Here is a 57,671-nt window from a genome sequence, read left to right on the forward strand (position 1 = left end):
TTGGCTAAAGCCATGGCAGGAGATTCTCCTACTACTTTCACGTTCGATTGCGTTACTGCGTCTGTGATTTGTTCATTAACTGGCATAATTGTTTTTGTTTTTTGTTGAGATCTGATCTCGGTTAATAATTATTGAGGTAAACTAGTTTTCTATTTTATTTTTAAACTCACTACAGATCCTGCAGATGATACATTTCAAAGGCATTGGTATTGACAGGTTATGAATAAATTAGACTTGAAGGGTGGCTCTGAATACAATGGTTGAAACCCTTATCTGTAAAATCTGTGTGAGTTTAAAGCATATTTCCTGATAAAAGGATGTGGCTTTTATTTTTAATATCTGTCTTAAAAATAAATTTCTACTGCAGGTATGCTGGCAATGCTGGATTCCTTTGGGCTAAAGATGGATTCTGAATGATTGCTTCTGTACATAGACAGCATCTGAAAGACGGTGCAAATAAATGTTGACCTGATTGTATATATGTTGAGGGCACCGGATTTCATCTCTGCAGGGAAATAAACCACATCCGTAGTTTGGGTTGAACTGAAATTAGAAACGTCCTTTCCTAATGGTCTCCAGTTCTTTTATTTTCATATTCTTTGGACTCATTTTTTTTAGACCCATGACATAGCTGCCGATTGCCGTCATGTTATTTCGTTGCTGGTTCAGGGCAGAATTGATCTGCATTGCACCTGTAGAATGCGCACTTACCTGTGTTGAAATAGCATTAGGTACAGCGGTAGACATTCCCATAATTATAGTATCGATTTCGTTCATAATATCTGTTGGTTTTGATGTTTTTAAGGGCGGATATTACCAAATCTGGCACTCAGCTTATTCATTCGGTCCATTATTTTGAGCTCTTTCTCCTTTACCTTTGCTGTTGAGGCCTCCTGAAGTCTTTTCAACTGTTCTTCATAGTTCATCATAGGAGGATCAGCCTGAGGTGGTGGTATAGTCTCCTGTACCTGAGGTGATTCTTGTTGTTTCACAGCTTCTTCCAGCTTTTCCAGCAAAGGGCCAAGTGATTTCATGGTCTCTTTGACGGCTTTATCTCTGATGTAATTAATGATTTCCTCTTCATGTCTTAAAACAAAAGGCATGATTTCTTTTTCGACGATTTCAGGTTCCGTTACAGGTACCGGAGGTTTGTGAGCGGGTGCCTTCTTGCGGGTTCTTCTGCGCATAAGTACTGTTTTTATAATGTTGGAAAAAGTAAACGCTTACTTTACAGCAGATAATTAATAAATGCAGCTGCAGCCTTCCAGTCGTGGTTGATATCTTTTACTACATTATAACCCGTTATCTCCAACGCAATACACGCTGAAATAGCAGTGGCTGACAACATTTCTTTTAACTGGTTGGGAGGAAGGGTAAGGATATAATCATCCGGAATTACAGGAAGCCTGCCGTTGTTTGGAGGGTTTTCATTCACTACAATACTCAGGATTTCCTGGAAATAATGGGCAATCAGCTTAGAAGCCTGGAATTCCAGCTCTCTTTTTAATTCAATTATTTCTTCCTGGCTTACCAGTTCGGAAATAGCAGCTACATCCACATCATGTACAGAATACTGAGCTTCTCCCGTATCAGATGGGGTGATCGTGATATCTGTTTTGAGAATCCATTTTGCCTTTTCAAGATTAATGGTAAGAAGTTTTGAATCAAGATCTGAAACTGCAATTTCATTTAAGGTGGTAAAAGGTAAAATTCTCACATTACAATAAAAAGCTTTCGGATCATCCAGCTTGACCATGATGACGGCAATTCCCGTTGATCTGTCTATAGGTTCCACTACAAAAGACTGGAAATGATTGTATCTTTTATTTCCTCTGTTGATGCAGTTCACCAGTCTTATGGCAGGCTGAATATTAATGTTTGAGGTCTGAAGATTAAATACAACTCGCTCTGCATTATGTTCCGTCTTTTTAACATCAGTACTTCTCGTGTCAAAATAAGAAATATCACTGCTTCGGGTCAGGTAAAGTCGTTCATTTAAATCATTTAAATTTTCTAGATTTAAAATTTTGGCGGGTTTGGTTGTTGAAGAATAATTCATCTTTTATTTATTTTAATTTTTTCAAGGAGTTGATTTATTATTGTTTTTTTCTTGCGGTTAACTTCAGGTTCTACTGAAGGAATTACTGCTTCCTTAATCTCTGGTTTTACGAGTGGCTGTGTCAGTTTTACTGACTTTAATACTAATTTTCCCCCATGATCAGCCGTGATAAAGCTTTTTCTCATACCTTCCTTTTCTGATGAGACTTCTTCCGGAACCGGATCTACTCGTTTTTTTTTTCAGGATCTTCAGTCTCAGGAGAAACTTCCGTAAACGAGGGAGGAGAAGGAAGAGCCACTGGAACCGGAGGCGTGTTGACATTATAAATAGTATTGGAAATTTTAGCCTTCACCTCAGCATATTCACTTACCATTTTGAACAGATCTTTCATCATTTCATTTCCCTTTCCTGCATCCTGGCCTTGCAGGTGCTCTGCCATCTGAGTGGAAGTTTCTTTACTGCCAGGAGCCGGACCGAAAGTAGTTCCATACGTCAGTAGATTATTGGCCAGCCTGCTTAATGCAATCAAACCTACCTGCTCAAATCCTTTCAAAAAAGACTGTAAATCCTGAACCATCATTCCTGTAGACTGTTCTATCATTACTTTTGTTACTCCGGTCATTGGGGAAGCCTTAGGAGGGGCCAGTACCTCACTGTTCACAAATACTACAGCTTTCTCCGCCGGAGTGGTAGCATTTGCTGCTTGGGATTGTTGGGTTTCACTGTTGTGTTCACTCATGATTGTAAGGTTTTATATTATCCTTTTAAAATTTTAATGGCATCTGCAACAATCGCAGGGTTGAGCTGGTTCAAGTTCTGCTGGTTTGTTACAGAATTCTGAATGGAAATTCCACTGGCATGTGTGGCCATCTGGTAAAGCATACTCATAGCCTGTGCGGGAGACTCACCAAGTACGGTAACATTGGTCTGCGTTACTGCATCTGTAGTCTGGGTGTTTACTGTTTCTGCCATATTCTGGTTTTAATGGGTTACTATTATTTTTATTTTCAAACATCTTTTTTCAAAGTCTCAACTCAACCTTATTATTTCCTGGGTAAGTCTTCACTGTGAGACTGTTGATCTCTTTTGTCTGATACAAATTTCATCAAACGGAATAAATCTTCATTAAGGGAAAAAACTGAATTTTAAAAAATAAGGGAATTCTCCTACGAGTGAATTTTTTAGATAACCATCGTGTCAGTAAATAACAGAATCGGAAAATAGAGCAGCCCATATAACTGTATTTCTATCATCATTACTACATAATACACAAATACCCTGTCTGCCCATAAGGGGAAACCCTGAATTTCTAAAAATGGGTAGATCCCCTCTATTTTGTCGGGAGCTTTACCTTGAAATTTGTTCCCTAACGTATTATACTAAACGATATGATAAGAAATAGAAAAAAAAACAAAGCACCTGTTTCCAATACAGATGCTGCTGCTCGCAGACCAGCACCAAGACCTGAACGTCAACGTGGCCCCAAACCTGAATTTAAACCTAAGGTGCTTATCCAGCCCGGATATGCCACCGGTGATATGTTTGGAATTGCCGCGACTTTAATTGATGATGAGGAGCTTCATGTTGTCATTTCAAAAGGCGACGGCACGGTCAAAGACCATACCGATAAAGCAGATTCTATAAAAAAATTCTATAGAGATTCCGGGATAGGTGGGGACAGAATACATGTTGTAGAAGTAAAACAGTTAAGGGGAGATAAAGCCGGTAAGAAAAAATTAGAAGATGAAGCACGTAAGTATCAGCGAAAGGGATATATTAAAGGGGTGAATTATGGAACAGACTATATTGCCAGAAAATACTCGCCGGCCTTACGGGCTAAGCTAAAAGAAAGATGGGAGGTCAATATCAACACCTATGAAGATGACGCTATAAAAAAATGGCTGGAACAACAAGGAATACCCACCAGTGGAAACAACTTACTTATTTTATGGTCCCGTTTCAGTGGAAAAGGAGGAGATATCCATATAGAACACGATACCAGCTATACAGGGATCAGGCAGATTATTTATAGAGTAGCAGAGATGTATGATGCAATTATTATTACCGGAGATAAAGGCTATGTGAAAGAGAGAGGATCTAAGTTTGATGATATTGTCAGTGATGTCAAAAGGTATATTCATCCTTCCAAAGTATTCAACATCACCGAATTTTGGGATGATAAAACACCATCTTTATTAGCATGGGGAGGTAATACCCGTTTTGGGCAGTTTAAGCTGTATGAGTATTTTGAGAAAAATTTCACCCATGTAAAGCATCTGGGCTTCAGAAGCGGTAACCTTGAAGTGATGGCGATGTTAGGATACACGGTAAGGTACATGGAAGAAGAAGGCAGTGAGAGCGGAGGCAGAATGCTTGCTTGGAAGAAGGAGAATGAAGGTAAGACTAAAAAAGGAGGTGATGCCACCGGATATGAACGTTTGTTGCTGAGTGAACCACCAACACGATCAGGTAAATTTCTTCAGGAAAAAATAAAAGACATCAATCAAAGAATTGAGTACGAATTAGGTGAAGAGATCAACAAAATAATAATGACCACACCTAAAACAGAAAATGAGATAAAAGAACTGAAGCAGCAGCTTAAACCTACTATAGAAGCAAAATTCAGAGACGAAAAAAGAGATTATACAGGGGCGCATTTCGCTCCGCGTAGAAAAGATGAAAAAGCCTTAACTCCCATACCAAAAGAAGAAAAAAGCAGATTTTATGAAGGGTTTAATAACAAAGATATGGAGCTTATTCTCTCATTTTTAAAGCCTGAACGCTGGATTGACAAAGAAATTATGTACAACCCAATCATCCCACAGAAAAGAAAAGATTACAAAAAACTGTTGGAAATTGCCAATTAAACAGTAAGCCCGGACTCTGCTGATTAATTAAAATACTGACTTCACTGATATTTCAAAAAACAGCCTTCTACACAGAAGGCTGTTTTTTGATGAATAATGCTATGCGGAAAGAAGGGAATCTTCAGTATCCTTTTCAGGTAATTCTTTTCTCTTTCTCCAGAAAAAGTAGGCAACGATAGCGGTTGCAATAGGCAGGGCAACCCCAAACTCATCAATATAATAATTGGTATTTCCCGTATCCACAGTAAGCGGTGTGAAAATAGACTGTATAAAAAGGTTGTGGCTGGCATGTAAAATAGCTCCGGTCCATAAACTTCCGGATTTTAACCGTAACCAGGTGAAAATGAAGCAAGATGCAAATATCATGACCGTAAAACATAGAAGAGCCAGCCATTTGGGACCACCCGTATTATAATTGGAAAAAAGCAGAAGAGGATAATGATAGATAGCCCATATGAGACCCATCCAAAGAGAGGTGGCAGTATAAGAATTGATCTTTGCTAACTGCGGAGTAAGAAGACCCCGCCAGCCTATTTCTTCACCCAATGCCGAGCCTACAGAACGCACCATACCAAAGCTGCTCATCAGAATGACATACAGGATGATGGTCTGGCCGTCAGAAAGATTCCAGCCCATCCCTTTGCCGGCATCTGCTATAAATTCATGATTATAAAAGCCGCCAGCACCACTGATCCAGATGATAAGATAAGGAACAAAAGCATAAAGAATAGGAATACAGTAAGCCATGATCTGGTATTTCGTAAGGCCCCATTTCCAGCCCAGGGAAGAAACAGGAATTTTCCGGATACGGCAGGTAAGAAGTGCTGCAATGGCCGGGCACCACATCACAATGGTAGCATAGGATATAATTCCGCCACCGAGTTTTCCGGTACGAATGCACATATAATAGACCGGAAGACAAAAAAGCAGGGTAAGACACAGGTAAGTCGCAATATTCTTCCTGATTTCGGATTTGGATATTGTGTTTTCCATAGACTGATCTGGTGTTGAAGTTTATAAATAGTTGAAAAATAGAAGGTTATTTTTTAATAAAAGTACACTTATTTCTTATATGAATATTAATTTTAGTACTGTTCACTTTAAAAAAGACGGCTTATTTTTTTTAATAATGGAAAACTGTAAATTAGCCAAAACAATTTTTTTCCGAATTACCCCAGAACATGTCCAGACTAAAAGCGATAAGAGAACAAAAAAATCTGACTCAGGAGGAACTGTCAGAAAAATCAAAAATTTCTGTAAGAACCATTCAGCGGATAGAATCCGGAACAGAACCTAAGGGACATACTTTAAGAACGCTGGCGCAGACTTTGGAAATAGAGGAATCTTTATTATTGCAGGAAGAAATCATCATTTCCCAGGAAAATAATGAGGTAACAACAGAAACCGCAGAAGAACCTGAAACGATCAATTATTCTTTGGTTAAAATGATTAATCTCTCTTCCTTATTATTTGTGGTCGTACCGCCATTAAATATTCTGGCTCCCTTTCTATTAATGTTTATTATGAAGCAGAGAAACAGTCTCACCAAACAGATTATTTCACTGCAGATGTTTTGGACAGCTATGGCACACATTGTATTTATGCTCGGTATCTTTTTAAAGCTCGGAAAAGAGTTTACGCTTATTCTGATGATCCTTATTGTACTGTCCAACGTATTTATGATCCTCCGGAATGCTGCAGAGATTGACCGTAAAAAGAAACTGTATTTCAAATTGAGATTCAGTATGTTATAATTTCTGTCGTGGCTTTGTCGGGTTTTTGTCGGGTTCATTTTTATTAAAAAAACAAAATGAAATTGAACCTTTGTCAAAAAAATAACAATGACAAAATCTGCACAGCTTATCCTTCCTTTTTTTATTCTGTTGATGAGTATCGTTCATGCACAGACAGAAAAAACAGATCCTCTTTATAAAACAATTATATTGAAAGACAGCTTGTTTTTTTCAGCAGGCTACAATACCTGTAACATCGGGAAGATGGAAAGCATGTTAAGCGACGGATTTGAATTTTATCACGATAAAGGCGGCTTTGAGGATAAAAAGAAATTTATTATTGATTTTAAAAACGGATTGTGCAAGTCTCCGGAAACCTACCAATTAAAACGAGTATTAGTTGATAAAAGTACTGAGATTTATCCCATGTATAAAGATGGAAAAATATATGCTGCCATTCAGAACGGAGATCATCTGTTTTATGAGAAGGTAGGAGATCAAGCTGAAAAATTGGTTGGGGAAGCAAAGTTTACTCATCTGTGGATTTTGGAAAATGCTGAGTGGAAACTTAAGAATTCATTGAGTTTTGATCACCATCCGAAGCAGACTACTGATAATGAAACAATGTTTGATAACGATCAGTCGATGCAAAGCTGGCTGAAAGAAAATAATATTCCAACGATGGGATTAGGAATTATCGAAGGAGGAAAACTACAGAAGGTAAAAGTTTTTGGAAATACTAAAACAGGAATTTCAGCTCCTCTTAATGCCTGTTTTAATGTAGCCTCTCTTACCAAACCTGTCACGGCAATGGTCGCATTAAGGCTTATAAGCTTAGGGAAATGGAAGTTGGATGAACCTTTAGATATATACTGGACTGATCCGGATATCATCAACGATCCGAGACATCAGAAACTGACCACCAGAATGATCCTGAGCCACCAGACCGGCTTTCCCAACTGGAGATGGATGAACGCCGACAAAAAACTGAACTTTCAGTTTGATCCCGGTACAAAATACCAATACTCAGGAGAAGGTTTTGAATACCTTCGGAAAGCGCTGGAAAAAAAGTTTGGAAAATCACTGGACCAGCTTGCGAAAGAACTTATTTTTCAGCCTCTCAAAATGCATAACACAAACTATATCTGGGATCAGAATACAGAATCAAGATTTGTAACAGGATACAATGAAAAGGGAAATGCTTATCCAATAGAAAAAATTACAACAGCCAATGCTGCCGATGATATGCATACCACGATAGAAGATTACGGAAATTTTATGATCAGCGTTATGAAAGGAAAAAATCTGAAGCCGGAAGTCTTTCAGGAAATGATCAAAAAACAGGTAAAAGTAAAAGAAGGTAAATATTTCGGGTTAGGTTTTGAAATCTATGATTTTGGGAATGGTGAATATGCTTTATCTCATGGAGGTGCCGATCAGGGAACAAGATGTATTGCCATTGTACTGCCCAGTTCAGGAAAGGGGATTGTGATATTTACCAATGTAGATGATGGCTATAAAGTCTATGAAAAACTGGTGGTTCACTATCTGGGAGAGCAAGGAAAGAAGATTGTGGAGATAGAAAGTAAATAATGATATGTTGTGATAAATCTTTGTATATTTAGGATATCAATCTGGAAATAAGTAAGGTAGCTGAATATTTATTTTCAGGATACACTATTATGAACGGAAATAAAAAGAAAGCTATGTGGCAATATTATATTATCCTTGGAGCAGGAGTGATTCTGTTTGTTGCAGCATTGATGAGCTTCAAAAACACACTCTCATTCTTAAAAAAAGCAGAAAAGGCAACCGCAACTGTTACTTCATTGCGGGAATTTGAATCGGATGGAGTAGTATTCAGCCCTCTCTTTACCTTCCGTACACAAAATAATGTTGACTATACCTATGAACTGCCGGAAGGCACCAATCCTTCAGCCTGGTCGGTAGGAGAAACGGAGACCGTTATTTACGATCCCGAGGATCCTTCTTCTGTAGAATTATATACGTATTTTAGAATTTTTGCCTGGCCTTTAATATTGATTTCTATTGCATTGCCATTACTGGTGATAGGAGGAGGCTATTTTATTGCAAACCAGTTTTTAAAATAACCTGCTCCTACTGTATTTCTATTTTACTTTTTCCAGGAGATACAGCTTAGCTCCGGAAAATCCCAGTTTAGGCATCAGGTTTCCTTCCAGAATCATCGTCTTATTATTAGCATCGATGACAGAAATATAATTGTTGGAATTGTATTCTATATAATTTTCCTTTTCTTTTGTTGAAGGGTTTTTTCCGAATTCCATAGAATATTTTACCCAGTCTTCATCTTGTGAACTGCAGTGTACAGGTTTGAATTTAGACTTTTTAGCCTTGAAAACGATCTGGTCAAAACCTTCTGTACATTCTGAGGTAAATGAGCCGTCAGGATTCTGATCTTTTGAAAAATCCTCGAAAGAACCGCGGTAAACACCTACCACTTTCCAGGTTCCGTCTATACGGTCTTCATCAATTTTCCCTTTTGCTTTGCTTACGGCCCAGCTGATTCCGTTTACAGTTCCTTTTACCGCTTTATAACTTAAGCTTACAGCGCCTGAAACTACTTTTGTAGCCGTTCTTACCACACATGAATTGAGAACAAGGACAGCCGAAGCCAGCAATACTATTTTCTTCATTTTGTCAAATTTTTTCAGATACGAAGATACTGTTTTTGGAATGATGAATGATGTTTTGCCTATTTTGATAATCATTTCAGGCATCTGTATATATTCTGCGGTCTGGTTTACCGTGTGAAAATCATTATTCACCGTTCAATATGGCCTGTTCAAAGTATTTACACTTATTCCTGGCTCTGTTATATCATAATTTTACCATAATAAAACATCACGATTATGAATACTACATTGAACTTCAGTAAAAAAGTACAGGCCATTTTATCCTTAGTTATTTTTATAGGAATGGGATTACTATCTCTAAAAGCACAGACTTCTGCCACTGGCGGGAAAGATATGGAAAATACAGCTGTCAGATCAGCTTTCCAACATACAAAGAAAATAAGAGCCGGGCTGCTGGATGTAGGCTATGCAGAAGTAGGGCCTGAAAATGGAAAGCCCGTTATCCTTCTTCATGGATGGCCCTATGATATCCACAGTTTTGAACAATCTTCAGCTATACTTGCCGGAAAGGGCTACCGTGTTTTAGTTCCTTATTTAAGAGGCTACGGTACAACTACCTTTGTATCTCCCAATACAAAACGCAATGGTCAGCAGAGTGCTGTTGCACTAGATATTATTGCTTTTATGGATGCCCTGAAAATTGATAAAGCGATCATTGGTGGCTTTGACTGGGGAGCCAGAACTGCCGATATCATGGCAGCACTGTGGGCTGAGCGCTGCACTGGCCTGGTTGCCGTAAGCGGATATTTAATAGGAAGCCCAAAGGCAAACGAGAAACCTCTTCCTCCAAATGCCGAGTTTTTATGGTGGTATCAGTATTACTTTTCAACTGAAAGAGGGTATAAGGGATACAAAGCCAATACTGTGGCATTTAATAAACTGATCTGGAAAACAGCTTCGCCAAAATGGGCTTTCGATGATCAGACCTACGAACGCTCTGCCGGAGCATTTGATAACCCTGACCACATTGATATCGTAATTCACAATTACCGCTGGCGTCTGGGGTTGGTGAAAGGAGAAAAACAATATGATGCGCTTGAAGCTAAACTGGTAAAATCTCCGTCCATTACGGTCCCAACAGTTACCCTTGAGGGTGATGCCAACGGAGCTGCGTTTCCTGCCCCGGAAAGTTATGCTTCCAGATATACCGGAAAATATGCCCATCACACCCTGACAGGTGGAATTGGACACAATTTACCACAGGAAGCTCCCAAAGCATTTGCAGATGCCATTATAGAGGTAGACTCCATGTCACAATCTAAATAAAACTGTCGGATTAAATTGTATGACCCGGATGTTGAAAAGAAAAAACCAGAGAACTTTATCATTTTTCTTTTACCTCTGAACAAAACAAAACCACTACTCAATAGCAGTGGTTTTTATTTTTATCTGAATGGTAATTAGCCTTCTATTTCTTCTTCGAGCTTCAGTTTATTAACTAAAGGATTGGCATACATCGCTAGGAAATATTCCTTGGAAACCGGATCAGATGGGTCTATACGCATCTCAAGTCTTCGGATAAACAGCTGTTTTTCCTGCTCGGTATAGTGTGAAGCATACGTATCTGTATTGTGAATCAGATCGTAGGCTATATATTTTGTTGGCCAAAGCTTATAATTTTTAATAATTGAATGGTCAATCACCTGTGCAATAGCCTGCAACTGTTTGTTTTTATTCTCAATAGTAGCGGCAATTTCATCCAGTTCGGTATCAATAACATCACCGGCATGCAGATGAATTCGTTTCTTTTGCCCTAATATGCCGCTGAGCATAGTGGTAAAATCTTCATTTTTACCTTTGATGTATTCCTCATCCCTGTGCTGTGCCAGTAGCTGAGGCATTTTCAAAGAATCTGTAGGATCATATTCATAAGAAATGGATATCGGAACAATCTTTAAGGTTTTAAAATACTCTATCAGTGACTGATCTCCGGATGCCATGGCAAGCATTTTTAAAACACCCTGTTGAGTGGCATCATTACCGTTTTTGGTACGGCCTTCACGCTGGGCGATCCATACAGAACGGTTTTCATCATGTAATTGATGATCAATATACTCAGACATGGTTTGTGAACTTTTAAGCTGGTCGCGAAGAGACAATCCTCTTTGAACTAAAAAGTTGCGGTTCAGCTTTGCCAGTATATTCAAAAAGTTTCTTTTCACAAGATTATCGCCAATGGCAGAAGCAGTCATAATATGGCCGCTTTCCAGAAGAGCCAGATTAAGCAGTGAAGTATCCAATACAATATCTCTGTGATTTGAAATGTAAAGGTAGGGAGTATTTTTATCCAGCTTATCGAAGCCAGAGGTCGTTAAACCTTCAGAACTTTTTGAAAGGATCTGACGAACGGTATGCGCTACAAAATGATGCTGAAAATCACTTATAGAGTGGATCTCTTTAAACTGTTCCAGCCAGACCTGCTCATCCACACCGGGAAAAGTAAAGTTCATCAGTGCTTTCATCATGGGATCACGGGCTACACTCTGCAATCTTTCATTCACTTCATGATCATGAAAATACCGTATTTCATCAAACTTCGACATGCAATTATTTAAAAATTAAAACTTTTTGCAAAAGAACGAAAATTTATCTGGGGAATGGGTATAATGGGTGTTAAAGTATTATGATGGGCGTAGGAGTTAGTTGAACCGTGTATAACAAACGATCTACATACACGTTCACCTTGTCATTCCGTAGGAATCTAAACTGCTTATTTTCTCATCACTTATTATCCAAACCATTGTCTGGATTCCTACGGAATGACAAACTGTGTGAATAGTCTAAGCGGGTGGTTTGTATTAAGTCAGGAGCAAATAAGTAGTTATGCACACATACATACATACATACATACATACATACATACATACATACATACATACATACATACATACATACATACATACATACATACACAAAAAAAATATGCGGCCACCTTGTCATTCCGCAGGAATCTAAACTCTTATTTCTACCATTATTTATTATGTAAATCTCTGCCTGGACTCCTACGGAATGACAAACTGTGTGGATAGTCTAAGCGGATAGTTTGTACTTCATTATACGACAAACAATTTTGTCATTTGATATGAAATACTACTCATATCAAAGCCAGTTTTCAAACAAGTAATTCAAAAATTCTAAATTAGGATTTGTCTTCCTTATAAGCTCAAGCTTCTTAATTCTTGACCAGTTTTTAATTTCCTTTTCTCTTTCAATAGTATGATGAATCCAATCATATTTCTCGTAATAAATTAGAAACTCAAGATTATATCTTGCTGTGAAGCTACTTGGATTTAGTCTGGTTTTGTGTTGAAACAATCTTATGTGGAGGTTTCCTGTAACGCCAGTATAAAGTACTTTTCTATTTTTATTGGTAAGAATATAGATATAGTAGGTATATCTTCCTGTTGAAAACTCAATCATTTGTGTATTTGTTTTATAAAAGTTACAAAAAATATTTTTCAACTGGATTTTCAATTGGATTTAATCAAAGTATTGAAAGAAGAATGATAGCTTCTTTCTCAATTGAGTATGAGTTTTTATTTGTAAGAAAAGGTGAAAGGTATACTACGAACCAAACAAGGTAATGAGACACAATCTTTGTCATTCCGCAGGAATCTAAACTCCTATTTTCTCATCACTTATTATCCAAACCATTGTCTGGATTCCTACGGAATGACAAACTTCGTGGATAGTCTAAGCGGATAGTTTGTATTAAGTCTGGAGCAAATAAGTGGCTATGCACACATACATACACAAAAAAATATGCATTCACCTTGTCATTCTGCAGGAATCTAAACTCTTATTCTATCATAATTTATTATCCAAATCTCTGTCCGGATTCCTACGAAATGACAAATGGTATGAATCTTCTACAGATCTGGTTTTAAATTTTCAGGAGCTTCTATAACCGCAATAATAAAATCTTTCATAAATTTTTTAAACTTGCCATTTCTTACATCAATCCAGAATGAAGCATCATGTTCTATATTAGCATATTGTAAGAAAAACAGAGGCCACCAATGTGATGTTCTGAACTTTATTCCTAAATAATTTCTAAGATCATTCAGATATATTTTATCGTGGTGTGAATCCTTATATTGAGGTGTTTTTACCAAACCATAAATAACTCCACCTTCTTCATAATTGAATTTGATGAATAAGTTTTTAAAGACAGGAATTTCAAAATGATGAAACTGTTCATTATATATGATACGCATTTTTAATTCTTCAGTTAACTCATCTGTCAGTTGAAGCATCTGCTGATCAACAAGATTTTTCATTTCCTGTTTAATCGAATTTAAAGTGTTGGATACTTTAAAAGCGGTTTCTATATTTTCTTCAGTTTCTGTGATAAAATGATTCAATGAACCCATATCTAAGTTTTCTTTTCCCATATAATTTTCAATAAGTTGACTTTCAAAATCTACTAAAAAAGAACGAACTCTTTCATTTTCTGTATTTTTTATAAATTCTTTTAATATTGGTATAATATGTTCTTCGTAGTTGATCAAATAGAGCTTTCCTGTTTCTATCAGTTTTTCGATTTCTTTTCCGCCGCTGTACTCTGTTAATTCCTTTGATTTCGGGGTTAAATAGAGAAGCTGATAATGGTTATTACTGATATACTGTAAGTATTTCAAATAATCTTCAACCTGATTTTCCTGATCTTTTGTCCAGGGATAAATTTTATTTTCAATTCCCAGAATACTTGATTGGTCCTGATTCTTCAGAACAATGTCGACCCGTCGGTTATCAAAGGTTGAATCCTCTAAAATAACCTGAACTTTTTCCGGAGTATCATAAGGGAAATACAATCCTAATTCTTCTTTGAAAAGCTTCAAATAAATATCACCCTGACCATGGTTTTCATTTGGATTTAAAAAAAACGCTAATATTTCAGAGACTTTATTTTCGTTCCAGTGGAGGAACTTCATCGTATTAAATTTAGCAGCTAGCTTTTTAGAATGCCTTTTTTCATATTCAATCTCAAACTTAGAACGAGCCTGAATCTCTTTGAAAAAAGAAATATAATTATTCATGATTTATTAGTTAATATTGTTTTTAAAACTCTTTCTGGCAATAATAATAATAATAATAATAATAATCTCCAGTTTCTGCTTACGGGAAAGCATAAATTTTATAGAATAATCACTCTATTATAAAAAAGATTAGAAACCACTACTTATTTTTTTATTTGTTGTAAAAACTAATCGAACTTTTAATAGATTGCTTCATTTTTACTAATGTCAACTATTATTTATTTAGCACTTTCTTGCTTAAAAAATGCATATGAAATTTAAATATAAATTACGGGATTCCATAAGGTTATAAAATATTTTTAAGATTCACTATTATTAGATTATGTAATTCATATGCATTACAATAATTTTTAAATATTTCGCAAAATTGCCTGATGGCAAAATTAAGTGAAGAAGATAAATTATTAAGAATTAAGATTGCAAAGCGTTTGAAGAAACTAAGATCCGAATCTGGTAATATTCAATCAAAGTTTGCAACTGATAATGAGATGGACAGGCAACTTCTAAATAGCTGGGAAAACATTAATAACGATCGAGGAATGACAATTTACAGTATTAATCGAATCTGTAAAATTATCAATATTACTTTAAAGGATTTTTTCGATGATCCAATTTTCAAAGAAGAATAAGAGGTAATCTAACTATCAAGTTGGAATTTATATTGTTAAGTATAGAAACTAATAATCAAATGGAAAATCACCCATTCATTGCAGAGTTACAGAAACTCAAAGAATCATCTCGTCATGCTATCGCACAAGGTGATAAATATGATTTAGATGAATTCAAAAAATATTTGCATATAGAGAGAGAAGTAGAAAAAGAATTAAAAAATATTATTCTTAAAAGCAGTACATCAGAGCAGGCACAATTAATTTTAGTTTGTGGAAATGTTGGCGACGGAAAATCACATATACTTTCTTATCTCCATAATGAATTAAAAGATACAATCTCTCAATTTAAAATTCATAATGATGCTACCGAATCTCATAATCCAAATGAATCTTCCAATGTTACATTATATAAGGTTCTAAATGGATTCAGAGATGAAAATTTACACCAATCTAAAGATAAAATGATTCTTGCTATAAACTTAGGGACCTTAAGTAAGTTTATAGACACTTACGGTGAAGAATTCACTTATCTTAAAGAATATATTACACAATATAAAATTTTGGATGCTGAGTTTCCTCAGGACGATATAGCTGACGTAAGCAGGAATTTTAATCATATTAATTTTACTGACTATCATCTTTATTCATTAACTGAAAATGGAGCCGATTCAGAAGTGATAATGACTGTTTTGGAAAAGATCATTACTGATGATGAAGCTAATAGCATTCACCGAGCATACTTGGATTATAAGATAAGTTTAGATGAAAAAATATTTTGCCCGATTCTTTATAATTATGAGTTTCTTTTTGATGAAAATAATAGATTAATAATTTCTCAACTTATTATCAAAGCAATTATAAAAAGTAAAGAGATTGTTTCTATCCGAACATTACTTAATTTCATTTATGATATTTTGGTTCCAATCAATCTTAGTAGTATAAAATATACAGATTATTATGGGGAGATTGAAAGGATGAAAGCAGATGAGATGCTAACAAACTTGATTCCTAATTATTTATTTGAGCATCCTGAATTATCAAGTTTATTCAGTAAAATCGAAAATTTAGATCCTTGTATAAACCGAACAGCTGCTACAGATGATATTTTACTGACTTTAATGAATGTAGAAAAGGCAATGACTGTTTTTTCTGATTATATTAATCAGAACTATTTATACAAAATTGATTTTTTAATTAATCAAGAATATATTCTAGCAATAAATCTTTCAAAATTGTTTTTGAGGCTTAATTATTTTAGTAATTATTCTAGTCAGGAATATCTTCGAGATGAAGATTACGATGAATATATGTCTTGGTTGTTTCATTATAACAATAATCCTAAATTTAAGAGTATTTACCTTTTAGTTGAGAAAGCTGCAAAAAATTGGAATGGTAATCCAAAAAGTAATGGGAAAATCATTATCAATGTGGGAAAAAAACAAAGTCAGTACAGAATTTTCAAAGATTTTAAAGCAACTCCAGATCTTAAAATGCAAAATGCCAAAGCGAAAACAGAAGTTAAGCATAATAAATTTTCGCAAGAGTTTTGTCTATCTTATATAGGAGTTCCAAAAATTCATGTTGATTATAGTTTATTCAAACTTTTGAAGATGATTCTAAAAGGCTATAAACCTAACAAAAAAGACAATAATAACTATGTATATTTTGTAGATATTATTAATAAACTAATTAATCAGAATAAAGATAACTCTACTTTATATATAGATGAAGTAAATATTGGACAAGAGATAGATTATACATTCTCAATGGATGAATTCGGGGATTACAATTTTCAAATGATATGAAAAGAATAGAATTATTTAAAGGAGGAATTGATAATGTAAAGTCCAAGTATGTGAATAAAAATAATACTTTTAAACATATTACTGGAAGACAAGTTAAACTATTACCTTTCAAGACAAATCCAGCAGGGGATTCATTAGGTGATGATTTTAAATCTTTTCAAGGAATAACCGGAGAAATTTTTAGGTTATCAAATGGTAAAACTCAAATTGAATTTGAAGATTCTAAAGATTCTTTTAAAGCTAGTTTAAAAGAAAATATTCTAAATTCAGCAATCAATAATGTTGAAACAGAGCATACTGAACAATTAAAAAATATTTTAACACAATTATTTTTTGAAGAGGACAATAGCCTAGTGAAATTTCATATAAAAACTTTACCTTATATGAATTTTATCACTTCAGGTAAGTCTCTTAATGCTGTTAAAGAAGTTTCTATATTTATATCTGATATTTTTTTAAAGGATGTTAAAGAAACAAATTTAAATGTTGACATAGAAGCTGAAAATATTCTATCAAAATTAATAATTGATAATTTTCCTAATCTTCCTAATGTAAATTCGAAACCAGATTCTTCAATAGAAGGATATGAAAATTTTTTTCCTGAAATAAAGAAACAATTTAATGATGATTTTAGTTTTTTATCAAGTAATAGATCTTTATTTCTAAAACATATTGAGGATTTTTTAAAATACTATTATTTCCATTATTTAAATCAGTTGGCAATTAATTTAAATGATTTTGGAAGAAATGAAAAAAGAATTAGACCAATTTATTTTACAATGGATTGGGAGACATTGTCTGAATCGAGATTGAGAAATCATTCATTGGGCTGGAAGGAACTAAATAAATATTCATCTAATTTTTTCTATCATGCAAATACTTTAGAATTGTTGAACTATATCTATATTGATGGCTCTACAATTAAGAATTATAATGATTTTGTTATAATCTATGATGACTTAACAGAAGATGATAAAAAAGAACTTAGAGAATATATTACTGAGATAAGTTCTTTTTATAAAGAGAGTATTCCTTTAACAAGTGGAAGCTGGGAAGAGTGTGAAAACAAGTTAAATATTGAACTTTCAGCTAAAATGTTTACTAGCCAAATAAGCAAGAATATTTTTACGCTATACTTTTTGATAAAGTATCAATTCGATAATACACAGCGTGAACATGCTGATCAAAAATATGCCCAATGGTATTTACAATTCGGGAAATTAAATTATACCAAAACTAGAGGAAGATTAGGAAATACAACTGTATTATCCCAAGAACTTCTGCTTTTCCTAACAAAACTTTGTATTGGAAATCAAGATAAAATCAGATTAAAAACTTTGTGGGAAAAGCTAAGGGAACGAGGAATAACGTTTGATGAAATGTCAAAATTAGAAATCATCAAGTTGTTTGAAAAAATTAATTTAATAGAGAAAAAAAGTGATAGTGGAGATGCACAATACGTCAAGTCAACTATATAAGTATATTTCAGATTTAATAATAGAGTTTTTTACGGAACAAAGAATTCAATCAGGAGATCGTTATAATTTTTATCTGGAGGATGAAAATCAGATGTCTCTACTTTTTAATAGCTTATCCGAAAATTCTATCTCTTTCTCTTATATACATCCTGATGGTGGTGAAGAGTATTCTACTTCCAGTTTAATCATTGGTGATGTTCAGGTTATTATTGCTTCAAGTTTAAAAGCATCTGAGGATTATCTTACGATGCTTAGAAACAAAGTTGCAGAACAAAGTGACAAATTTGATAACACAGCCATATTAATTTTATTTAGTGGAAAGCTTGATAGTTTACTAGGAGGTAGCAGTAGTTTGAGTAAAGAAGGGATGCCTTTGCATCATTCCGTATTTAAAAAACGAATTGAAAAGGATATTGATCAAAATGATTCTTTATTAGAATATGAGAAAGCTATTTTGAAATTTGTTTCAGAAAGGAAGACTAAAAGCGTTGTTGAGGATAATAATTCAATTTTTGATTATGAATTTATAATTAATGTACTTACTAAAAAAACATTTAAAAAAGAAGATTTTAATTCTTTAGGTCTTTTTTCGCACGAAGAATTACGAACTAAAAAAAATGAAGCCTTAGTAAAAGACCTTAATGGGAATTTTAACTTATATGAAAGGTATGAGAAAATTTTTTTAAATGGCGATCCTACAATTGAGTTAGATCAAGAACTTCCTGACACTGCAATTAAAACTCTAGTATCTGAAGGTTGGAATTCATGTGATTACTCACAATTAGTAAAATGGATGGAGAGTGAGAAAGAGAAGACACCTCCGAATTTTCAATCGATTACTGGAGATAATTTATTACAAACTTTTTGGTATAAAGCAGATGGTGATTCGACTTCTAAAAAAAGAAATATAAATCTTATTGTTTTTAATCCATCGCTTGAACTTCCTTTTAAATTGAATGCAAAATATGATCAATTCATAAAAAAGGAAGGACTTAGAGTAAGGAGTGGATCTGAAAATATTAAAGTTACCAATAGTGGTTATAATATTGTTATTGAGTTTGTTAAATTTAATCCGGAAAGTTTATTTAGCCTAATTGAGTATAAAGACTCTGAAACTGATAAAAAATATCTTATCAAAATTTTATACTTACCTTTCAAAGAAAATGTTATTTCTGAATTTGAAGGAAATTTTCAGCTCAAAATTAGCAAAACATCTTCTTACTTACAGATTAAAGAAACTCCAATTCTCATCTTTAACCCCGAAGGTAATATTCAGTCCAACCAAATTTTAAGCTTAGATAAGACTGTCAAAGTTAACGCTGATGAAAAGTTAGTTTTAGATTATGATCCGTCTTTATCCCAAGAAGATGTTATCCTTTTTAAAATTGATTTTTCTGATGTTAAAATTCCCATAGCACTCAAAACTGATTTTGAATTGCCTAAGCTTATTTCTGGGCTTGAAGTTTGGAAAGAAAAAAGAATTAACAAAACTAGTTTTAAATATTTACAAGAAGGGGATACTATAAAATTATTATTTAAAAATAATGAAAGGACTATTCGTGAAGAGTTTAGAGTAAATTTGATTCACGAATATTACATTATAAATTCTGATTCATATTCCTGGGAACTAGGTTACGATAATGAAATTTCTGATAGAGATTTAGAACTAAGTGATGATATAAAATTTACTTTTAATAATTTAAGAAATTACTATAGGTCTAAACAAGCACAACCTAGTTTAGTTTATTTTAGTGAGGATTTGAAACAAATTTCGCTAGAATATATCAATTGCTTCATCAGACAATTGGAACAATTTGAAGAAAATAAATCTTTAAAACCTGCTCAGAAAAATCTATTATGGTTAGGGGTAGTTAAAGAAAATGTCGGAGAAGAGAAAATAAAATTAAGCCCACTACATCCTATAAATGTAGCCTATCAACTTCAATTAAATAATGACTTAGAAGATGAAGATATTTATGATGCTATATTAAAACGGTTAAATCCTTACAACCTGATCCCTTATATAGAGGGTAAGCCTAATGAAGTGTATATTCCGATAGATTCTAATCATTCACCAGAATGGTTGTATTATTCAATCTATCTGAATTCCAAGCAAGCTGTTCCTAAAAATTATGTGTCAAATTTAGTTGCTGATAAAATAAAAGATTTTACAACTAATTTCGATTTTATTTTTAATCAGTCTGTAAAGTCTCCTGTCAAAATCAATATTGTCAATTTGGGAGATTGTAAGGAAGTTGTAGAAGGTATTTTTGAATATTATAGAAAATATTTGAATAATAATATAAATAAAAAAATATCTGATTTATATCCTATTGAAGTAAATATTTATGGTTCACATAAAATTGTTACCAAATTTGAAGAGCTTACATTTTATGAGAATGTAGAAGATGTAGAAAAGCATCTGAGAATTGATTTAAAGTCTAAAAACTTCGAAAAGGATGACTTATTAAATGCTTTTTTTGATCAGGTAAAGTTTTACTCTAAAAATGAGCCTCAAAAAAATGAAAATTATGAGTATGCTCATATTACTTTTTATCAATTTGATGTTACTAAAACTGAAAGATCATATGATGATCTAAGTTTAGTGAAAACTGGAGTGTCATTTAATGGATTAATGGCGGATGTAGTGTCTACGCCGACAGTTGAAAATTACAGAACAGGATTTGGTACATTAGATTTACCTGAGAATCCAAACCAGCTTACAAGGTTAGCAAGTCTTTATAATGCATTTGTTCGTGTTGCTAATAATGGTGATCCTTATGAAAAGAGTAAAGCACTTTGTACTTCTATCAATTATGATGTAAAAGAGAGCCTAGAAAAATTATATAAGTCTTCCCAATGGGTCACTTATATAGACCCCAAGGTAGATCTTGATTTTTTCAAAGAAAGTAAGGATTTAGTGATTATTCACTACAGTGATCAATATAATAATTCAAATGGGTATGATGCCATTACAGTAAGTCAAAAGACAGATCAATATGAGGTTGTTGTCAAAGAGTTTTTACAAAAACATCATGTGCAGTTTGAAACTAATGACAAAAATAGTATTATTAATTTTTTCAATGCAATCAACGGAGAATGGTTATTGAAACTCATTCGTCAAAGTAGTCAGTTTCCTCGAGAAAAGCTGAGTTTACTTTCCGGAATAAAATCTACTTTATCCATATTGTATCATCCTAATATAATTTGGGTTCCAATTTCCCTGGAAGAAATTCTACGAGTTTCAGGCAATGCCGGTTTAAATATGGGAGATGGGTTATTTTCTACTAAGAATCTTGGTGCCAATGGATCTTTCAGTGATGACTTGCTATTTATAGGATTAGAAAAAGATAATGATCAATTATTAATGCATTTATATCCTGTAGAATTAAAAATTGGTAATAACTCAATTGTTAAAAAAGGTGTTGAACAAGGAGAGCGTACCGCTTCTTTACTGCGTGAACACTTAAGTAAGGAAGGGTTTTTAAGTGAATTTTACAAGAATTTTTTCGCAAAAATTGTGCTTACAAATGCTGAAAAAATGCAACTCTTCAATGTATGGGATCATCAAGACTGGTGTATTATTTCCAACGATTATCGTAAAGATTTACTGAACAACAATTTTATAATCAATAATCGTTTAGATTTGATGATTGGCTCATTTGGGTTAATTCATTTTGCAAAAGATAAGTTTAGCAGGAAGATTAGCACAAATGATCATTATATGCACGTGGAGTTATTGGAAACAGATGGATATGAATTTTTGGTGAAATCCGTTGATGATCTTATTCAATTTTTTCACAATACAGAAACTACGATTAATAAAGATTGTTTATTGATTAATGCATTTGAGCAAACTACATCTGATCCGGATCCAGTTATATTAAGTGAACTTAATAATGAAGTAATCAATAATAATTTAGAAACAGAACCATCTCAAGAAATAGAAAAAAAAAAGGTAACCAGTAATACTGCTGAAGGGATTAAAATAGAATTCGGAACTAATCTGAATAATTCTAAAAAAGTTTTTTGGGAACCAAATAATACCAATAAAGTAATGCACACTAATACAGGTATTATTGGAACAATGGGAACAGGAAAGACACAATTTACCAAATCATTGATCACCCAATTGAATGCTAATGCAGATAAAAATATTGGAAATGAAAGATTAGGGATTCTAATCTTTGATTATAAAGGGGATTATATTAAAGATGATTTTGTGAATAAAACAAATGCCAAAGTTTTACACCCTTATCATTTACCTTATAATCCATTGGCTTTAGATGCAGATGAAAAATCTAAACCAATGCTACCATTGCATACTGCTAATGATTTAAAAGAAACAATATCGAATGCTTTTAATTTAGGAAATGTTCAGAAACAACGTCTAAGAGATGTTATTGTAGAAGCTTACGAAAGCAAGGGTATTTTCAAGGCTGATCGCACTTCGTGGACACAGGCTCCACCTACTTTAGGGGATGTGTGTGATGTTTATCTAAGTCATGAAAACAATTCACAGGATAGTTTATATGCTGCCATTTCAAATCTTTCTGAATTTGAAATATTTGAGCCGGATACAGCGAAAACAAAGTCTTTGTATTCATTGATTGAGGGAATTGTTGTTATCAATTTATCTGGCTATGATGAATCGATTCAGAATTTAATTGTAGCAATTACATTAGATGCTTTTTATACACAAATGCAGCATCATGGGCATAGTATAATTAATGGAAGTGATAGAGAGATTAGAAAAATGATTCTAGTAGATGAAGCAGATAATTTTCTGAGTAAAAACTTTAATTCTATTCGTAAAATATTGAAAGAAGGAAGAGAATTTGGAGTAGGAACTATCCTGTCAACCCAATTTCTCAATCATTTTGCTACCGGTGAGAATGAATATTCCAATTATATTTTAACCTGGGTGATTCATCGTGTGAATGAGATTAAAATGAAAGAAGTAGAATCTTTATTTTCACTGGATAATAAGATACAAAAAGAAAATTTAATTAAAACAATAAAGGATTTAGAAAAGCATCAAAGTATTGTGAATTTGGCTGGTTCGGAGCCGATTTTGATAAGGGATAAGGCTTTTTGGGAATTATAATAAATAGATTTATGGATTTACCTGAATACTTAAACGCAATAAAAAACTCAAATAGAGATTGGGCAGAAAGAATTAGACGTTATAATAATGTAGGTAGTAGTAGTATAGATGCTTATAGCTACATTATTGGAGGATTAAAGATTTTACATCCGGGAATAACTTATCGTGAACTATGCAGGAGTATTACAGATGCTGACTTAGATGATCAAATAGACGCAATTGTTGTATCTAATAATACAATTTACATCTATGATTTTAAAGTAGCAATCGGTTTTGGAGAAAATGATATTCGCTTATTCCGAGATAGCGTGGATGCGCATGTTTTTAGAGGTGATGGAAATTTACTAGCATGTAATAACTTAATCCAAAGGAAAATTCCGGAAATTAATGAATTATTATTGACCGGTAATTATAATGTAGCACTAAGAGTTATTAGAGGAGGTGGGAATAGTGATTATCCTCAAGGCCAAATTGCTTTAGATCAATTACAGTACGATTCAATTATAGAAAGAAGATTAATAAGTTTAGTAGATTTAATATATATAGAGCTTAGCCTTAATAAGTTACCTATTGACTACAATCTTAAAATCACTGCAGCTAAAAACAATCCACAGGATACTAATTCGCAAATTATTATTCGAGAAGGTACTGATATAATTTCATTAGTATGTAGAATACAGTTAAAGGAGCTTGTCGATTTTTATTATTATTTTGATCCTTATCCAGAAAAAATATTTCAATCAAATGTTCGAGGTTTACAAAATAGCAAAAAGGTGACTAATGAGATTGTTCAATCTTTGAGCAGTACTCAAAAAGCAAAACAATTTTATAAACTACATAATGGAATAGCCATAGTATGTGATAGAATATTATCTATTAGTAATGGAAAATACAGACTTGAAAATCCTCAAATTGTTAATGGATGTCAAACAATAACAACTATTTCAAAGCATTTTCACGATAACAGAAATTCAGGTGCATTAAAGTATGGAACGGTAATTGCTAAGATTTTTGCCGCTGATACAAATCAGGTTGAAAAAATTTGTTTTGCAAGTAATAGTCAAGTTTCTATTAATCCTTGGGATTTAAGAACAAATGATAAAATCCAAATAATAATAGAATCTTATCTTAATAAAAAAGAAATTTCATATCATAGAAAAGCGACAAAGATTACTAATAATAATTCTTTACTTTTTACAGAACTTGGACAGGTACTTTGTTCAACCATGCTAGAAAAGCCCGCATTTGCAAAGAATTCTAGAGCTAAAATTTTTTCTAATGATCTTGATTCTCTTTATCATTCCATTTTTCCAATTAGTGTAAATCTAAAGGATGTATATACTGCGGTAAAATTCGCTTTATTTGTTAGGCAAAAAATAAAATCTGCTACGGCTGCAGATAAAAAAATTCTAGTCCCTGCTAATTTACATATTATTGCGGGGTTCTATTTACTCCGAAATCAAAATCTTACTAATGAAGATGTTTATAGTACATGTGTAAGACATATCAAGTCAATAATACGAGAAATGAAAAGACAGCATGGAACTGCTTTGACTCCTCCAATAATTTTTACTAAACATGAAGAGGCGTGGAGAATGTTAAAACAGAAGTTAAATAGAACTTATCGTATTAGGTAAATTCTTTTAATAAAATATGTATTATGATAACAGTAAAAAAGTGAAATAATTCATCAAAAACTCTCAGTATAAGCTGAAAATTTGTATAAACATCTTGTAATGTTGTTTAGATTGAAACTATATGTGAAATAGGTAGATGGTCTCTGAAAACTTAGTTCTTATATCTATTCTTTTTGTAAAATAAGATCTAAAGCATTCGAATAAATTGGCAGTTCAATTTTTTCTACACCAAATTCTTTTTCCATCATTAAATCAACAATACTATTTCCATCAATTAAAATAATGGGAACGGCTCCTGACTGTAATGATGAATCTTTTGCTTCTTTAGAAAATTTAGAGGTTGTGAAGAAAATGCCTTGTTGATACTTACCTTGTATATCTCCACGAAATTGGCTAACCTTTGGCCGACCCACAGTATTTATCCATCGCTTACATTCAAAGGCTACCAGCATAGTTGCAATACCTATTTTAAGTTCACCATAACCGTCAATACCCCCATCTTTGGTTTTTTGAGTTACTTTAACATTTTTAAAGCCGTAAACAGCTAATAGTTTTCTGCAAAATTCCTCAAAATCTTCAGGTTCAATGTTAGAAAGTTGGCTTAATATTAATTTTTTTAATGTGTGATTGTATTTCTTTTGAAGTTCTACTATTTCGTCATATGGTAATTTTTCTTTAGGTAAATTTTTATTCTTTTGCTTAGATATATAAGGTTTATCTTTAAACCAAAAAGTTCCATCCTCAAGAAATGTAAAATACTTTACTTTACGAGAGGATGGAAAATTTATATTTTCACTTTGACGTCTAAGAAGTGTGCGAACGATGTGTTCCGGGTTATCAGATTTGAAATTATACAGTTGATTTTCTATAATCTGAAGGTAAATTTCTTTTACACTAAGAGGCTTATTCTCTTTTTCGAGAACTTCGAAAATTGCATCTTTAATTTTCATTTATGGTTTATCGTTTTTCCAAATTTAGAAAAACGAGATAATATAACCAATTTATTGAATGATAAAGTTTTACTTAATGTAATATTTGAATTTTTTCAGAAATTAGTTCCACTAAAAAATCAAAACCATCAATATTATTGGCTTTCTGTAATTCCTCATTAATCAATTGCAATCCATTGTCAATATGCAATTTAATATACTTTCCAAGGTCCTTGTCTGTCTTATAAATACCATAATGAGTACAAACTAATCCAATATATATATCATCGTAATCTCCAAATAAAACAGATCGGGAATATTCTTTACCACCAGAGTCAGAAAGGGTATTTAAATTCAATTTATGATCTAGAGACAGTGAATATGATAAAGCCATACGTGCTATGATATTTTCAGTACCTAAATTCAATCTTCTTGTAAGCTGGGCAACTATATCTTTATTGGCTTTATTGGTTTTAATTTGAGTGAACATAGTTACTGTCTTTTTTAAATTCGTTAAACAACTGATCTATCTTAAATGACTTTAATGACGATACCCCTTCAACATTATCGATCATATGTACTTTATTCAAATAAGGTTTAAGATATTCATATTCTATTTCTGAAAGCTCTTTTTCCAATAATGGGAACAGAACGACTTGTTCAGAAATAGAAGGGTAGAACTCTTTAATGATGTTTTGCGAGTGAAACTTATCAAATTTTTGCAAAGGGCTATCAATAAATACTGGAAACTTAATTCCTGATTCATCTACTAAAGCTTTTAATAAAGCAGTAGCATACAATTGCTGTTCACCTTTAGATAAAGACTCTTTGTCTATGATATTATTATTAACATCTAATAAATCAATATCCATAATATCATCTTGCACATTCACTTTTACATTTCTGATAAAGTTGTTTTTATGCATTAGTTTTTTTAATCCTAATAAAATGGACTTCTGTAAAGAGTATTTTTTATCTTCTTTTATCCTCTTTATAATAATATTGATTTTGTCTAAAAGATTCTGAGTAACCTCACTTTTTGCTAAATCAGCCTCAATTAATTTAAAATTCTTTTCAAATTCAGAAAGTATTTTATGATTACTCGTTAATTGAGTTTCTAAAGTAGCAATTTCTTCATTAAGAGCACCTTTTTCTTCTGATAAGGCAATGATTTTTTTATCCGATTTAGATTTCTCTTCTCTCAATTTTTCAGCTACTGCATTGTCTTTTCTGGCTTCTGCTTGTTTGATCTTGTGGAATATCCTAGAAATAGCTAAACGATTATTTTTTTCCTCTTTAACAATATCTTGAAATTGTATACTAAAGCCTCCTTTAATATTGTCAATAACAGCTTTGATTTCTCTTCTTTGTTCGGAAGAAAAATCCAGCAGAACCTTTGTCTCATTCTCTTTAGAAGTATTAAATGAGCCAAGGGTATCTTGAATGGTTTGAACAACTTGTTTACTTTTTTTGTTTTCAATACCTAATTCTTTCAACTTTTCAATAATTGATTGATAAAGCTTTAAGTTTGAAATAAGATCAATATTTAATGGATTATTTGAAGCTTCCTCATTATCAATCTGATTTTCTAATTCAATAAGTTTTTTACCAGCTAATACAATGGGAACAATATCCAACATTTTTTTTAACCTCCCTTTAATTTCATCAGATTTGACTTTTAAGTTATGATACTCGTCTTTAAGTTCTTTCAATTCTTCTACGGTAATACCATTTCCTTCTCGGATTAATTTTTCCTGTAAAGCTTCACTTTGTTGAGTATTTAATAAAATTTCTTTTTCAATTTCATCCCTTTTACTTTGACTGATTGTAATGAGCTCTTGAATTTCAGTTTCTTTATCTAGTAATTCTTGTAGTTTTTCTTGTTGATGCGGTTTTGCTCCGTTTCTTCGAAGTTTAATAAGTAATGTTTCCAGATTCTTTTTTAAATCCTCATATTTTTTTATCCCTAATACTTCTGAATAGGCTTTGCTAAGATTTTTGAGCTCTGACTTTGATTTAGCTTCTGCAAGCGTAACGATTTTTTCAGCATCAAAGAAAAAGAATTTAGCGATCTCACGAGGTAAAATGAAGTCATTGATAAATACTTCATAGCCAACTTCTTTAGTTAATTCATTCTCAACTCCATCAATTAAAATTTCAACATCTTCAATACCGCTTTTAAGATTAAAAGATCTTTTTATTAAAACTGATTCACTAGGCATAGAAGGTATAGATAAATCTTCTAATTCGATCTCCATAGATAAAACCGGATTGATATTTTTATTTTCCTCAAACTCAGTTTTAATATCTCTGTTGAGCAGGGTAAGTAAGAAGCTCTCATACCCACCAGAATTACGAACATCACGTTTATATTTTTCTTCAACTTCAACCATCATCTTGCCATAAAAGCACCAAATAAGTGAGGTTAAAAAGGTTGTTTTTCCAAAACCATTTTTACCTGCCACAATATTGATGTTTTTTGAAGAATTAGCAGAAGAAAAATTAATTTCATTTTCCCCCTTATATATTCTAAAATTATTAAATTTTATTTTTCTAATCTTCATACTTTATTTCTTTTCTGGCATTGCAAATTTCTCAATTCTTCTTTCTATGTCATTATGCAGACCATATTTAGAGATCAGTAATGTTTTAGTTTCCTGTAGAGAAATTAAATTATCTATAAGATTATAATAACCCATATCATTCTCACAAACTTCACGGATGATTCTTTTTTCAGTATGGTCTAGTGCTTTAATGTTATTAGTGCTTATGTCCCTACCATATATTTCTTTATAAATTCCACCAACAGTATGATCAAATTCAAGATCTCTATTCCAAATAACTTGAATAGCAATTAATTCTTGATTATTGATAAGAGTAATATCTGGTCTTTCTTTTTGGATTTCTTTTTGGATGGTTAATAGGTCTCTTAAAATTTCTTTTCGATACATAATATTGTAAGTACCATTATTTTCTCCATCTTCATTTATTGCAGCTTGGCCATTTCTCCTGATATTCATTCTATTTTCAGGAAGATTACGATTTTCAACTAACCTATTTCTGAAGTCTAATAATGGCTGCATCCAGTTTCTTCCATTGCTAACTAAACCATTCATTGATTTATCATTCTTGACAACAGTACAAGTCCAACATCCAAATCTACTTTGTCCACATGAGGTATGTTTTTTATCTGTAACTACAGTAGGACATTCATAGTCATCCGCACTTGCATCTGCATAGATTTGAAATAAAATAGAATTATCAAATCCCCAAGGTGAAGGAACAGCATTAATGACATACCATACTTCTTCCATCATCATTTCTTTGATAGGAGCATAGGTATAAGTATTTGGCGATGTTTTATGTTTAGATAATCTTCTTCCTGTAACTTCATGTTTTCTTATTGAACGTTCTCTTGTAGCACTTTCATCATAACGGGTTCCTAATAAAACAATTGCTTCACCCATCTCGTCTACCTGATCTAATAGAAAGCTTGAAGTTGGTCGAATCTTTAATTTATCTGTGCACCATCTGAATGAATTATTTGGAACAGGATATCCTTTTCCAATGACATTAATCCAAAAAGTTTCTTCCAGCTTTGGCGTTGTTCTTTTTACAAAAATGGGTAAATCCTGATTTCTAGCTTCTTCATCTATTTTCTTAAGAACATCTTGTACATAGTCAGCAAGAATTGGATTTTCAACCATGGTATCATTACAGACAATATGTACCTTTCTTTTTAACTGAAAAGGATGCGGCAACTGCTCTCTAATTCTTTGTAAAGCAATCCATACTAGAGTTAATAATACCGTTGAATCTTTTCCCCCACTAAATCCGATAACCCAAGGTCTTTCAGATCTATCAGCATAGACATATTGATCTATAATTTGATCAATAATCCCTTCTATTTTTTTGCTTTTTATATGTTGCATTTTTAATCTCGACAATATTTATCCACGTAAAATTCTTGTCAAATTTAGCAAAATAACATTGAATTATAGGTAACCAAAATGTGTAATAAACATAATCTATTAAGAGTAAAGTGTTTGTGCTTTAATTAATTGAAAAGGGGTAATGATTATCTGATCAAAGTATAGCGAAAAGATTTAAAAGTTCATTTGGTGAAAAATATTTAAGATATTATTATGCAAAAAAATCCTCCTTATGGAAAAGAAGATTTATATTACAAATTGTTTTTAAGTCAGTATCTCAATTCTCCTACACATCCACCTCCTCAATCTCCACACCGGCAGATATACAAACACCACAGACAAAATCCCAGCTAAAACACCCACTACCACAGCCATTGCCGTAGCATCCAGCTTATAATCCTTTGAGAAATTATACTGTCCTATAAAGAGTAGGGAGAGTACCAATGAACCTGTAATTAAGCCATGTATAATGCTTAGTTTGGTCATTAACTTTTTAATATTCAACTGCTCGTCTACGGTAAACTCTATGGCTTCCTGGCTGGCGGCATCGGTTACTCTTTTGATGATGTCAATGGTAAGGACTACCGGAAGGAAAATGGCCATTGGCAGGGTAAGGCGGGCCAGGTTTTGGGTTCCTGAGAAAAAATGAGTGTAGCCTAACTCCTTGAAGCTGGCATACGCGATGATGAAATTAAAAAATACATTCGGGAGGACATAGTAAATCGTACGCTTGATGAGAAAGCGTTTCAGGGTAGTTTTCTTGATGGGTTTTGGCTTCGGAGGCTTTATTTTCAATTTCATAGAGAGGTAGTCAATAGCTCAATGGCTTTATCTTTTATCAGATGGGCTTCCTCTTTCGGAAGAAAGTTTTCATTGGACATGAAGGCGAAGTTCATCTGCTGGTTGTACGTACTGGCGACTAAGGTATTGGAGTTCAGCCATGGGAAAGCCACGGTAGGACTGAATACCGTTTCCAGATTGAAGTTTTTATAATCATTCGGTATATTCACCTTTCCCATATTGGATAAGGTCACATCATGTCCGCCTTCACTGGATTTCAGCATATTGATCATGCGTCCTACAATAGGGTGCATACGTTCTCCCATCCACAGGAGTTCACGGGCTTCCAGCTTACTGATTTTCTCAATAAGGTCTCTTTTGATCTGCTTGGCATTCCCCAGAACATCTTTATTGTCTTTCTTGATGGAAAGCTCTACGGTTGGGGCAAAAGCAAATAAATGATCTTCTTTGATTTCCGGAATAAAATGACGTACATCCACTGGACTGATCACCTTACCTTTGGCACGTTCTCCCTGAATATCACGGAAGGCCTGCATTACGGAAGAACATAGCAGAGCATGGACGGAAATTCCGTTGGCTTTACATTTCTCAGTAATCAATTTTGTATCCTCCGGGGTCATTTGCCAGTGAATGGCGTAGCTTTTCCCGAGGTTTCTCTTTTTACTTTTTCGCTGGATAGAAAAGAATATTCTGGCGAACAGCAGATAAAGACTGGCCTTGTATTTTTTAATTCCCGTATTAAAATCCGAAGGCAGAAAATCATCTACAGATTCAAAAGCAACATAAGGAATTAATGGAGAATAAGGATTGTCCAGCAAACTCAGAAGTTCACGCATTAAGGTCACTCCGGTAGTTCCGTCTGAAATGCAGTGAGGCATGATCCAGAGGATTTCGGAATGATCCTGTCCCTTTACCCATACTACTTCAGCCAGAGGCTTTTTGGGTTGATCAAAAAGTTGAAACCATGCTTTTTCGGATTCTTTGAACCAGTCATTATTTGTCTTTCGTTCTACAATACGAAGGGGAATAGGTTCAATATCTTTATGTCCCATAAAAAAAGGATATCGTCCGACGGTATGATCAACGATAGCTCTCAGCATGGGATGTTTCTGCTGGATTTTGATTAAAGCTGTTTTAAAAGTCCCCTCAGAAATCTGTCCGTTGATTTTTGCGGTATACACACAGTTTAAAGGCGTTTCCGGATCTACATACATGATCCTTTCCACCATCATTAAAGGTCTCTTGATCATGATATTACCATTTGTTTTAGTTGTGAATGAATCGTTTGCATGACCTCATCACGGATAGCCAATGCTTCTGTATACGGTAAATAACCTTCGCTTCCCATGAATGAAAAATCCATTTTTCCACGGTAGGTAGAAACCACCAGGGTAGTGGTATTCCCTAACGGACCAATCACTGATGGGCTGAAGATCGTTTCAACCGTAAATTCTTTATACTCATGAGGAATCTGTATCCGTCCCAGATTGGAAAACATACAGTCGTTGGAGGATTTCCCGTTCTTCAACAATTTGGTGAAACTATTCAGCGCATCATGCCCGGATTCCATGACCATCATCGTGATGTAAGGATTCAGTTTTGAGGTCTTTTGTTCCACAGATTTCTGCATGGCGCGGAGGTTGTCCTCAAAGCTTAACTTTTCATCAGCAGAAACCACAATCATCAGCCCGAAAGCGAAGATATGATCTTCTTTAATCTGACTGGCAAAACGTCTGATATCTACCGGACAGGAAACTTTGTTGAAAGATTTTTCAGCCCTTACTTTTTTAAATGCCTGCAAGACGGCCGCACTTAAAAAGGTATTCACGGTCACTTTCTGAGATTTGCAGTACGCGATTAATTCCTTGCTTACCGTTTCGTCCAGTTTCCAGTTGATCAGGTAGTCATTCTGTCTTTCTACTGCTTTTTTGCCTACAGGAATCCATTTGATGGCAGTAGCTGCAAGTCTTCCTATAAATTTAGCTTTCAGTTTCTGTCTGCGGCTGTTCAGAATGTGGGCAGGAACTACATCCTGTATTCCCAGAATCGGATTTTCTGTCCCGATTTCAGCAGCCGGATTATCCAGTACTTTCAGAAACTCATTCAGGAAAGACATGGCAGAACCTCCATCACATAAACAGTGGTGGAAGGTAAACAGCATATCGGAAACATTTTCCCCTTTGATCCAGATAAACCGGATCAGGGGCAGTTTTTCATAATTAAATGGAGTGCTCCATTCCCTTCTGGATTCTTCCTGCCATTGATCTTCACTCTGTCGGGTGATAATCCTTACAGGGATAGAGATCGGTTTTTCGGGAACGTTGAACCACGGGATGTTTTTTTCATCATGGCTGATTAATGCTCTCAGCCATGGATGTTTATTTTGAATTTGAGCCAGAGCCTGCTGGATATCTTTTAAAGTAAAAGTACCTCTCAGTCTGAACGGGATGACCGCATTAAAAGGTTCTGTTCCGTCCCCCAATAACATGCGTTCACCAAATAATAATCTTCTTTTCATGTGTTGATTCATAGGCTATACGGGAGCTAGTGTTGAATGTTCCTGTACAAAATTCTCTAATAATTCTACTGCCTTATCGTTACCTCCGGCAAGGGTAAATGTGTTTCTTACTTCCTGAGCAGCAATTCTGTATTTAGGATTTTCCAACAGTTCAAAAACGGTTTCACGAAGCGCATCTACACGCAGTCTTTTGTATCGGATACTGATTCCGCAGCCTGCCTGTTCAATCAGTTTTGCAATATGGAAATGATCATAAGCAATAGGGGTGATCAACATTGGTAATCCGTTTCGGAAAGTATCATTTACGGTATTGAATCCACCATGGCAGATCACTATGTCCATTTGCTGCATCACTGCAGATTGAGGAACAAAACTGTTCACAATAAAATTGTCCGGCCATTCTTCAAAAATTTCCGGTGGAGTAGCGGCAATTACCGTAACTGGCTGGTCTTTAAATGCGGCGATGATTTTTTCAAAGAAAGCTTTTCTGATGTCTACCAACAATGTCCCCAATGATACAAATATCTTTGGAGTGGTAGAAGCATTCAGTTTATCCCAGTCAAATGGTGCATCGTTCGGACGGCCTTTTACCGGACCTACGAATTTCATATGAGACGGAACCGTTTCAAAGCCGGCAAAGGCCTGTGATGTAAACACCATATTCAGTTTGTGAGAATGGATATAAATTCCTTCCTCATGAATGCCTACTTCTTTTTGTAGGTCTTTGATCAGGTTTTGCTGCCATTCCCAGATTTTCGGAGCACTTTTTTCCGTATCTCCCATCACATCCGGTGGAACAGGTGTTGTCGTTACACAAGGAATATTATTTTTGTGAGCGAAAAGGGCCCCTCCGAAAGTGATACAGTCATTCACGATAACATCCGGCATCCAGCTTTCAGTAAGTCTGTTAAGTCCCGGCATCATCATTTTAGCGAAAGGAACATACGTTTCTTCCAGTGCCAGTTTCATCACTTCAGGTCCTGAACAGGCTGGTCCGTCATCCTGTCTCTTTAAAATACGGGCAATTTCCTCCTGATACGGAACAAGATCTTCTTCAGGATAGAAATAAGAACCTCCTTCCGGAATATGTTTGCTGTCTAATGGGGTAATTCCGAACCATTTTACTTCGTGGCCACGGGCAATTAAGCTTGCTCCCACACTTAACGTAGGGCTCACATGTCCGAAAAACGGAGGAACTACAAATAAAAATTTAGACGGTTTTTCAGGTTTTGAAGTTTTCAATATTGCTTGTTCCAATAAGTTGGCCGCTGTAGTAGAACCTCCGGCTTCTACAAAAGATTGTCTCACTTTCTGAGCTGCTTCTTTATAGCTCGGATTGTTCAGAACCTGCTGTACAGCTTCTCTAAGATGATTTCCTTTAAATCGGTTAAAATTAAGACGTTCACCCGCTTCTGTACGTACAACACGTCCTGCAACGTGTGACTGGTCATAGGCAATAGGGATCACTACCAAAGGAATACCGTTGGATAATGTTTCAGATACGGTATTGTGACCTCCATGGCAAACCACACCGTCAAGATGAGGTAACAGATCCAATTGTGGAACCTGCTGATACACCATAAAGTTATCCGGCCATTCCTCGAAAAGTTGAGGATCGGAAACCACTACAACGGTTAGATCTTCATCTTTAAAGGCATCAATTACCTTTTGGAAGAATGCTTTTTTATGATCATGATCGAAGGTAGTCCCAATGCTTACCAGGATCTTTTTGTTGTTTTTGCTTTTTAATTTTTCCCAGTCAAATTCACATGAAACACGTCTTTCTGTAAGAACGGGTCCTGTGAACTGATATTGAGAAGGCAGATCATCCATTTCACCAAAGAAATAACTGGAAGTCAGAACAAGGGTCAACAGGTCTGAAGTCGCCAGAGAACGTTCCTCCTGAAAGCCCAGTTCTTTCTGTAAATCAATGATCTGATTCACTTCCCACTCGTGTACCTTAGGCAGTTCATTCATAATTTTAATGGCGGCCGGAGCAGTAACGGAAGTGGCATAAGGAATTCCCAGCGTTTTAGCAGCAACAGGGGCTGCAAATAACTGGTGGTCTCCGATAACCAAATCAGGCTGATATGTTTTCAGTAAAGCAATAATTCCCTTATAGCAATGTCTGTTCAGCGGAATAAGAACCTCTTCATAAAGGAACTTCACGCTGTCTATACCATACACCACTTTTTTAGAAATAATATCGAGATATTGTTCACTTTCTTTCTTTTCTTCGTCGGTCTGATCGTATTGGATCAGTAATAATTTTCCTCCCTCCGGAAGTTTAGCCTCTAAAGTCGGGTCAAGGCTGATCCAGGCTACTTCATGTCCTCTTTCCAAAAGAGTAGCACCGATGCTTAAGGTAGGATTGACATGTCCTGTCAATGGTGGAACTATAAATGCAAATTTAGCCATGGTTTTGTGTTAAAATTTTAGATAAAAATTGAGCGATTGTTTCCGCAATCAGATTGGGTTCCTGAATAGGAATATTGTGATCGCCCGGAATTAATTCAAGTTCAGATCCGCTGATTTGAGACTGAAGCCACTCTCCGGTAGGTCTGCAGTTGGAGTCAGCGCCATAAAGCAATAAAGTAGGAGCCGCCAATTCATTGAAACGGGCTTCACCAAGGAAATGTTTTTCCCTGATCATATCTGCTTTAATGGTGGTCTGATTAAACAGAAATTCATACATACGGTGGTTCTTTTCCATTTGTCTTTTACCCATCTGTACTTTTGTGGTATCTGTAAAATTGGCGACATAATGCTCAAGAAATTCTTTGCTGTATTCATCAATGATGTTACGGGCTTTTTCGTCCTGAGGATCCGGAGCTTCCGTCACCACGAGCTGATTCACGCGGTCAGGATATTCTAAAGCTGTTTTCAAAGCAATAAGACCTCCGAAACTATAGCCGACAAGGTGTACTTTTTCCAGTTGAAGGTGATCTATTAAACCTATCAGATCGGATGACATGGTATCAAGGTCGTACCCATCCAAAAAGCGTTCACTCATACCGTGGCTTTTCAGATCGTACATCACTACATGGAAATGCTTCGCCAGCACAGGGGCAATATTAAAATAATAAATGGACAGGTTACTGAACATACCGTGGATAAGTACCACGGTTTGTTCGGCTCCTTTGTTGAGTTCCTGTATATGAACTTGTCTGTTATTGACAGTGATTATTGGCATTCGTAGATATAATTGATGATCATACTAAGGTCAAGATTAATAAGCTGGTCAAGATCCATAGAAGATAACCAACCTGTAAAGTCGATCTGATCGCCAAAATGTGCTTTGATCTTTTCAGAGAAAGAGACAATCTCGATGCTGTCCATTTCAAGATCTTTAGTGAATGAACTTTCAGGAGTAATGTCCATTTCTTCTACGAATTCAGCACCTATCACTTCAGTAATAAAACCTTTTAATAAAGTAAAAAGTTCTTCGTGGTTCATTTTTAATGTTGCGTTTACAGTGTCCATCCGATAATATAATTTTTATGTTTAATAGTTTTGATTTCAATGTTATTGATCCACAGGTGATCATCTTTAATAAGTTCGACTTCGAAAGCTTTAGGATTTCCCTTCAGTCCTGTTCCCATGAATTTTCCGTAGGCTTCCTTGGCTACCCAGAAACGGGTGGTCCATTCTGCCTGGTCTCTGCCTTTTAATAAGGCTAATTCATTGTTTGTAAATACCAGATCATAGAATCCTTCGCTGCGTTCTTCCATGAGTTCCATATCGATTCCTACAGATTTGCCATATCTCGCAATTCCCACGGCTTCTTTTCCTTTATGAGCCAGAGAAATATGAATGTCTTCTGTAAAATCACTGATGAGGTAAGGTTTTCCTACTTCATCGGAACGGATTTCAAAGGTGATCGGGAAGCAGGCATGATTTTTTTCCTGACGGAGAAGGTTTCTTACAGCATCTTTCACCGCTACACGGCTTACCATCCAGTTTTTCTTCTTGTTGGGTAATAACTTTTGGTGATGCTGTTTTTCCGTCTGGTTGAAATATCTTTTCAGGATAAAATCCCATGAAGCCACTCTCGTATACGCCTGGTGGAAAAAGAAAACTTCAGGAGCAATCTCTTCCGAAAGTCTGTTGTGCAGCGGTGACATGGAAACATTCCATAAGGCGGCATCAATTTCCAGTCTTCTGTTTTGCCAGCCGGTAATGGCACACCATACTTTTCCGTCTCTTTTCAGGATGATATCTGCGATGGCAAATTCATCATTAAGCTCGGTCAGCATACAGGTGCATTCAAAAATACCTTCCTGATCATGCATATCGCCGAAGAATTCAATATCTCTGATTTTTACAGGAAATGCAATACGGTCTTTCACCAATGTAAGCTGCAGCCAAAGTCCGAATAACTGTCCTGCGTTATCCAGTAAAGAACCTTTACCGCCATTTCCTTTTATTTTTCCGATAATTCCTTTGTCTCCAACGGCTGAAACTTCAGTGATTCCCTGGTATTTGTCTCCATGGAACATGTGCATGTCATAGATTTCTTCAGGGGTTCTTTCGATAGGTAAAAGATTACCAATGGAAATATTGAAAGTTGGTGTTGGAACAGAAGCAGATTTTAAAACGACTTCTGCATTGGCAAAATTCTCAATATCCAGATAAGCGTGGTTGGGTGATCGCCATTCTCCTTTTACTGTTTTTTCAAAAGGTTTGGCAACGTTCATCCATTGGAATACACTTACGTTCATGATTTTATGAACCAATGTTCCCGGAACTTCAGCTTCTGCAATTTCAGCAAGCTGTTCAAAGATCATGGTCATCGGAATTACCGGTTCCATATCCGCTACATGAGCCCATCCTTTAGGCTGTCTCAATAAACTGTGGTCAATCAGGTAAGGATGACTTTCCAGGGTTACATACAGGTCTTTTGAGAAGGTTGTACTTCTTGGGGCTTTCGGAGCAACATGTGCTGCCGGAGCTGCAGGGCGCTGGATTGTGATCTCAGGACGGTTCTGGAATAAAGTCAATACTTCTTCCTGCATGCGGATCATATCGGCAACATTATCCTGGAATGCCTGTACCAGCGGATGGCCGCTTTTGGTGGCAATAGATGAAGCAGTTGCGGTATATTGTTTTGGGGCATCAAATGATTGAGCCAACGCTTTAACTTCTTTAAAATTACGGATAATAGGCGAACCTAATTCCAGTTTAATCCCTTTTCCTGATACTTTTTTCGTGTGATTCTGAATCTCTAAAAAGTCAAGCGCAATGGTTTTTCCCTCTACAAATAATGAAGCGACCACGCGTTGTAACTGCGCTAATGCAGAACGGGTAGGAACACTTGAAGCAATCGTACTGAATGCTTTTCCTTTTAAAGTATCATCAATAAACCCGATCAATCCTCCTGTACCCACCTGAATGAATACTCTTGCGCCTTCTTCGTATAATGTATCGGTCAGTTCACGGAAACGGACAGGCTGAACCAAATGTTCTGCACTCAGTTTTCTGATTGCTGCCTGATCCGAAGGATAAGGTTCTAATGTTGTGGCTGACCACAATGGAATTTTTGTCTTCTGGAACTGCGCTTTTTCCATTCCTGCAAGGATGACATCCAGTTTATCGGCGATAAAAGGAGAGTGGAATCCTGATTGGAACGGCAATACCTGATGGAAAATCTGATTGGCTTTTAACAAAGGAACCAATTCATCCAACGCAGCATTACTTCCACAAAGAATCACCTGATTAGGACAATTGTCATTGGAAATATAAAGATTTGAAATTTTAGTGATAAAAGGTTTTATAACGTCAATTCCGGCTCCTATGGCGATAAACTTGGAGTCTTTTAACTCAAAAGTTTCAGGATTCAGCACATCAATTAATGCTTTTACAGAATTGGCTTCGGCTAATTCGGATGAATATCCTGCCAGCCATTCTCCTAAACTGTGTCCGGCATTCATATCCGGGATAATTCCCAGTTTTTTCAGTGAATTATCAAGGATACTGCAGTTGTTGAAAATATTTAATGCATCAGTTAAAAGACCTTCACCTTCTGTTTCGATAGGAGCTGTTAATCCAAAATAACGACTAACGCTTTCTACTTCACCTTTTGCAAGACCATCTAAGCCAGGAAATACAAAGGCTACTTTACCACCATCCTTTAATAATGGGGTAGAGGTGTACCAGATATCCTGCTTGTTTTTCCAGATGATATTTTTGGAAACAATTTTAATGACTTTTTCTACTCTTGCAGGTGTTGGGTCGAATATAGCCACTCTGAAATCTCCTTCACCAATGGCTGTTTCATTATTTTGTAATGCTGAAAGCAGTTGTTCATGAGTAGGTCTGGCCAATATCAGCACCTGATCTTTTTTAGGCATATCATAGCCTTCAAGAACTACGTGTGCATTGATTCCTCCAAATCCGAAAGCATTCACAGCCGCTACTTTTGGAAGTCCTGTTTTTGACCAGTTTTTGGCTTCCTGTACAGGCTCAAACCTTGTGTTCTGCATCTCTGCAGTTGGATTCTCACAATATAATGTTGGCGGCAAAGTATCATGATGCAATGCCAGACAGGTTTTAATTAATCCTGCAATCCCGGCAGCCGGCATAGCATGACCGATATTGGACTTTACAGAACCAATACCTGCCACCGGAGCAGCTTCTTCTTTTCCGAAGAATTGAGCTAAGGTCTGAAGTTCTGTTTTATCTCCAAGGGGCGTTCCTGTGCCGTGAGCTTCAAGATATCCCACTTTATTTTTATCTAAATCAGCATTGATCCATGCCTGTTCCAAAGCTTTTAACTGACCTTTCACGGACGGGCTCATCACGCTGGTTCCGGTACCGTCACTGCTTACTCCAATCCCTTTAATAACAGCATAGATTTTATCCTGATCGCGAACGGCGTCTTCTAATCGTTTTAAAACGACAAAACCACAACCTTCACCGATCAGTAGTCCGTCAGCATCCATACTGAACGGCTTGATCTGCTGTTGACGGGACATGGCTCCCAGCTGGGCAAAAATACTCCAGAAGGCAGCGTTCTGTCCTGTGTGTACTCCTCCTGCAATCATGATGTCGGAACGTCCTCTCTGAAGTTCCTGTACAGCATGGTCTACAGCAATCAAAGCAGAGGCACAGGCTGCATCTACAGTAAATGCGGCACCGCCTAAATTGAAACGGTTGGCGACAAGGGAGGCTACAAGATTAGGAATTAATCCCATAGCAGTATCTGCTGCAAAACGTCCTTTGCGTTCCTGAAAAGCATGTTTTACCTTTTCAATGTCAGAAGAAGACACATGAGGCAGTAATTCCTGCAGTAACGAAGAAATCTGTTCTCCGGTTCTTACAATTTCAATAGCGCGGGTAGCTCCCGGACCGGTATAGTTTCCTTTACCGATGATGATTCCCGTTTTTTCAAGGGAAATGTTCTTTTGAAATACACCTGCATCTTCCAGTGCTTTCTGCACCAGATCAAGGGTAAGCAAATGGTCAGGTTCCGTTCCCTGAACAGCCAATGGCAGAATACCAAATGCTGTAGGATCGAATGTGTAATCAGGGATAAACCCTCCGCGCTGACAGTAGAAACGGTCAACGGGACTTGTTGCATCACTGAAATGAACCGGATCTATCCGATCAGCCGGAGCCAGCTCGGTAGAATCGACTTTATTGACAATATTCTGCCAAAAAGTGTTGGCATCCTGTGCCCCGGGAAAGACACAGGAAAGGCCAATTACAGCAACATCTGTTTTTTTCATATTGAATTTATGCAGCGTTTTACCAATTATTTCCTGACATGATCAGCACCTGGCTTTCAGTTCCATATTTGATCTCGTTAAGAAAGATTTCTTTCCCTTCATCCAAAGGAATCATGGATATTCCTCTGCGTTCATATTCTGATTCCAGGGTGGAAGAGACCATTCCGGCTCCTTTCCAGGGTCCCCAGTTGATAGAGATTACTTTTCCTTTTAATCTTTTGTTTAAAGCATTCGCGTAATCATCCAGTACACTGTTGGCAGCAGCATAATCTGTCTGGCCTTTGTTACCGTATACGGAAGCAATGCTTGAGAACAGAACTACAAACTGGCAGTCTGTACGAAGCTGTTCAGCCAATACACGAAGTGGTTTCACTTTGGTATCGAATACACGTCCGAAAGAACTTGTCGTCTTTTGTTTGAATAGTTTATCTTCTAAAAGACCTGCTCCATGGATCACTCCGTCCAGACGGTTGTATTTTTCGTAAATACTGCTGATCAGATTGCTTAATCCTTCTTCGTCACAAAGATCCAATGATTGGTAAATAATGGTATTTCCAAGTTCTTCCATATCACGGATTGTGCGTAGGATCTGATTGTTTTTGAAAATCTTCGTCGTTTCTTTTTCTATTTCTGCAGGAGAAGTGAATTGTCCGGATCTGATCAGGAAACCTCTGATTTCCTCTTTTGTTTTCATACTTTCAAATTCTTTAGCAGAAACTTCATTTCTAGGATCTGCAGATCTTCCTACCAGAATATAAGTACAAGGATACGCCTGAGACATGTGTTTTGCCAATTCTGCAGTGATTCCCTGTGCACCTCCCAATACCAATACCACAGATTTTTGATCTAATTGAATTTGAGCTTCACTCAGACTCGTTGACAATGGGGAAGGAATGATATCTACTCTGTGTCGTTGGTCATTTTTGTAAATGATCTCAGCAGGTTTATCATTTGTAAGGATTTCCTTTAATGTAATTTCAGCAATCTGATCTACTTCCTGAGGAGTACTCAGGCTGATCAGTCTGCATGTTGTATTATCAAATTCTCTTGCTAAGCTTTTGAAAAGTCCCGGATATCCCTGATGGTGGCGTAATATACTTACATCAGTGATTTCCTGAAGATGAGCCGTGATGTCTGAAACTAGGTATACCCATTTAGCTTTATCAAAATCCAGTTTTTTGATCAGATCTACGTGATCGATAATGCTTGGTTTGTCAGTTGCCGAGAATAGGTCTAACATAATTAATCCGTCAATGTTTGAAAGATCTTTTTCTGTATCTACTATTTCTACAATTGCGCCATGTTTTTCCAGAGCTTCTTTGATCGCTGAGGTTTGTTTTCTTTCATCCTGAGTAATTGCGAAACGTTTTCCCTGCAATATTTCTGTGTTTTGTACTAAAGAAGCGTCAGTAGGAGTGATATCAAAACGAAGACGTGAAAGTACATTTTGAGTTGGTTCTGCAATGTTTGTTTCCTTGGTTTCGCTGTTTGTTTCGTTCGCTTCACCATTCATTTCGTTGATCCAGCCTGCCAGACCACGAAGTGTTTTAATTGCAGCGAGTTTTTCCATAACATCATCAGCCTGTTCAAGGTTTTGACCAAAACCGATTTTGGTTTTAAGATCACCGATGATTTCCATACGTTTGATGGAGTCTATACTCAAATCCGCTTCCAGATCAAGATCAAGACCTAACATTTCTTTTGGATATCCTGTTTTATCACTTACGATATTCAGAATAGCATTTTGAAGGTCTTCAAGAGAGAATGCCGGTTGAGCTTGTGGTTTTGAAGCTGTTGATTCAGCTGCAGATCCGTTTTTTTCAGGGGCAGCAGTTGTTTCAGCTCCTGAGAATTCAGTAAGCCATGAAACAAGACCACTTAAGGTTTTTATTCCTGCTAATTGCTCCATAACAGTATCTTCACTGGTGTTTCCGTTACCCAGAGTTCCAAGTTCGTTACGAAGTGTTCCGATGATTTCAACTCTTTTAATAGAATCAATACTTAAGTCAGCTTCCAGGTCCATTTCCATACCCAGCATTTCCTGAGGATATCCTGTTTTATCACTTACCACCTGTAGTAATAGGGATTTGATATCTCTTGAAGGGGCCTGTTTCACAGCAGCAACGGCTACGGGTCTTTCCTGTTGAACAGGCTGAGCCGGAATGGTAGATATTGGCTGATGAGCAGGAGTCTGTACTGGTGAATGATATACAGGAGCAGGGAACGCCTGAGGATTCTGTCCCATAAAGGAAAGCATCACATCACGCTGTGCCTGTATCATTAATTTCATGCTGTTTAAATATTCCTGCAGCATACGTTCAGCAGTAGACTGAGCTTCAGTTGCAGGGGGTTGTGGATTATTAGTAAAATTGTTCATGGGAATAGGGTTTATAAGTGGTAAAGCACCATTAGATGGCAGATTACCATGAGTTGGGTGGGCAGTTTGCCCGTTTACACGCCAGATGGCAGGGCTTTTCTTGTAAAGCTCAGGTTGGTTAAGATCAATTACCTTAACGCTTCGGCCATCAAAAAGTTTATCGATACTGAAGCTCCGGCCTGTTCCTAAATATTGTGCCAGCATACAAAGAAGATGGCTGAATTTATTACGGCTGTTGTCTTCAACATATAAGGTCAGCTGATCTTTTTCAAGGCAGGATTTGGTTAATCCTGTAAGGACTTTTCCTGGTCCTACTTCGATGAATATTCTTGCACCGTCATTGTACATCGCCTGAAGCTGTTCTACAAATCTTACAGGCTGTACCAGATGATCAGTAAGTCTTTCTTTTATTTCTGATGGATTCGACGGATATACCTCAGCTGTAGTATTAGACCAAACAGGAATCTGCATTTCCTGGAAAGGAACATCTTTCAATACCTGAGCATATAAATCCTTGGATTTTGCCAATAATGGGCTGTGGAATGCACACGCAACTTCCAGTTTTTTAGCAGAAATACCTTCCTGTTTAAGAACTTCCAGTAATTTATTGATCGCTTCAGTACTTCCTGCAATGACACATTGAGCAGGAGCATTGAAGTTTACCGGATAACATCCTTCTACTTTTGCAATAATCGGCTGTAAACGTTCCGCTGTAGCACTTGCAGCCAGCATTGAACCAGGATCTCCACCTTCTACTGAGTCTAAAATAGACTGAGCTCTCTGAACACTTAAGTCAACCAGTTTATCTTCTCCAAATACCCCGGCAAAGCATAAAGCAGGTATTTCACCATAACTATGACCTGCCAGCATATCAGGAATAATGCCTAATGATTCTAAGAATTTAGCCAGTGCAAGGTCTACAATTCCTAAAAGAGGTTGCGCTAAACGGGTATCTTTAATGGTTTCTTTTTGTTGTTTTAAATCAGCTTCATTAAATGTTTTAGATGGGAAAACTACTTTTTCAAGTTCAGGATACTCATCAATAATCTTACGCATAGCAGGGAAAACGACGAATAAATCACGAGCCATATTAATTCTCTGGCTGCCCTGTCCTGGGAATGTGAAGGCTACTTTACCTTCTTTCTTATTCACAGTAAAGGTATCTTTTGTCTCAATCCCTAGTAGTACTAGTTCAAGCTTCATCATCAGATCTTCAGCGGTGTCTGCAACAATACTGAACTGGATTGGTTTTTCTGAACTGATGCTTAAACTGTAAGCAAGATCTTTTAATGGAATGCCATCATTGATTTCTAATAAAGCTTTAATCTGGCTCGACTGTCCTTTTGCTTCTTCGTAAGTCTCTCCACGGAAAACAAACAGTTCTGAAGGCCACGATTGCATTGCGATTGAATTATCCTGTTTAGGATGATTGGCAATTACCGTATGGAAGTTCGTTCCTCCAAATCCAAACGCACTGATTCCTGCATACCGATTTTTCTCCGCCCACAATCCACTTTCTGCATGGAAGGCAAACGGACTGGTTGCTGCATTATAATAAGCATTAGGCTGCTGAAGGTGAAGGGTAGGTGGTTTTACCCCGTGATATACGGCAAGGGACGCTTTGATTAATCCTGCTAATCCTGCCGCACATTTTGTATGCCCGATCTGTGTTTTTACAGAACCTAAATGAGTCTGTCCCGGTAATGCCCCTGAACGGCTGAATAAATTAGTTAATGCACTTAATTCAGTTTTGTCACCGACTACAGTTCCTGTACCATGAGCTTCTACAAGACCTACGGAAGCAGCACTGATACCAGCCTGGGAATAAGCACGTTCCAACGCTCTTACCTGGCCTATCTGTCTTGGAGCAGTCAATCCCAGAGCTTTTCCGTCACTGGATCCGCCAACTCCTTTGATCACCGAATAAATACGGTCACCATCGCGTACTGCGTCTTCATATCTTTTTAAAACAAGGATAGCGATACCTTCTCCAAGGGCAATACCATCTGCATCACCATCGAATGTAGCACATCTTCCTTTTCTGGAAAGAGCATGAGTACTGGAGAACATCAGGTAATCATTGATTCCGTTGTGTAAATCTGCTCCTCCGGCAAGTACCATATCGGATTTTCCTAATACAAGTTCCTGGCAAGCAAGATCTATAGCCGCTAATGATGAAGCACAAGCAGCATCTACGGTAAAGTTTCTGCCACCAAGATCCAGTCGGTTTGTGATTCTACCTGCAATAACATTGGCAAGAATACCCGGAAATGAGTCTTCTGTGGTATGTGGGAAGGCTTCTTTTACTTCTTCGTGAAGTTCTCCGAAAACCTGCTTATAATATCCTCTGAAACTATAGCTGTTGGCAAGATCATTTCCTCCTTCAGCACCTATAATAACAGAAATGTTTTCTCTGTTGATGTGTTTTTCACCATATCCAGCATCCTCCATTGCACGCTTGGCAACCAATAAAGTTAACAGCTGTGTAGGTTCAATGGCCGCAAGAGATTGTGGCGGAATTCCGAATGCCAATGGATCGAAATCAATTTTAGGAATAAATCCACCCCATTTGGAGTGAGATACATCCGGTCCGTCAGAATCCGGGTGGTAATACAATTCTTTATTCCATCTTTCATCCGGTACTTCGGTAACACTGTCTTTTCCTAAAATAATATTTCTCCAGTATTCATCAAGGTTTTTAGCACCCGGGAAAATACATTCCATTCCTACGATAGCGATATCCAGAGGTTTTTCTGTAGAAACCGGCTCTTCCGGTAACACTGCATCCTGAATATGCTCATAGTTGTCTACAACACTTTGATGCAGAGCCGCTAATGAGATCACACGATTGTGCATGGTAGCTACCTGCCCAATCATATACATTCCTAAGTCTAGTTGGTCATCTTTAGGAATATTGACAAGTTGATCACCCTGACGCTCTATACCTTTAGCCGCAATTCTTAAACGGCCTACGTTTAATTTCTCGAGCTGTTCCCACACTTGTTTTTTATCCATTCCTGCAGCAAGAAGCTTTGCTTTTTCTGTATTGAAATGGTGGGCAAATGCTGTATTTAAACAACGGGTTTCATGTCCGGGAGCTGTTTCCAGTAGAACTGTATCTTTTGCCTGCATAGCCTGCGACTGAAATTCTTCCTGAATGGCTCCGGTCTGTACAGCTTCATTGGTATAGAGATAAGCGGTTCCCATCAATACACCAATTTTTACTCCTCTTGCAGCTAACGGTGCAGCCATGATAGAAACGAACGCAGTTGAAAAGGCGTTATGAATTCCTCCTGCAAAAAAGACACTGATGTTTTCAGGGTGTTCTTCTTTTAAGATACGTTCAATTTGTTTTTCCCAAAGAACCACACTTGAAAGGGGACCTACATGGCCTCCGCACTCACGCCCTTCAAAAATGAAGTTTCTGGCACCTTCTTTCAGGAAAATATCCAGAAGGGCAGGGGAAGGAACGTGTAAGAATGATTTTATTCCGGCTTTTTCAAATACTTTAGCCTGGGCTGGTCTTCCGCCTGCAATTAAAACGACAGGAGGTTTAGCTTCTAATATATATGATGTCTGTTCATCTCTTAATTCCTGTGGTGCGAATCCCAGGATTCCTACACCCCAGGTTTTTTCACCAGCCAGTCTTTTAGTATCCATTACCAGAGATTTTGCAGATTCTCCTTTCAATAAGGATAAGGCAACAAAAGGTAATGCTCCGGCATCTGCTACTGCATTCGCAAATGACGGTACATCGCTTACACGGGTCATCGGACCTTGAGCGATAGGATAACGAAGACCCAGTTCCTGAGCTAAAGTGTTGTCTTTATCAATTACTTTAAGTGCTTTTGCCTGCTTTAGGTGTCCATACATGGCTTCTTTGAATCCGAAAACCATTTTTTTCAGGGTTTTGAAATCCTCATACAAATCTGTTGCCAGCGAAATGTCTTGTCCCATCGGGATATAACATGTACTGAGGTCCAGACCAGTGAAGTACTGTTTCAGATCTTCAGCTGTTGTGTTTTCTGGTAATGCAGGTGAATTGGGTCTTACCAATACACGATGGTTAGCAATCACCTTAGTTTCTGTACCATTCAGTTTTGAGCAGACTTCTTTCAGTTCGTTAGGAACTGAACTTTCAGGAAACAGAGCCAGCTGACTGTCCAGTACAACTCCTGTTGCTCCCAATGCTTTTGATGCCGCTGCGGTATGGAGACCTATTCCTCCCTGTACCCACACCGGAATGTTCTGAATTTCTTTGATCACACGCTGAAATAATACAAACGTGGATTCATAGCCTACCCATCCACCTGCTTCATTTCCTTTGATAATGATTCCTTCTGCTCCTGATTGTTCAGCTTGTCTGGCTTCTTCCAAGCTGCTTACCTGATAAATAGCAGGCAGATTGATGGGCTTCGACATTCCGAACGGAAGGATTGCAAACCTTACTTTTTCAGGAATTTGGAGAGCGGTGAAATTGTCATTAGAAAAATAAATACCATACGATGGTACGTCTATCTGATCAAGTTGATGTAACGCTTCCTGTGCAGTCGTTATTTCATTTCCTAAACTTAAAACGGGAAATGCACCCGCCTGGTGTAGTTTAGGGATAAGGTTAACGTCTGGTTTTTCAAAAGGCGTCAGTCCAATAATGGTTAAGTTTTTCATGGCGTGATAATTATTGAATGATAGCAAGAGATTCATAACAAAATGTAAGGCCTTTCGGTATTAAGGCGATCGCTTTTGTTACGATATAATAAAATTGGTTTTTGTTAAATCTTTAATGATGTATGTGTTTTTATGGTAATTATTCAAAAATCTATTGTTTGTTAATAGATTGCATGATATAAGGTTGGTATCCGGTTTTTCAAAAGGCATTAGCCTGATTTTGGTCAAGTTTTTCATAGCATTTACGGTATAGGAATAGTTAATGATATTTCATATCAGAACACGGATGCCATTAGTATTGATGGTGTTTTTCTGTTATGAGTGAATAAAAATAATAAAAATGTATATATTTTTTAATCATAAATACAATTTGATAATTATTTATTAATATAAAAATATCAATTGTTCATATGTTATTAAAATATATTTATTGTTTATTTATTCTTAGAAACATGCCGGTACAATCTTCTCAACTTAAATTATAAATAGTTATAGTTAAAGAAATGTTAAGCAAATATAGGAATAAAAAATAAAATATTTCAAAAACAAGAGATTTGTTTTTGCATATATTACAAAAAGATAATATAGAATGAATAAGGTTCCGAAATGTAAAAATTGCCTTTATCAATCTGATAAAACAGCAAAGCGAATTTAAATAAAATTAATCAATATATTGTGATTTAATTTGAATTATTTATGAACTTTCTCTATCTTTTTGATAAATAAATAGATAGAGAATTTTAAGAATAATTAATATATCTTTCCGAAATTCATAAAAAAACAGTAAGTGTTTGATATACTTACTGTTTTTTTTATAGGTTTGATGGTTGAGATGTTTCTGATGAATAAGCCTTTTAAAGATTATTGGATAATGTAATTTTATTATCCGGTGAACAGGCTTTCAAGATTTAAAATATACTTAATCCGTATTGTTTTGCAAGATCTAAAATCATGTGATATCCAGCCAGTGAATTTCCATGTTGATCTAAAGATGGACTGAATACACCAATTCCTATTTTTCCGGGAACACTTACGGTAATTCCGCCTCCGACACCGGATTTACTTGGAAGACCTACGGTTCTGGAGTATTCACCACTGAATTCATACATTCCGGCGGTCAGCATCTGTGACTCCACCAATTTTGCTATATCTGCATTCTTATAAGTGGCATCTCCGTCAAACCTTACACATTGGTTGGCAAAGAAATAACCGATTTTTGCAAGATCTTCAGCGGTAAGCTCAATAGAACACTGCTTGAAATAATTATCCAGCTGATCTTCATTTCCTGAAATCAGTCCACTGTTTTTCATGATGTAAAACATACCCCGGTTACGGTGTCCGGTTGCTTTTTCAGATTCATAAACAGATTTGTTATACTCAATTGTCTGATTTTTGGTAATATACCTTACCATATCCAGAATCTTAAGGAAAGGTTTCTCGCCGTCTCCTGAAATTAACGAAGTAGTAAGAATAGCTCCTGCATTCATCATGGGATTGAGCGGTTTGCCTGTGGTCTCAAGGTTTGAAAAATGGTTGAAGGGTTTGTCAGAGCCGAAATATCCCATCTTGTCAAAAATATGCGCTTCTCCTTTTTCGTTTATAGCCACCATTAATGATATGATTTTGGAGATACTCTGCATCGTGAATTTTTTACTCACATCTCCGGTGTTGAATACTTTTCCATTTTTATCTACTACTGAAAACGCGACAGCTTTAGCGTCCATTTTTCCCAGTTCAGGAATGTAATCTGCCACTTTGCCCTGTGTATAATAAGCTCTGTTTTTTTCCAGAATAGTGTTTAATGTTTTTTCTGAAATTGTTGAAATGTCTGCCGGTTTCTGAGCGTAAACTATTGTGTTTAAGGAAAGAAAAGCTGCGGTACAAATTCCTTTTGCAGAAAATAAAAAGCTGTTGTTTTTCATAGGGAAGATCTTCAAATAAAATGTTTATGATAAGCCTCGAAAAACAAAGATAAAGTTTTTTAACCTTGTTGGCAATTCTCCTTTATTGTGCCTTAGGATATCATTCTGGTTTTGGATGTGTGTATTTGTACAAGAAGGTTGTGAGGTCAAGATGTATGAAGATTATTTGAAGAATAATGAATGGATGAGAAGATTGTTATTTTCATCTTTATTAATGTTATTAATTTTAATTTAAATGTATTTTTTTTAGTAGAAAATAAACATATTTCTCTTTTGGTAATGTTTTTTGCTTTTTAATAAATTAAAATTTAGAATTTTATTTGGTTTATGATGGTCTTTAGCTGTAAAAATTAAGATGCGAATAGATTTTTTTATATAACTAATAGAGTGGTGAAATAACATATAAACATGAATTTATCTATATCGTTGGGATTCAATTGTAAAATTATGTTATTTTTTCACTATTAAATGATTTTTGTATTAATTTTTTTATTAATTTGACAAAAAAATTAATAACTTTTTTAATAACTATGAAAAACAACACCTATTTTGGTAGGGAGCACATCTTTAGATGGCTTCTACTATGTTGGCTTTTGGTACCTTGGGTACTGCAAGCACAAGCTCGAATTACATGGACCGCTCAGGTCGGATGCCAGGAATTCCGTGGCGAAAAAGATGATCAGGTTCCAGACAATGGAGTCGCCTTTTCCTACATCAATTCATCCCAATGTCTGCGTGTCTGTGAGGCATCAGCTGTCACCTATGAGGTGCAGGGACCTAATGTTTTTGGTGTACAATGGACGGTTTCCGGAGGAACGGTAACTACTTCCGGACCTGCGAATACCATAGCCAATGTAGGCTGGGGATCAGCAGGTAACGGATCTCTGCAGGCTGTCATCACGTACAATGACGGAACTGTTGAAACTCAGACTATCTGTATCGTGAAGATCAACAGACCGATCGCAAAATTTGAATTGATGAATTTGGGCGATACGGTATGTAAAAATACGACGATCTATTTTGATAATCTTTCCGAACAGAACGGAGGGTCTGATATCATCAATTACTTCTGGGATTTTGGCGATGGTACAACTTCCACAGCTTTTGAACCATCTCATTTGTATGCTAATCCTGGAAATTATACAATTCAATTGACCGTAACCAACAAGTGCGGCTGTCAGGATAAAATTAAAAAACAGATTAAGGTATTAAAAGCAGATCCTGTACAGATCAACTGTGCCTCTGTAGTATGCGAAGGAAGTACTGAAAAATACAATGCACAGGATGGATGTAACAAAGGACAGTGGAAAGTTATTGGTGGAACAATTGTTAACACTAACGGTAACGAAATTGAAGTGGTTTGGGATCAGGTAGATCCGCTTGATGGCTTCGGATATGTAATGTATATGTCTGATTGTGCCTGTCCTGAATGGACTACGATCAAAATTCCTGTAGTTTTAAAGAATGCAAAAGTTAAAGGGCAGGAAGTGATATGTACCGGCAGACAGTACACATATTCAATTCCTCAATGGCCTACAACGAGCGTTCAATGGAATGTATCAGGTCCTGCAGGAGGGCAGCTGACAAATACCCAGCAGAGAAATGAAGTTGTTTTCTCAGCAAGTCAGCCAGGTACTTATCACCTTACAGCTAATTATTTCAATACTTTATTGACTTGTGAAGGGCAGGCATCTATTGATATTATAGTAGAGGCGCCGGTAGTGATAAGCGGAGGTGTAGATGAAATATGTGCAGGAACAAGCCAAGGATTTACAGCCTCGCCTAATATCCCTGTTATCTGGAAAGTAACAACAGGAAGTTCTACTTATACTTCTCCTGTAATGACAGGAATATTTAACTACAACTTTGCGACAGCAGGAACTTATACTGTTACAGCTACCAAGCAAGGTGGAGGTTGTGAAAGTAATGCAAGAATTATTAAGGTATTACCAATTCCACAGGCTCCTAACGGAACAATCTCCGGAGAAACAAAAGTATGCCCTGGAAAACCTTACGTTTATACCATCAGCTCAGTTGACTCGGGAATGGTACCGGTTTGGAGTGTTACCAACGGAACTATTCAGGGAAGTAATGCAGGTCCTTCTGTAACGGTTATATTTAACGCTGGCGCTACATCATATACAGTGTCTGCACAGAATAAATCCATCAGTAGTGCAGAATGTCTTTCGGCTCCAAAATCGTTCAATGTAACGAAACTGGATCTTAGTACGATTGTTATTAATCCGAATTCAGGGCCTTTCTGTCCGAGCAGCACTCAGAATTTCAGTGCCAATCTGAATGGAATTGTTCCGGATTTTATGGAATGGTCATTTGCGAGCTCTAACTTCGGAAGTGTTATCGGAGGGCAGGGTACAGCTAATATTACGGTAAATTTCAACGAAATTTCTTCAACAAGTACTACAGATTTGATTTTAAAAGTAGTGAAATGTGGAGTGACGAAGATTATCACTATGCCGGTATCTTTAATTACCCTTCCGGTAGTGAGCTTTACAAATGTTGGCGGAATTTGTTTAGGATCAAACCTTACTTTCACTGTAAATCAGGGAACCATTACTTCGGCTACAAATGTGACTTTCACTTTTCCTGGCGGAACGTATACTACAGCCTTCAACCCTGCCGGAATTTACAGTTTCCCGAATAACGGATATATCCAGAACAATTCAGGAAATAATATTTCTCAAACGGTTACTGTAACGTATACAGGTACGAACGGATGTAATTATAAGCCGACAGCAAGTGCTAACTTTATTGTATACCCTGAAACCATCATTACCGTTTCTCCGGTGTATAATATTGCGGTTTGTGATCCTACAACGATGACACCGTATACGCTTACGGCTAATAGCTCTACCGGGCTTACGAATATTATTGCATGGCAGTGGTATAAAAACAATGGTCAGATAATAGGGGCAACTACCAATTCATACACGATATCAGGTGCCGGTGCTTTTGGAACTTATAGAGTAGAGGCTATAGATATTAACAGTTGTGTGGTTTCTTCTCAGAATATTAATGTGACCCAGTCTTGTCCGAGCAGTGGAAGCTGTACAACAGACCCTCAGATTAACTTCGTTCCGGCATGGTCAGCTTGTAATAACATTACAGTTTCAGGTTTAACTTATAATGGAGTTCCGGATGAAATCCAATGGTTGTCAGATACTGTACTTACTTTAGTTTCCGGCCAGGGAACAGCTTCACCGGTATATCAGACTAATCTTGCAGGAGCACACATCGTTTTTGTACGTCTGAGATACGGTTCATGCTGGTACAGTAAAGGAGTGGAGGTAAGAAAGAACTATGAACCTAAATTCAATATCAGTACAGTGTGCAGCGGAAACGGATATAATGTAACGCTGTTCAACACTTCTACCATATTTGAAATCAATCCGGGGTCTGTTACGTATACATTTACTTCACCGGGACAACCTACTCAAACAGGACAATCGGCTACTTATAATCTGGCACCAGGTACGTATACATTTACCATGACAGTGTCTGCACCAGGGAAACCAACATGTACGACTACGCAGACTATTACATTAGATCCGATTCCTAATACGGCCTTCCTGGTTCCGGCATGGTTATGTGCACGTTCACCTATTACGTTCAGTCCAATAACATATGTTTCAGGAAATACGTATACCTGGATCTTTGATGGTACATCTTATGTTACAACAGGACCGGATGCTACAATAACATATAATACGGCAGGAACAAAAACAATTCAGCTGAAAATTAAAACACCTATGGGATGTGAATATACTTCTGCTGTCATTGATGTAAATGTGAAAGAGGCTACTCTTGACGGTGATATAGCGCCTCCTGTTCTTGTTGCGTGTATGGGAAGTGCTCCTAATATCGTATTTACCAGTACGCTTGGATCTCCAAGTCAGTATATCTGGATGAATGGTTCTCAACCTGTGTCAGGAGCACCAAGTTCTCCTGTGTTCACTCCAACACAATCTGGTAACTACTGGCCGGTGCTAGTATCATCAGATGGATGTAGAACAAGTATTATGAGCACAAAAGCAATACCTGTAACACTTAAAAACCCTCCATATGTTAACATATCCGGAACGGCTAATATTTGTGAAGGGTCTTCAACAGTACTTACCGGTATTGTAACGGATAATACATTGGAATATCAATGGAAAAAAGGAAATTCGGTAGTCGTACCATGGACTTCATCTCCTTATCCGATTGCTTTGAGCACAGGACCATTAGCTGCAGGTACCTACATTTATACGCTGGAAGTAAGAACACCAGGTGCATCAGGATGTACAAGCAGTAAAAGCTTTACAGTTACCGTAAATAGCCCACCGGCACCAATTTCGGTAACATACAATATGGCGAATTGTCAGCCTTATGAGGTTGTGCTGACTGCATCAGGACCGTCTGCAGGAGTTTATAACTGGAGCAACGGAATGACAGGTCAGTCTATCACTGTAAATGAAGGTGGTGCTTATCAGGTTATTTACACTGCACCAAGCGGATGTAAAGTAGTAGGCAACACGCAGGTTCCATTAAGCCTTGAGAGTCTGATGTGGGTGTTCCCAACAGGATGCTATGATCAATGTCTTAGAAAGAATTATATTATAGGGCCTAAAGGAATCTTCGATCATCATGAGTGGCAGTTGTTCGGAAATAATATCCAGAGCGGAAACAATGATTTCATCTATCCGTTATATATTAGTACTCCTGGAACTTATCAGCTTCAGATCGATCATTTAGGATGTCAGTTTACTTCCGGAACCATGAATTACTATCCAGGTAAAGAATGTGGATTCGAAACAGAATGTAAGCTGGAAGCGAGTATTAAAGACATGAAATGGGTTGGAGATCACTATAATGTTTATGGTGTAATCTACAATGGCGGAAGCCAGCCTATAAGTCTTACGGTTTCAAGTCTTAATGGATTTGGAGTTTATATTCCATCCATTATTACTATTCCTGCAGGCGGGGTATATGATATGAACGCTAATCCATTGGCATTCTATCCAAACTCAAGCTTCCAGGGTACTGATGAGATCTTATTCTCAAATGAAACCTGTAAGTTTACTACCAAAGCGGTAGATCCTAACTGGATGGGTATGAGAAGTGCAGGAAGAAGTGTGATTGCTGCTTCGGTTTCTTCTCTGAAAATGATACCAAATCCTGCTAAGGAAAAAGTGAAAATCTCGTATAATACAGGTAATGAAAAATTACTGGCAAAACAGGTTACGGTTTTTGATGCCATGGGCAATGTCAAATTCCGTAAGGAACTGAAAGCGGCTTCCGGAGAGGTTGACGTGGAAGTTACCAGCTGGCTGCAGGGTGTTTACATTGTTATTGTACAAACGGGAGACACATCATTACAAGGAAAACTAATTAAAAATTAGTAGCTTATCAAGCAGTGTTCTCTTCGGAGGGCACTGTTTTTTTATAGTATGTGATAATTAAATGAACTTTTATGATACAACTAAAAAACAAACTTTGGGGACTGCTTCTGATATTACCAGGATTATCTTTTAGCCAGACTTACCAATGGCAATGGGGAAAACAGGCAGGAGGATTAACAGGTTCTGCTGATCCGGGATTTCATTATGTATTTGATGAATCAATAAGGGATATTGTAGTAGATAACAACAATAACACTTACTATCTTGCAACAATGCGCGAACAGGGACAAAATCTGAATGGTACTTCTGTAACCAATTACGGTCTGAGTGATCTTTTTCTGTTCTCTGCTGATTGTGAAGGAAATATAAGATGGTCCAGACCAATAGGGGGATCGGGAGACGGAGAAAATGCCTGGCATATTAAAGTAGATAATAACGGGGGATTATATGTGATGGCTACCATTTATAATAATTCTTATGTAGGAGATCCAAATGCTGTTCCTGTACATTTCGATGATACCCATACATTACCGTTGTATACCCATTATGACCAAACAATAGATCCTGCCCACAAAGCAGCCTTTCTGTTGAAATATAATACTTCTGACGGTACACTGGCATGGAGCAAGCCTTTGCAGGGAGACGTTAATTATTCATCCCGTATGTGTGACGTCCAGATGATGTACATGGATTCTTCCAAAAACATCCATGCTGTGATGGGATTCAGAGCGGGAACCCATTTAAATGGTTTGATTACAGTATCTTCATCCTTTACATCAACCTATCAGTATTATGCCGTGAAGTTCAATTATGATAATGGTAATATGACACCGGCAGTTCCCTTGCTTTTGCCTATTACAGGAGATGCGATAAATGCAGTGGGAAGAGAGGGAAAGGTTAATGTAGTTTACGATGAAAGTTTGAACCGCTATTATCTTGCCGGTAAAAGGATGGATCCCGGATTCAGTAATCTGGTTGATCTTTCTTACAATAATGTTCCGTTTACGAAAGCAGCGTATGTGCTGGCTTTTGATGGTACAACCGGAACTGAAGTATGGAGAAAAGAGCTTAATAATGGTACAACAAGTACTGATGATGAAATTCATTCTATTGTAAAAGATCCGGTTACTTCAGATGTTTATATTTCAGGACGTTATTTTAATGGAATAACAGTGCCTGCAACCTTCGGAAGTTATACTTTTCCTCTGAGAAGTTATGTGGAAGCCGTTCCGTTTGTCATGAAGATGAATGCGTCAGGTACAGTACAATGGGCAAGAACTCCGGATAGTATGTCTGGTCTTCAGTTTGGTTACCGTTTTACCAAAGGAACAATTGCTGTTAATGGAAACGAAATTGCTTTTGCCAAAGGAAGCTGGTCTGATGTCTGGGGAAGCTATGCAATGGTGCGCCCTGATGGAGATAGATCGGATCCTTTATTGGTAAGACTTAACAAAGATACCGGAGATGTTTTGGGAACAGGAGAGATTCACAGTAACTTTTATGTGATAGATGAATTTACGGCGGTGGCCGCAGATAAAGATGGCAATTATGTGGTGGGAGGCTTTTTTCATGACCAATTGTTTACAGATACCAATGATAATGTCAATACAATGGCTGTCAATGTATCAGGAGGGAAATCTCAGTCTTTTTTTACAAAATTTGCTAAATCAGCATGCAGTCAGATGTCAGTAGAAGAAACAGTTGTTCAGGCAGGAATACAATTATATCCGAATCCTGTTCAGGATGTACTTACAATCAGAAGTAAAGAACCTTTGGTTTCTTATGAAATCTTTGGTGCAACAGGACAACTGGTAAAACAGGGAACTTTGAATTTGATGCAGGAACAGGTAGTATTATCTTCTCTTCAGACAGGAGTATATTATATTAAACTTAAAACCAAATCTTCTACAGTAACAGAAAAGATATTGAAGAAGTAAAAAAACAAAACTGAAAATTAATAACCTTATATATAAAACAGTGTTCTCTAAAAGGGGGCGCTGTTTTTTATTGTATACTCTTAATTGAAAAAATAAACTTGTTCGTTATTTTACAATTTTTTGTCTGTCAGAATAATTTGCTTTGTATAAAAAATAAAATGAAAAAGTTACTTATTCTAAGCTTGTTATTAATACTTACTTCCTGGTGTAATGCCCAGACTAAAGATCTTATGAAAACGGTAAGAAAGACTATTGAAGCCAGTAATACAATCTATGCCAATCTGGCTAACAAAAATGACGGATCTATTCTGACCAGATATACAGATGATGCCTGTCTGTTTCCTTCCAATACAACACCGGTTTGCGGAAGAGAAAAGTTACTCAATTTCTTTAAAAATGGACCTAAGGTTCAGGTCAAGTTTACGATTCAAAACCTGTATGGAGATGGTA

At 36.3% G+C, this 57,671-nt stretch carries 38 protein-coding genes (2 of these 38 cut by a window edge); 13 read left to right on the forward strand and 25 right to left on the reverse strand.

What is annotated here, in order from left to right; translation table 11 throughout:
• The 7 genes from ACPF63_RS04340 to ACPF63_RS04370 all read right to left on the reverse strand — a co-directional run.
• On the reverse strand, nt 1-86 hold the start of the coding sequence (locus tag ACPF63_RS04340; protein WP_047378383.1) for a RebB family R body protein. The gene continues 172 nt to the left of window position 1, outside the view; only the first 86 of its 258 coding nucleotides appear in the window; its start codon is at nt 84-86; its stop codon lies beyond the left edge, outside the window.
• A 463-nt stretch (nt 87-549) separates the two neighbouring features.
• Nucleotides 550-777 (reverse strand): RebB family R body protein, encoded by a 228-nt coding sequence (locus ACPF63_RS04345; RefSeq protein WP_077418521.1) that lies wholly within the window; start codon nt 775-777, stop codon nt 550-552.
• A 23-nt stretch (nt 778-800) separates the two neighbouring features.
• Nucleotides 801-1,187, reverse strand: a complete 387-nt coding sequence (locus ACPF63_RS04350) for a hypothetical protein (protein WP_047387834.1) — start codon at nt 1,185-1,187, stop codon at nt 801-803.
• Nucleotides 1,188-1,228: 41 nt separating this feature from the next.
• Nucleotides 1,229-2,059 carry a hypothetical protein gene (locus tag ACPF63_RS04355; RefSeq protein ID WP_142718699.1) on the reverse strand — a complete coding sequence of 277 codons (831 nt, stop codon included), beginning with the start codon at nt 2,057-2,059 and terminating at the stop codon, nt 1,229-1,231.
• Nucleotides 2,056-2,244: a hypothetical protein gene (locus ACPF63_RS04360; protein ID WP_077418524.1), complete on the reverse strand. Its 189-nt coding sequence runs from the start codon at nt 2,242-2,244 to the stop codon at nt 2,056-2,058. The genes ACPF63_RS04355 and ACPF63_RS04360 overlap by 4 nt, the downstream gene beginning before the upstream one ends.
• A 38-nt stretch (nt 2,245-2,282) precedes the next feature.
• Complete coding sequence (locus ACPF63_RS04365; protein WP_077418525.1) at nt 2,283-2,798, reverse strand: hypothetical protein; 516 nt, start codon at nt 2,796-2,798, stop codon at nt 2,283-2,285.
• A gap of 17 nt (nt 2,799-2,815) precedes the next feature.
• Nucleotides 2,816-3,031 carry a RebB family R body protein gene (locus ACPF63_RS04370; RefSeq protein ID WP_034697211.1) on the reverse strand — a complete coding sequence of 72 codons (216 nt, stop codon included), beginning with the start codon at nt 3,029-3,031 and terminating at the stop codon, nt 2,816-2,818.
• Between the two features lie 416 nt (nt 3,032-3,447).
• On the opposite strand from ACPF63_RS04370, the gene ACPF63_RS04375 reads away from it, so the two are divergent.
• Complete coding sequence (locus tag ACPF63_RS04375) at nt 3,448-4,926, forward strand: hypothetical protein (RefSeq protein WP_426482100.1); 1,479 nt, start codon at nt 3,448-3,450, stop codon at nt 4,924-4,926.
• Nucleotides 4,927-5,025: 99 nt separating this feature from the next.
• Here ACPF63_RS04375 and ACPF63_RS04380 read toward each other — a convergent pair whose 3' ends face one another.
• Complete coding sequence (locus ACPF63_RS04380; protein ID WP_426482101.1) at nt 5,026-5,919, reverse strand: CPBP family intramembrane glutamic endopeptidase; 894 nt, start codon at nt 5,917-5,919, stop codon at nt 5,026-5,028.
• Nucleotides 5,920-6,107: 188 nt separating this feature from the next.
• Between ACPF63_RS04380 and ACPF63_RS04385 the strand changes: the two genes are divergently transcribed.
• The 3 genes from ACPF63_RS04385 (at nt 6,108) to ACPF63_RS04395 (ending at nt 8,770) form a co-directional block, all read left to right on the forward strand.
• Nucleotides 6,108-6,680, forward strand: a complete 573-nt coding sequence (locus ACPF63_RS04385) for a helix-turn-helix domain-containing protein (RefSeq protein WP_426482102.1) — start codon at nt 6,108-6,110, stop codon at nt 6,678-6,680.
• Between the two features lie 87 nt (nt 6,681-6,767).
• On the forward strand, nt 6,768-8,252 hold the full coding sequence (locus ACPF63_RS04390) for a serine hydrolase (RefSeq protein WP_426482103.1): 1,485 nt from the start codon (nt 6,768-6,770) through the stop codon (nt 8,250-8,252).
• A gap of 89 nt (nt 8,253-8,341) precedes the next feature.
• On the forward strand, nt 8,342-8,770 hold the full coding sequence (locus tag ACPF63_RS04395) for a DUF3592 domain-containing protein (RefSeq protein WP_426482104.1): 429 nt from the start codon (nt 8,342-8,344) through the stop codon (nt 8,768-8,770).
• Nucleotides 8,771-8,788: 18 nt separating this feature from the next.
• Here ACPF63_RS04395 and ACPF63_RS04400 read toward each other — a convergent pair whose 3' ends face one another.
• Complete coding sequence (locus ACPF63_RS04400) at nt 8,789-9,334, reverse strand: hypothetical protein (protein WP_077418530.1); 546 nt, start codon at nt 9,332-9,334, stop codon at nt 8,789-8,791.
• A 216-nt stretch (nt 9,335-9,550) separates the two neighbouring features.
• Here ACPF63_RS04400 and ACPF63_RS04405 point away from each other — a divergent pair, with 216 nt between their 5' ends.
• Nucleotides 9,551-10,600, forward strand: a complete 1,050-nt coding sequence (locus ACPF63_RS04405) for an alpha/beta fold hydrolase (protein ID WP_426482105.1) — start codon at nt 9,551-9,553, stop codon at nt 10,598-10,600.
• A gap of 134 nt (nt 10,601-10,734) precedes the next feature.
• Here ACPF63_RS04405 and ACPF63_RS04410 read toward each other — a convergent pair whose 3' ends face one another.
• The 3 genes from ACPF63_RS04410 to ACPF63_RS04420 form a co-directional block, all read right to left on the reverse strand.
• A complete protein-coding gene (locus ACPF63_RS04410; RefSeq protein ID WP_426482106.1) occupies nt 10,735-11,877 on the reverse strand; it encodes a 1-acyl-sn-glycerol-3-phosphate acyltransferase in 1,143 nt (380 codons plus the stop codon).
• 556 nt (nt 11,878-12,433) lie between these two features.
• Nucleotides 12,434-12,754 carry a GIY-YIG nuclease family protein gene (locus ACPF63_RS04415; protein ID WP_426482107.1) on the reverse strand — a complete coding sequence of 107 codons (321 nt, stop codon included), beginning with the start codon at nt 12,752-12,754 and terminating at the stop codon, nt 12,434-12,436.
• Nucleotides 12,755-13,203: 449 nt separating this feature from the next.
• Nucleotides 13,204-14,373, reverse strand: a complete 1,170-nt coding sequence (locus ACPF63_RS04420; RefSeq protein WP_426482108.1) for a PD-(D/E)XK nuclease family protein — start codon at nt 14,371-14,373, stop codon at nt 13,204-13,206.
• Nucleotides 14,374-14,747: 374 nt separating this feature from the next.
• On the opposite strand from ACPF63_RS04420, the gene ACPF63_RS04425 reads away from it, so the two are divergent.
• Genes ACPF63_RS04425 through ACPF63_RS04445 form a run of 5 tightly spaced genes read left to right on the forward strand, consistent with a single transcriptional unit; the run spans nt 14,748 to nt 25,011 of the window.
• A complete protein-coding gene (locus tag ACPF63_RS04425) occupies nt 14,748-15,002 on the forward strand; it encodes an XRE family transcriptional regulator (protein WP_426482109.1) in 255 nt (84 codons plus the stop codon).
• Between the two features lie 59 nt (nt 15,003-15,061).
• Nucleotides 15,062-16,789, forward strand: a complete 1,728-nt coding sequence (dptF, locus tag ACPF63_RS04430) for a DNA phosphorothioation-dependent restriction protein DptF (protein WP_426482110.1) — start codon at nt 15,062-15,064, stop codon at nt 16,787-16,789.
• Entirely contained in the window at nt 16,786-18,267 is a 1,482-nt protein-coding gene (gene dptG, locus ACPF63_RS04435; RefSeq protein ID WP_426482111.1) for a DNA phosphorothioation-dependent restriction protein DptG, read from the forward strand. Before dptF ends, dptG begins: the two co-directional genes overlap by 4 nt.
• Nucleotides 18,239-23,374, forward strand: a complete 5,136-nt coding sequence (dptH, locus tag ACPF63_RS04440; protein ID WP_426482112.1) for a DNA phosphorothioation-dependent restriction protein DptH — start codon at nt 18,239-18,241, stop codon at nt 23,372-23,374. Before dptG ends, dptH begins: the two co-directional genes overlap by 29 nt.
• An 11-nt stretch (nt 23,375-23,385) precedes the next feature.
• The gene (locus ACPF63_RS04445; protein WP_426482113.1) at nt 23,386-25,011 is read left to right on the forward strand and encodes an AIPR family protein; all 1,626 of its coding nucleotides are present in this window, start codon (nt 23,386-23,388) and stop codon (nt 25,009-25,011) included.
• Between the two features lie 164 nt (nt 25,012-25,175).
• Here ACPF63_RS04445 and ACPF63_RS04450 read toward each other — a convergent pair whose 3' ends face one another.
• From ACPF63_RS04450 to glsA, 13 genes are all read right to left on the reverse strand, one after another.
• Entirely contained in the window at nt 25,176-25,961 is a 786-nt protein-coding gene (locus tag ACPF63_RS04450) for a restriction endonuclease (RefSeq protein ID WP_426482114.1), read from the reverse strand.
• 73 nt (nt 25,962-26,034) lie between these two features.
• On the reverse strand, nt 26,035-26,430 hold the full coding sequence (locus tag ACPF63_RS04455; RefSeq protein ID WP_426482115.1) for a DndE family protein: 396 nt from the start codon (nt 26,428-26,430) through the stop codon (nt 26,035-26,037).
• Nucleotides 26,414-28,504: a hypothetical protein gene (locus tag ACPF63_RS04460; RefSeq protein ID WP_426482116.1), complete on the reverse strand. Its 2,091-nt coding sequence runs from the start codon at nt 28,502-28,504 to the stop codon at nt 26,414-26,416. The genes ACPF63_RS04455 and ACPF63_RS04460 overlap by 17 nt, the downstream gene beginning before the upstream one ends.
• Nucleotides 28,505-28,507: 3 nt before the next feature.
• Nucleotides 28,508-29,872: a DNA phosphorothioation system sulfurtransferase DndC gene (dndC, locus tag ACPF63_RS04465; protein WP_426482117.1), complete on the reverse strand. Its 1,365-nt coding sequence runs from the start codon at nt 29,870-29,872 to the stop codon at nt 28,508-28,510.
• 264 nt (nt 29,873-30,136) lie between these two features.
• Nucleotides 30,137-30,673 (reverse strand): hypothetical protein, encoded by a 537-nt coding sequence (locus ACPF63_RS04470; protein ID WP_426482118.1) that lies wholly within the window; start codon nt 30,671-30,673, stop codon nt 30,137-30,139.
• The gene (locus ACPF63_RS04475; RefSeq protein WP_426482119.1) at nt 30,670-31,923 is read right to left on the reverse strand and encodes a phthiocerol/phthiodiolone dimycocerosyl transferase family protein; all 1,254 of its coding nucleotides are present in this window, start codon (nt 31,921-31,923) and stop codon (nt 30,670-30,672) included. Before ACPF63_RS04475 ends, ACPF63_RS04470 begins: the two co-directional genes overlap by 4 nt.
• On the reverse strand, nt 31,920-33,191 hold the full coding sequence (locus ACPF63_RS04480) for a condensation domain-containing protein (RefSeq protein WP_426482120.1): 1,272 nt from the start codon (nt 33,189-33,191) through the stop codon (nt 31,920-31,922). The genes ACPF63_RS04475 and ACPF63_RS04480 overlap by 4 nt, the downstream gene beginning before the upstream one ends.
• A gap of 15 nt (nt 33,192-33,206) precedes the next feature.
• Nucleotides 33,207-35,609, reverse strand: coding sequence for a glycosyltransferase (locus ACPF63_RS04485; RefSeq protein ID WP_426482121.1), 2,403 nt, complete (start codon nt 35,607-35,609; stop codon nt 33,207-33,209).
• Nucleotides 35,602-36,384 (reverse strand): alpha/beta fold hydrolase, encoded by a 783-nt coding sequence (locus ACPF63_RS04490; protein WP_426482122.1) that lies wholly within the window; start codon nt 36,382-36,384, stop codon nt 35,602-35,604. Before ACPF63_RS04490 ends, ACPF63_RS04485 begins: the two co-directional genes overlap by 8 nt.
• The gene (locus tag ACPF63_RS04495; protein WP_002977699.1) at nt 36,375-36,674 is read right to left on the reverse strand and encodes an acyl carrier protein; all 300 of its coding nucleotides are present in this window, start codon (nt 36,672-36,674) and stop codon (nt 36,375-36,377) included. The genes ACPF63_RS04490 and ACPF63_RS04495 overlap by 10 nt, the downstream gene beginning before the upstream one ends.
• Complete coding sequence (locus ACPF63_RS04500; RefSeq protein ID WP_426482123.1) at nt 36,662-40,918, reverse strand: beta-ketoacyl synthase N-terminal-like domain-containing protein; 4,257 nt, start codon at nt 40,916-40,918, stop codon at nt 36,662-36,664. The genes ACPF63_RS04495 and ACPF63_RS04500 overlap by 13 nt, the downstream gene beginning before the upstream one ends.
• A 19-nt stretch (nt 40,919-40,937) precedes the next feature.
• Complete coding sequence (locus ACPF63_RS04505) at nt 40,938-47,963, reverse strand: SDR family NAD(P)-dependent oxidoreductase (protein WP_426482124.1); 7,026 nt, start codon at nt 47,961-47,963, stop codon at nt 40,938-40,940.
• Nucleotides 47,964-48,871: 908 nt separating this feature from the next.
• Nucleotides 48,872-49,885, reverse strand: coding sequence for a glutaminase A (gene glsA, locus ACPF63_RS04510; RefSeq protein WP_426482125.1), 1,014 nt, complete (start codon nt 49,883-49,885; stop codon nt 48,872-48,874).
• A 530-nt stretch (nt 49,886-50,415) separates the two neighbouring features.
• On the opposite strand from glsA, the gene ACPF63_RS04515 reads away from it, so the two are divergent.
• The 3 genes from ACPF63_RS04515 to ACPF63_RS04525 all read left to right on the forward strand — a co-directional run.
• Complete coding sequence (locus ACPF63_RS04515) at nt 50,416-55,284, forward strand: PKD domain-containing protein (RefSeq protein ID WP_426482126.1); 4,869 nt, start codon at nt 50,416-50,418, stop codon at nt 55,282-55,284.
• Nucleotides 55,285-55,355: 71 nt separating this feature from the next.
• Complete coding sequence (locus ACPF63_RS04520) at nt 55,356-57,221, forward strand: T9SS type A sorting domain-containing protein (protein ID WP_426482127.1); 1,866 nt, start codon at nt 55,356-55,358, stop codon at nt 57,219-57,221.
• Nucleotides 57,222-57,379: 158 nt separating this feature from the next.
• Nucleotides 57,380-57,671: the 5' portion of a YybH family protein gene (locus ACPF63_RS04525; protein WP_426482128.1), read on the forward strand. It continues 152 nt past the right edge of the window; 292 of the gene's 444 nt are visible here — the first part of the coding sequence; the start codon lies at nt 57,380-57,382; its stop codon lies beyond the right edge, outside the window.

This window comes from Chryseobacterium sp. R2ACT005, assembly GCF_049949215.1.
Lineage (GTDB): Bacteria > Bacteroidota > Bacteroidia > Flavobacteriales > Weeksellaceae > Chryseobacterium.

What these genes read in the sequence shown, in the direction of transcription:
- ACPF63_RS04345 (WP_077418521.1), bottom strand. Translation starts at nt 777, where the DNA reads ATGAACGAAATCGATACTATAATTATGGGAATGTCTACCGCTGTACCT.
- ACPF63_RS04350 (WP_047387834.1), bottom strand. Translation starts at nt 1,187, where the DNA reads ATGCGCAGAAGAACCCGCAAGAAGGCACCCGCTCACAAACCTCCGGTA.
- ACPF63_RS04355 (WP_142718699.1), bottom strand. Translation starts at nt 2,059, where the DNA reads ATGAATTATTCTTCAACAACCAAACCCGCCAAAATTTTAAATCTAGAA.
- ACPF63_RS04360 (WP_077418524.1), bottom strand. Translation starts at nt 2,244, where the DNA reads ATGAGAAAAAGCTTTATCACGGCTGATCATGGGGGAAAATTAGTATTA.
- ACPF63_RS04365 (WP_077418525.1), bottom strand. Translation starts at nt 2,798, where the DNA reads ATGAGTGAACACAACAGTGAAACCCAACAATCCCAAGCAGCAAATGCT.
- ACPF63_RS04370 (WP_034697211.1), bottom strand. Translation starts at nt 3,031, where the DNA reads ATGGCAGAAACAGTAAACACCCAGACTACAGATGCAGTAACGCAGACC.
- ACPF63_RS04375 (WP_426482100.1), top strand. Translation starts at nt 3,448, where the DNA reads ATGATAAGAAATAGAAAAAAAAACAAAGCACCTGTTTCCAATACAGAT.
- ACPF63_RS04380 (WP_426482101.1), bottom strand. Translation starts at nt 5,919, where the DNA reads ATGGAAAACACAATATCCAAATCCGAAATCAGGAAGAATATTGCGACT.
- ACPF63_RS04385 (WP_426482102.1), top strand. Translation starts at nt 6,108, where the DNA reads ATGTCCAGACTAAAAGCGATAAGAGAACAAAAAAATCTGACTCAGGAG.
- ACPF63_RS04390 (WP_426482103.1), top strand. Translation starts at nt 6,768, where the DNA reads ATGACAAAATCTGCACAGCTTATCCTTCCTTTTTTTATTCTGTTGATG.
- ACPF63_RS04395 (WP_426482104.1), top strand. Translation starts at nt 8,342, where the DNA reads ATGAACGGAAATAAAAAGAAAGCTATGTGGCAATATTATATTATCCTT.
- ACPF63_RS04400 (WP_077418530.1), bottom strand. Translation starts at nt 9,334, where the DNA reads ATGAAGAAAATAGTATTGCTGGCTTCGGCTGTCCTTGTTCTCAATTCA.
- ACPF63_RS04405 (WP_426482105.1), top strand. Translation starts at nt 9,551, where the DNA reads ATGAATACTACATTGAACTTCAGTAAAAAAGTACAGGCCATTTTATCC.
- ACPF63_RS04410 (WP_426482106.1), bottom strand. Translation starts at nt 11,877, where the DNA reads ATGTCGAAGTTTGATGAAATACGGTATTTTCATGATCATGAAGTGAAT.
- ACPF63_RS04415 (WP_426482107.1), bottom strand. Translation starts at nt 12,754, where the DNA reads ATGATTGAGTTTTCAACAGGAAGATATACCTACTATATCTATATTCTT.
- ACPF63_RS04420 (WP_426482108.1), bottom strand. Translation starts at nt 14,373, where the DNA reads ATGAATAATTATATTTCTTTTTTCAAAGAGATTCAGGCTCGTTCTAAG.
- ACPF63_RS04425 (WP_426482109.1), top strand. Translation starts at nt 14,748, where the DNA reads ATGGCAAAATTAAGTGAAGAAGATAAATTATTAAGAATTAAGATTGCA.
- dptF (WP_426482110.1), top strand. Translation starts at nt 15,062, where the DNA reads ATGGAAAATCACCCATTCATTGCAGAGTTACAGAAACTCAAAGAATCA.
- dptG (WP_426482111.1), top strand. Translation starts at nt 16,786, where the DNA reads ATGAAAAGAATAGAATTATTTAAAGGAGGAATTGATAATGTAAAGTCC.
- dptH (WP_426482112.1), top strand. Translation starts at nt 18,239, where the DNA reads ATGCACAATACGTCAAGTCAACTATATAAGTATATTTCAGATTTAATA.
- ACPF63_RS04445 (WP_426482113.1), top strand. Translation starts at nt 23,386, where the DNA reads ATGGATTTACCTGAATACTTAAACGCAATAAAAAACTCAAATAGAGAT.
- ACPF63_RS04450 (WP_426482114.1), bottom strand. Translation starts at nt 25,961, where the DNA reads ATGAAAATTAAAGATGCAATTTTCGAAGTTCTCGAAAAAGAGAATAAG.
- ACPF63_RS04455 (WP_426482115.1), bottom strand. Translation starts at nt 26,430, where the DNA reads ATGTTCACTCAAATTAAAACCAATAAAGCCAATAAAGATATAGTTGCC.
- ACPF63_RS04460 (WP_426482116.1), bottom strand. Translation starts at nt 28,504, where the DNA reads ATGAAGATTAGAAAAATAAAATTTAATAATTTTAGAATATATAAGGGG.
- dndC (WP_426482117.1), bottom strand. Translation starts at nt 29,872, where the DNA reads ATGCAACATATAAAAAGCAAAAAAATAGAAGGGATTATTGATCAAATT.
- ACPF63_RS04470 (WP_426482118.1), bottom strand. Translation starts at nt 30,673, where the DNA reads ATGAAATTGAAAATAAAGCCTCCGAAGCCAAAACCCATCAAGAAAACT.
- ACPF63_RS04475 (WP_426482119.1), bottom strand. Translation starts at nt 31,923, where the DNA reads ATGATCAAGAGACCTTTAATGATGGTGGAAAGGATCATGTATGTAGAT.
- ACPF63_RS04480 (WP_426482120.1), bottom strand. Translation starts at nt 33,191, where the DNA reads ATGAAAAGAAGATTATTATTTGGTGAACGCATGTTATTGGGGGACGGA.
- ACPF63_RS04485 (WP_426482121.1), bottom strand. Translation starts at nt 35,609, where the DNA reads ATGGCTAAATTTGCATTTATAGTTCCACCATTGACAGGACATGTCAAT.
- ACPF63_RS04490 (WP_426482122.1), bottom strand. Translation starts at nt 36,384, where the DNA reads ATGCCAATAATCACTGTCAATAACAGACAAGTTCATATACAGGAACTC.
- ACPF63_RS04495 (WP_002977699.1), bottom strand. Translation starts at nt 36,674, where the DNA reads ATGGACACTGTAAACGCAACATTAAAAATGAACCACGAAGAACTTTTT.
- ACPF63_RS04500 (WP_426482123.1), bottom strand. Translation starts at nt 40,918, where the DNA reads ATGAAAAAAACAGATGTTGCTGTAATTGGCCTTTCCTGTGTCTTTCCC.
- ACPF63_RS04505 (WP_426482124.1), bottom strand. Translation starts at nt 47,963, where the DNA reads ATGAAAAACTTAACCATTATTGGACTGACGCCTTTTGAAAAACCAGAC.
- glsA (WP_426482125.1), bottom strand. Translation starts at nt 49,885, where the DNA reads ATGAAAAACAACAGCTTTTTATTTTCTGCAAAAGGAATTTGTACCGCA.
- ACPF63_RS04515 (WP_426482126.1), top strand. Translation starts at nt 50,416, where the DNA reads ATGAAAAACAACACCTATTTTGGTAGGGAGCACATCTTTAGATGGCTT.
- ACPF63_RS04520 (WP_426482127.1), top strand. Translation starts at nt 55,356, where the DNA reads ATGATACAACTAAAAAACAAACTTTGGGGACTGCTTCTGATATTACCA.